This window comes from Streptomyces sp. JLBT605 (assembly GCF_058215555.1).
Map to the genome: position 1 here is coordinate 5,576,261 of NZ_CM177087.1, position 56,963 is coordinate 5,633,223.

General features: G+C 69.8%; 52 protein-coding genes, 1 tRNA gene and 1 pseudogene (1 of these 54 cut by a window edge). 36 read left to right on the forward strand and 18 right to left on the reverse strand.

Going from position 1 to position 56,963, the window contains the following annotated elements; genetic code table 11:
- The first annotated feature begins 53 nt into the window (after positions 1–53).
- From AC4BDD_RS24325 to AC4BDD_RS24365, 9 genes are all read left to right on the forward strand, one after another.
- Positions 54–893, forward strand: coding sequence for a DeoR/GlpR family DNA-binding transcription regulator (locus AC4BDD_RS24325; RefSeq protein WP_490687589.1), 840 nt, complete (start codon positions 54–56; stop codon positions 891–893).
- A gap of 103 nt (positions 894–996) precedes the next feature.
- The gene (xylB, locus tag AC4BDD_RS24330; RefSeq protein WP_490687590.1) at positions 997–2,400 is read left to right on the forward strand and encodes a xylulokinase; all 1,404 of its coding nucleotides are present in this window, start codon (positions 997–999) and stop codon (positions 2,398–2,400) included.
- Between the two features lie 371 nt (positions 2,401–2,771).
- Positions 2,772–3,191 (forward strand): ATP-binding protein, encoded by a 420-nt coding sequence (locus AC4BDD_RS24335; protein WP_490687591.1) that lies wholly within the window; start codon positions 2,772–2,774, stop codon positions 3,189–3,191.
- Position 3,192: 1 nt separating this feature from the next.
- The gene (locus tag AC4BDD_RS24340) at positions 3,193–4,176 is read left to right on the forward strand and encodes a sugar-binding transcriptional regulator (RefSeq protein ID WP_490687592.1); all 984 of its coding nucleotides are present in this window, start codon (positions 3,193–3,195) and stop codon (positions 4,174–4,176) included.
- A gap of 268 nt (positions 4,177–4,444) precedes the next feature.
- Positions 4,445–5,206, forward strand: coding sequence for a DeoR/GlpR family DNA-binding transcription regulator (locus AC4BDD_RS24345; RefSeq protein ID WP_490687593.1), 762 nt, complete (start codon positions 4,445–4,447; stop codon positions 5,204–5,206).
- Positions 5,207–5,333: 127 nt separating this feature from the next.
- Positions 5,334–6,701: an ABC transporter substrate-binding protein gene (locus AC4BDD_RS24350; protein ID WP_490687594.1), complete on the forward strand. Its 1,368-nt coding sequence runs from the start codon at positions 5,334–5,336 to the stop codon at positions 6,699–6,701.
- An 11-nt stretch (positions 6,702–6,712) separates the two neighbouring features.
- The gene (locus AC4BDD_RS24355) at positions 6,713–7,663 is read left to right on the forward strand and encodes a carbohydrate ABC transporter permease (RefSeq protein ID WP_490691927.1); all 951 of its coding nucleotides are present in this window, start codon (positions 6,713–6,715) and stop codon (positions 7,661–7,663) included.
- Complete coding sequence (locus AC4BDD_RS24360; protein ID WP_490687595.1) at positions 7,660–8,535, forward strand: carbohydrate ABC transporter permease; 876 nt, start codon at positions 7,660–7,662, stop codon at positions 8,533–8,535. The genes AC4BDD_RS24355 and AC4BDD_RS24360 overlap by 4 nt, the downstream gene beginning before the upstream one ends.
- A complete protein-coding gene (locus AC4BDD_RS24365; protein ID WP_490687596.1) occupies positions 8,532–9,536 on the forward strand; it encodes a zinc-dependent alcohol dehydrogenase family protein in 1,005 nt (334 codons plus the stop codon). Before AC4BDD_RS24360 ends, AC4BDD_RS24365 begins: the two co-directional genes overlap by 4 nt.
- A 351-nt stretch (positions 9,537–9,887) precedes the next feature.
- Here the strand turns inward: AC4BDD_RS24365 and AC4BDD_RS24370 are convergent.
- Positions 9,888–10,121, reverse strand: a pseudogene (locus tag AC4BDD_RS24370) (hypothetical protein); the annotation flags it as partial.
- Here AC4BDD_RS24370 and AC4BDD_RS24375 point away from each other — a divergent pair.
- From AC4BDD_RS24375 to AC4BDD_RS24385, 3 genes are all read left to right on the forward strand, one after another.
- Positions 10,062–10,205, forward strand: a complete 144-nt coding sequence (locus tag AC4BDD_RS24375) for a hypothetical protein (RefSeq protein ID WP_376230732.1) — start codon at positions 10,062–10,064, stop codon at positions 10,203–10,205. The pseudogene AC4BDD_RS24370 and the gene AC4BDD_RS24375 sit on opposite strands and share 60 nt — an antisense overlap.
- Positions 10,206–10,370: 165 nt before the next feature.
- Positions 10,371–10,715 carry a DUF3846 domain-containing protein gene (locus AC4BDD_RS24380; RefSeq protein WP_376230731.1) on the forward strand — a complete coding sequence of 115 codons (345 nt, stop codon included), beginning with the start codon at positions 10,371–10,373 and terminating at the stop codon, positions 10,713–10,715.
- Positions 10,716–10,766: 51 nt separating this feature from the next.
- Positions 10,767–11,207 (forward strand): hypothetical protein, encoded by a 441-nt coding sequence (locus tag AC4BDD_RS24385; protein WP_376230730.1) that lies wholly within the window; start codon positions 10,767–10,769, stop codon positions 11,205–11,207.
- A 240-nt stretch (positions 11,208–11,447) separates the two neighbouring features.
- Here the strand turns inward: AC4BDD_RS24385 and AC4BDD_RS24390 are convergent, their stop codons facing one another.
- From AC4BDD_RS24390 to hsdR, 3 genes are read right to left on the reverse strand one after another with little or no spacing between them, the layout of a single operon-like run.
- Complete coding sequence (locus AC4BDD_RS24390; protein ID WP_376230729.1) at positions 11,448–12,284, reverse strand: restriction endonuclease subunit S; 837 nt, start codon at positions 12,282–12,284, stop codon at positions 11,448–11,450.
- A complete protein-coding gene (locus tag AC4BDD_RS24395) occupies positions 12,274–13,713 on the reverse strand; it encodes a class I SAM-dependent DNA methyltransferase (protein WP_490687597.1) in 1,440 nt (479 codons plus the stop codon). Before AC4BDD_RS24395 ends, AC4BDD_RS24390 begins: the two co-directional genes overlap by 11 nt.
- A complete protein-coding gene (gene hsdR, locus AC4BDD_RS24400; RefSeq protein WP_376230727.1) occupies positions 13,710–16,163 on the reverse strand; it encodes an EcoAI/FtnUII family type I restriction enzme subunit R in 2,454 nt (817 codons plus the stop codon). Before hsdR ends, AC4BDD_RS24395 begins: the two co-directional genes overlap by 4 nt.
- Positions 16,164–16,453: 290 nt before the next feature.
- Between hsdR and AC4BDD_RS24405 the strand changes: the two genes are divergently transcribed.
- From AC4BDD_RS24405 to AC4BDD_RS24435, 7 genes are all read left to right on the forward strand, one after another.
- A complete protein-coding gene (locus AC4BDD_RS24405; protein WP_078870908.1) occupies positions 16,454–16,663 on the forward strand; it encodes a hypothetical protein in 210 nt (69 codons plus the stop codon).
- Positions 16,647–17,159 carry a DUF6879 family protein gene (locus tag AC4BDD_RS24410; protein WP_376230726.1) on the forward strand — a complete coding sequence of 171 codons (513 nt, stop codon included), beginning with the start codon at positions 16,647–16,649 and terminating at the stop codon, positions 17,157–17,159. Before AC4BDD_RS24405 ends, AC4BDD_RS24410 begins: the two co-directional genes overlap by 17 nt.
- Positions 17,156–17,989 carry a helix-turn-helix domain-containing protein gene (locus tag AC4BDD_RS24415; protein ID WP_094794573.1) on the forward strand — a complete coding sequence of 278 codons (834 nt, stop codon included), beginning with the start codon at positions 17,156–17,158 and terminating at the stop codon, positions 17,987–17,989. Before AC4BDD_RS24410 ends, AC4BDD_RS24415 begins: the two co-directional genes overlap by 4 nt.
- A gap of 552 nt (positions 17,990–18,541) precedes the next feature.
- On the forward strand, positions 18,542–18,679 hold the full coding sequence (locus tag AC4BDD_RS24420; RefSeq protein ID WP_169748831.1) for a hypothetical protein: 138 nt from the start codon (positions 18,542–18,544) through the stop codon (positions 18,677–18,679).
- A 14-nt stretch (positions 18,680–18,693) separates the two neighbouring features.
- Entirely contained in the window at positions 18,694–19,881 is a 1,188-nt protein-coding gene (locus tag AC4BDD_RS24425; protein ID WP_490687598.1) for a cupin domain-containing protein, read from the forward strand.
- A 29-nt stretch (positions 19,882–19,910) separates the two neighbouring features.
- Entirely contained in the window at positions 19,911–20,783 is an 873-nt protein-coding gene (locus tag AC4BDD_RS24430) for an aldo/keto reductase (RefSeq protein ID WP_490687599.1), read from the forward strand.
- Positions 20,764–21,618, forward strand: coding sequence for a hypothetical protein (locus tag AC4BDD_RS24435; RefSeq protein ID WP_376230722.1), 855 nt, complete (start codon positions 20,764–20,766; stop codon positions 21,616–21,618). The genes AC4BDD_RS24430 and AC4BDD_RS24435 overlap by 20 nt, the downstream gene beginning before the upstream one ends.
- Positions 21,619–21,639: 21 nt before the next feature.
- Here the strand turns inward: AC4BDD_RS24435 and AC4BDD_RS24440 are convergent, their stop codons facing one another.
- The 3 genes from AC4BDD_RS24440 to AC4BDD_RS24450 all read right to left on the reverse strand — a co-directional run bounded on the left by AC4BDD_RS24440 (position 21,640) and on the right by AC4BDD_RS24450 (position 24,397).
- Positions 21,640–22,473, reverse strand: a complete 834-nt coding sequence (locus tag AC4BDD_RS24440; RefSeq protein ID WP_376230721.1) for a recombinase family protein — start codon at positions 22,471–22,473, stop codon at positions 21,640–21,642.
- A 1,265-nt stretch (positions 22,474–23,738) separates the two neighbouring features.
- Positions 23,739–24,104, reverse strand: coding sequence for a hypothetical protein (locus AC4BDD_RS24445; protein WP_490687600.1), 366 nt, complete (start codon positions 24,102–24,104; stop codon positions 23,739–23,741).
- 110 nt (positions 24,105–24,214) lie between these two features.
- On the reverse strand, positions 24,215–24,397 hold the full coding sequence (locus AC4BDD_RS24450; protein ID WP_376230719.1) for a helix-turn-helix domain-containing protein: 183 nt from the start codon (positions 24,395–24,397) through the stop codon (positions 24,215–24,217).
- 136 nt (positions 24,398–24,533) lie between these two features.
- Here AC4BDD_RS24450 and AC4BDD_RS24455 point away from each other — a divergent pair, with 136 nt between their 5' ends.
- Positions 24,534–25,097: a hypothetical protein gene (locus AC4BDD_RS24455; RefSeq protein WP_490687601.1), complete on the forward strand. Its 564-nt coding sequence runs from the start codon at positions 24,534–24,536 to the stop codon at positions 25,095–25,097.
- A gap of 107 nt (positions 25,098–25,204) precedes the next feature.
- Positions 25,205–26,407: a tyrosine-type recombinase/integrase gene (locus tag AC4BDD_RS24460; RefSeq protein ID WP_376230717.1), complete on the forward strand. Its 1,203-nt coding sequence runs from the start codon at positions 25,205–25,207 to the stop codon at positions 26,405–26,407.
- 88 nt (positions 26,408–26,495) lie between these two features.
- Here AC4BDD_RS24460 and AC4BDD_RS24465 read toward each other — a convergent pair.
- Positions 26,496–26,583: transfer RNA gene (locus tag AC4BDD_RS24465), tRNA-Leu, on the reverse strand.
- Positions 26,584–26,819: 236 nt separating this feature from the next.
- On the opposite strand from AC4BDD_RS24465, the gene AC4BDD_RS24470 reads away from it, so the two are divergent.
- The 3 genes from AC4BDD_RS24470 (at position 26,820) to AC4BDD_RS24480 (ending at position 29,601) form a co-directional block, all read left to right on the forward strand.
- The gene (locus tag AC4BDD_RS24470; RefSeq protein ID WP_490687602.1) at positions 26,820–28,157 is read left to right on the forward strand and encodes a M20/M25/M40 family metallo-hydrolase; all 1,338 of its coding nucleotides are present in this window, start codon (positions 26,820–26,822) and stop codon (positions 28,155–28,157) included.
- 129 nt (positions 28,158–28,286) lie between these two features.
- Complete coding sequence (locus tag AC4BDD_RS24475) at positions 28,287–28,520, forward strand: chaplin (RefSeq protein ID WP_490687603.1); 234 nt, start codon at positions 28,287–28,289, stop codon at positions 28,518–28,520.
- Positions 28,521–28,659: 139 nt separating this feature from the next.
- Positions 28,660–29,601: a chaplin gene (locus tag AC4BDD_RS24480; protein WP_490687604.1), complete on the forward strand. Its 942-nt coding sequence runs from the start codon at positions 28,660–28,662 to the stop codon at positions 29,599–29,601.
- Between the two features lie 62 nt (positions 29,602–29,663).
- Here the strand turns inward: AC4BDD_RS24480 and AC4BDD_RS24485 are convergent, their stop codons facing one another.
- On the reverse strand, positions 29,664–29,852 hold the full coding sequence (locus AC4BDD_RS24485; RefSeq protein ID WP_490687605.1) for a DUF5703 family protein: 189 nt from the start codon (positions 29,850–29,852) through the stop codon (positions 29,664–29,666).
- Between the two features lie 47 nt (positions 29,853–29,899).
- On the opposite strand from AC4BDD_RS24485, the gene AC4BDD_RS24490 reads away from it, so the two are divergent.
- Entirely contained in the window at positions 29,900–30,718 is an 819-nt protein-coding gene (locus tag AC4BDD_RS24490; RefSeq protein WP_490687606.1) for a hypothetical protein, read from the forward strand.
- A gap of 25 nt (positions 30,719–30,743) precedes the next feature.
- Here AC4BDD_RS24490 and AC4BDD_RS24495 read toward each other — a convergent pair whose 3' ends face one another.
- Positions 30,744–33,344: a helix-hairpin-helix domain-containing protein gene (locus tag AC4BDD_RS24495; RefSeq protein WP_490687607.1), complete on the reverse strand. Its 2,601-nt coding sequence runs from the start codon at positions 33,342–33,344 to the stop codon at positions 30,744–30,746.
- Positions 33,341–34,324, reverse strand: a complete 984-nt coding sequence (locus tag AC4BDD_RS24500) for an aldo/keto reductase (RefSeq protein WP_490687608.1) — start codon at positions 34,322–34,324, stop codon at positions 33,341–33,343. Before AC4BDD_RS24500 ends, AC4BDD_RS24495 begins: the two co-directional genes overlap by 4 nt.
- 147 nt (positions 34,325–34,471) lie before the next feature.
- Here AC4BDD_RS24500 and AC4BDD_RS24505 point away from each other — a divergent pair, with 147 nt between their 5' ends.
- A complete protein-coding gene (locus AC4BDD_RS24505) occupies positions 34,472–35,527 on the forward strand; it encodes an LLM class F420-dependent oxidoreductase (protein ID WP_490687609.1) in 1,056 nt (351 codons plus the stop codon).
- A gap of 226 nt (positions 35,528–35,753) precedes the next feature.
- Positions 35,754–36,542: a ferritin-like domain-containing protein gene (locus tag AC4BDD_RS24510; protein WP_490687610.1), complete on the forward strand. Its 789-nt coding sequence runs from the start codon at positions 35,754–35,756 to the stop codon at positions 36,540–36,542.
- A gap of 50 nt (positions 36,543–36,592) precedes the next feature.
- On the opposite strand, the gene corA is transcribed toward AC4BDD_RS24510, so the two are convergent.
- Positions 36,593–37,576 carry a magnesium/cobalt transporter CorA gene (gene corA / locus AC4BDD_RS24515; RefSeq protein ID WP_490687611.1) on the reverse strand — a complete coding sequence of 328 codons (984 nt, stop codon included), beginning with the start codon at positions 37,574–37,576 and terminating at the stop codon, positions 36,593–36,595.
- Positions 37,577–37,681: 105 nt separating this feature from the next.
- Between corA and AC4BDD_RS24520 the strand changes: the two genes are divergently transcribed.
- The 4 genes from AC4BDD_RS24520 to mshC all read left to right on the forward strand — a co-directional run bounded on the left by AC4BDD_RS24520 (position 37,682) and on the right by mshC (position 41,451).
- Entirely contained in the window at positions 37,682–38,377 is a 696-nt protein-coding gene (locus AC4BDD_RS24520; protein WP_490687612.1) for a histidine phosphatase family protein, read from the forward strand.
- A 106-nt stretch (positions 38,378–38,483) separates the two neighbouring features.
- Complete coding sequence (locus AC4BDD_RS24525) at positions 38,484–39,074, forward strand: DUF3090 domain-containing protein (protein WP_490687613.1); 591 nt, start codon at positions 38,484–38,486, stop codon at positions 39,072–39,074.
- The gene (locus tag AC4BDD_RS24530; RefSeq protein WP_490687614.1) at positions 39,038–39,946 is read left to right on the forward strand and encodes an SCO1664 family protein; all 909 of its coding nucleotides are present in this window, start codon (positions 39,038–39,040) and stop codon (positions 39,944–39,946) included. Before AC4BDD_RS24525 ends, AC4BDD_RS24530 begins: the two co-directional genes overlap by 37 nt.
- A gap of 275 nt (positions 39,947–40,221) precedes the next feature.
- Positions 40,222–41,451, forward strand: coding sequence for a cysteine--1-D-myo-inosityl 2-amino-2-deoxy-alpha-D-glucopyranoside ligase (mshC, locus tag AC4BDD_RS24535; RefSeq protein WP_490687615.1), 1,230 nt, complete (start codon positions 40,222–40,224; stop codon positions 41,449–41,451).
- Positions 41,452–41,644: 193 nt separating this feature from the next.
- Here the strand turns inward: mshC and AC4BDD_RS24540 are convergent, their stop codons facing one another.
- Positions 41,645–42,790, reverse strand: coding sequence for a PAC2 family protein (locus AC4BDD_RS24540; protein ID WP_490687616.1), 1,146 nt, complete (start codon positions 42,788–42,790; stop codon positions 41,645–41,647).
- A gap of 106 nt (positions 42,791–42,896) precedes the next feature.
- On the reverse strand, positions 42,897–43,874 hold the full coding sequence (locus tag AC4BDD_RS24545; RefSeq protein WP_490687617.1) for a LysR family transcriptional regulator: 978 nt from the start codon (positions 43,872–43,874) through the stop codon (positions 42,897–42,899).
- A gap of 100 nt (positions 43,875–43,974) precedes the next feature.
- On the opposite strand from AC4BDD_RS24545, the gene AC4BDD_RS24550 reads away from it, so the two are divergent.
- Complete coding sequence (locus AC4BDD_RS24550; protein ID WP_490687618.1) at positions 43,975–44,973, forward strand: NADP-dependent oxidoreductase; 999 nt, start codon at positions 43,975–43,977, stop codon at positions 44,971–44,973.
- A gap of 108 nt (positions 44,974–45,081) precedes the next feature.
- Complete coding sequence (locus AC4BDD_RS24555) at positions 45,082–45,405, forward strand: nuclear transport factor 2-like protein (protein WP_490687619.1); 324 nt, start codon at positions 45,082–45,084, stop codon at positions 45,403–45,405.
- 102 nt (positions 45,406–45,507) lie between these two features.
- Here AC4BDD_RS24555 and AC4BDD_RS24560 read toward each other — a convergent pair whose 3' ends face one another.
- The 4 genes from AC4BDD_RS24560 to AC4BDD_RS24575 all read right to left on the reverse strand — a co-directional run bounded on the left by AC4BDD_RS24560 (position 45,508) and on the right by AC4BDD_RS24575 (position 50,575).
- The gene (locus AC4BDD_RS24560) at positions 45,508–47,121 is read right to left on the reverse strand and encodes a glycerol-3-phosphate dehydrogenase/oxidase (protein WP_490687620.1); all 1,614 of its coding nucleotides are present in this window, start codon (positions 47,119–47,121) and stop codon (positions 45,508–45,510) included.
- Between the two features lie 4 nt (positions 47,122–47,125).
- Positions 47,126–48,667 (reverse strand): glycerol kinase GlpK, encoded by a 1,542-nt coding sequence (gene glpK / locus AC4BDD_RS24565; protein ID WP_490687621.1) that lies wholly within the window; start codon positions 48,665–48,667, stop codon positions 47,126–47,128.
- A gap of 48 nt (positions 48,668–48,715) precedes the next feature.
- The gene (locus AC4BDD_RS24570; RefSeq protein ID WP_490687622.1) at positions 48,716–49,507 is read right to left on the reverse strand and encodes an MIP/aquaporin family protein; all 792 of its coding nucleotides are present in this window, start codon (positions 49,505–49,507) and stop codon (positions 48,716–48,718) included.
- Positions 49,508–49,810: 303 nt separating this feature from the next.
- Positions 49,811–50,575, reverse strand: coding sequence for an IclR family transcriptional regulator (locus AC4BDD_RS24575; RefSeq protein ID WP_490687623.1), 765 nt, complete (start codon positions 50,573–50,575; stop codon positions 49,811–49,813).
- Positions 50,576–50,813: 238 nt separating this feature from the next.
- Here AC4BDD_RS24575 and metH point away from each other — a divergent pair, with 238 nt between their 5' ends.
- The 3 genes from metH to AC4BDD_RS24590 form a co-directional block, all read left to right on the forward strand.
- Positions 50,814–54,326 (forward strand): methionine synthase, encoded by a 3,513-nt coding sequence (gene metH / locus AC4BDD_RS24580; protein ID WP_490687624.1) that lies wholly within the window; start codon positions 50,814–50,816, stop codon positions 54,324–54,326.
- Between the two features lie 188 nt (positions 54,327–54,514).
- A complete protein-coding gene (locus tag AC4BDD_RS24585; RefSeq protein ID WP_490687625.1) occupies positions 54,515–55,216 on the forward strand; it encodes an HAD family hydrolase in 702 nt (233 codons plus the stop codon).
- A 335-nt stretch (positions 55,217–55,551) separates the two neighbouring features.
- On the forward strand, positions 55,552–56,963 hold the 5' portion of the coding sequence (locus tag AC4BDD_RS24590) for an ABC transporter substrate-binding protein (RefSeq protein ID WP_490687626.1). 193 nt of this gene lie beyond the right edge of the window; only the first 1,412 of its 1,605 coding nucleotides appear in the window; its start codon is at positions 55,552–55,554; its stop codon lies off the right edge, out of view.

Consider the following 56,963-nt stretch of genomic DNA (forward strand, 5'->3'; position numbering starts at 1 on the left):
GATAATGTGTGATGTCCGTCGGCGGTTCGAGGCTGTGCGAGGGAGGCCGGAAGGTGAAGCAGGGCCGGGGGTCGGAGGCCGAGGTGGAGCAGCGCCGGCTGTCGGTGCTGCGCCGCGTCGCCCAGGAGGGGGAGGTGCGGATCGACGCGCTCGCGAAAAGCCTCGGGGTCAGCGCGATGACCGTCCACCGCGACCTGGACAACCTGCACGCGCGGCAGCTGCTGGTCAAACGGCGGGCGGTGGCGGTGGCCTTCCCCCCGCTGATCATGGAGACGGCCGTCCGGTTCCGCGAGACCCTGCACGCGGCGGAGAAGGCGGCCATGGCCGAGGTCCTCGGGGCGCAGGTGAAGCCCGGATCCACGGTGCTGATGGACTGCGGCACCACGCTCTTCCCGCTCGCCCGGCACCTCGCCACCGTCGAAGGGCTGCGCGTGATCACCAACTCGCTGCGGCTGGCCCACCTCCTGGGGGCCTCCGGCGACACGGAGGTGACCTTGATCGGTGACCGCTTCCACCCCGACTTCGAGTCCTGCGCGGGACCCGAGGCGCTGCGGCGGCTGGAGCGGATCCGCGCGGACGTCGCCTTCACCACGGCGACCGCGGTCAGCGACGGCCGCCTCTACCACCCGGTACAGGCCTACGCCGAGCTGAAGGAGGCCCTCCAGCGAGCCGCCGAGCGCGTAGTGCTCGCCACCGACGGCAGCAAGTTCGGCCGCACGGCCACCCATGGATACGGCGACCTGGGCCGCTACGACCTGGTCGTCACCGACGCTTCCGCGCCCGCGGAGGAGATCGGGGCGGTGAGACGGCTCGGCGTGGTGGTCCGCACGGTGCGGCCCGCCGGGGCGGGCGGCACCGCGGACGACCCTCCCCGGGCGCCCGGCCGGTCCTGATCCGCAAGCCCGCAAGCCCGCAAGCCCGTAAGCCCGTAAGCCCGCAAGCCCGTAAGCCCGTAAGCCCGCAAGCCCGCACAAGCCTTCAAGCTGGAGGACGGTTATGCCAACGGTCGCCGGGGTGGACTCCTCCACCCAGTCGTGCAAGGTGGTGGTCTGCGACGCCGAGACCGGAGAGGTCCTGCATCGCGGACGGGCCTCCCACCCGGAGGGCACCGAGGTCGACCCGCGGGTGTGGTGGGAGGCGCTGCTGGACGCGGGGCGGGGCCTTCTGGAGCACGTGGACGCCGTCGCCGTCGCCGGTCAGCAGCACGGTCTGGTCACCGTCGACGCGGACGGGCAGCCGGTGCGCGACGCCCTGCAGTGGAACGACACCCGATCCGCCCAGGCCGCCGCGGACCTGGTGGCGGAGCTCGGCGGGCCGGAGAAGTGGGCGCAGGCGGTGGGCACCGTTCCGCTCGCCGCCATCACGGTCGCCAAGCTGCGCTGGATGGCCGAGCACGAGCCGCACCTGGCCGACCGCACGGCCGCGGTGATGCTGCCGCACGACTGGCTGACCTGGCGGCTGTGCGGCGGCCCGGAAAGCGGCGCGCCCCTGGTCACCGACCGCGGTGACGCCTCGGGCACCGGGTACTGGTCGCCTGCCGAAGGCCGGTACCGCACGGACCTGCTCTCCCTCGGCTTCGGAGGCCGCACGCCCGCGGTGCCCCGGGTGCTCGACCCGTCCGAGCCGGCCGGCCGGACCGAGCACGGCGCGCTGGTGGCAGCCGGTACCGGCGACAACATGGGGGCGGCGCTGGGGCTGGGCATCGGACCGGGGGACGCGGTGGTCTCGCTGGGGACCAGCGGCACCGCCTTCGCCCTCTCCGCCCGTCCCACCGCGGATGCCGGCGGCGCCGTCGCCGGCTTCGCGGACGCCACCGGACGGTTCCTGCCGCTGGTCTGCACCCTCAACGCGGCCCGGGTACTCAGCTCCACGGCCCGGCTGCTCGGCGTCGGGCTGGACGAGCTCGACCGGCTCGCGCGGCAGGCGCCGCCCGGCGCCGAGGGGCTGGTCCTGCTTCCCTATCTGGGCGGCGAGCGCACCCCCAACCTGCCCGACGCGGCCGGCAGCCTGCTGGGCATGCGGGTCGCCAACATGACCCCGCCCAACCTGGCGCGGGCAGCGGTGGAGGGCATGCTGTGCGGCATGGCCGAGGCCCTGGACCGGCTGCGCGGGCAGGGCCTGGCGGTGGAGCGGGTGGTGCTCATCGGCGGCGCCGCCCGGGCACAGGCCGTCGGGCAGGTGGCGGCCCAGGTGTTCGGCAGCGCGGTGACCGTGCCCAGTCCGGACGAGTACGTGGCCCTGGGCGCGGCACGCCAGGCCGCATGGGCCCTGTCCGGGGCGGCGGAACCGCCGCGCTGGCCGCGGGCCGCGGCCGGCGCCATCCCCGGCCCGGCCGACCCGGAGCCCGGCGAGCGTGTTCGCCGCGGCTACGCGGCGGGCCGCCAGTCGCTCCACGGCTGACCCTCCGTGCCCGGCCCGGCGCGCACCGCCGCGACCGGCACCCCTATTTCTGCTCACGTGAGCACGGTGAGCTCATTTCTCAAAAAAAGCCCCTCATTCCATTGACATCGCCTTGCGCGGATCTTTAATGGAAGGAGAAGTACACATATGAGGTGTAAATGCTCAATTGAGCAAGCACTCCCTGGGCCCCGGACGAAGACCGGGGGAAAGTGGCCGGGAGAGCATCTGCCGGGGGGTTCCCGCCCTGAGCCGCTGCCGCCTCAGGGGCCGATCGCGGACTTGTGAGAGGGCCGAGAACAATGAATGTCGCGGCCGACTGTGCCAACCCTCCTGATATCGAAGTCGCCCGGGCCTGCCTCGAATTGACCGCCGTGCCGTCCGCCGCCCGTCAGGCGCGGGCCTTCACCCGGGAGGCGCTGGGCCGGTGGGGCGAGGACCCGGAACTGATCGACGCGGCCGTACTGATCGTCTGCGAACTGGCCACCAACGCGATCCGCCACGGCGCCTCGCCCCGACCGGCCCGGCCGCCCCGACCGGGGCACGCGGCCGGGCTGGACCACGCGTTCAGCCTCGAGCTCGTCCTGCACCCCGCCGCACTCCGTATCGAGGTCCGCGACGGGTCCTGCGTCCTCCCCGTCCAGCGCACCGCCGGAAGGGACGAGGGCAGCGGCCGCGGGCTGATGATCATCGCGGCACTCGCCGAGTCCTGGACGGCCGGCTGGGACTCGCGCGGCGGCAAATGGGTCCGCGCCACCCTGCCCCGCCCGACCGGCACCGCCCTCGGGAGCTGACATGGGAGCGCCGCACAAGCCAGGCCCCGGCAGGCGGGCACACCACCCGGGCCCGGAAGAACTGGTGCAGACGGCCGCCATGGCCCGGATGTTCTACCTGGAGGGCAAGTCCAAGATAGAGATCGCGGACGAGTTCGGCATCAGCCGCTTCAAGGTGGCACGAGCCCTGGAGACCGCCATCCGTGACGGCCTGGTGCGCCTGGAGATACGCCTGCCCGCCGAGCTGGACGCCGAACGCTCCGAAGCCCTGCGCACCCGCTACGACCTGCGCCACGCCATCGTCTTCCACTCCGACGCCCAAGACCCCGACGACCCCCGGCTGGTCACCCGCCGCCTCGGCGCCGTGACGGCCGACCTGCTGGCCGAGATCGTCACCGACGACGACGTACTCGGACTCATCTGGGGCCCCGAGATCGACGCGCTCGGCCCCGAACTGACCCGCCTGGCCCGGTGCAGCGTCGTGCAGCTGTGCGGGGTGACCCCGCTGCGGCCGGTGAACGCAAACGCCGTGGAAGCGGTGCGCCGCGCCGCCTCGGTGGCCAGAGGCGCCGTCTACCCCATCTACGCACCGCTGCTGCTGCCCGACGGCCCCACGGCCCAGATGCTGCGCCGGCAGCCGGGCATCGTCGAAGCGGTCAGCCGGTTCGGCACCGTCACCAAGGCGATCATCACCGTCGGCGGCTGGGGGCCGGGGCTGTCCACGGTCTACGACGCCCTCAGCGACTCCGAGCGTGAGTCATACGTGCGCCAGGGAGCGTGCGCGGAAGTGGCCGGCGAACTCCTCGACGCCGAAGGCCGCGTGGTCGCCCCGGAGCTGACCCAGCGCATCATCGCCATCAGCTTCGAGGAACTGCGCCGCGTCCCCGAGGTGATCCTCATGGCCGACGGCGCCGAGCGGTCCACCGCCACCGAGGCGGCCCTGAAGACCGGTCTGTTCAACGGCATCGTCACGGACACCGCCGTGGCCGAGCACCTCCTGCGATGACACGCCGACACCGGCCGGCCGTTCGCCCCCGGGCCCGGCAAACGGGCACCCGGGCGCGCCCGATTGGTCGGCGCCGGCCGCCGCACCTGCCGCCCATACCCGTGCTGACCTGCATAAAGACCGCCCGCCCGAGCGGGCACAAACGGGCAGAACCCACCGAGCAACGGAAGGCCGCAGGGGCGGGAGGCGCAGGTATAAATCTCAGACAGAAGGCGAACGGGCCTCAGCCGACGCCCAACGGAGAAGAAGCCGGGAGGTGCTGAAGAAGATGAAAGCCGATGAACGCCAGCACCGGATCCTGGCTCTCGTACGGCAGCGCGGACGCGTCGAAGTCGCGGCCGTGGCCGCCGGCTTCAAGGTCGCGCCCGAGACCATACGCAGGGACCTGAGCGAGCTCGAGCGGCGCGGACTGGTCCGCCGCAGCCACGGTGGCGCGTACCCGGTGGAGAGCGCCGGCTTCGAGACCGACCTGGCGCACCGCGAGGCCAACCACGTGGAGAGCAAACGCCGCATCGCCGACGCCGTAACCCCCCTGCTCGGCGAGGCGGAGACGGTCTTCATCGACGAGGGCTACACCCAGCAGCTCATCGCCGCCCGACTGCCGGCCGACCGGCCCCTGACGGTGGTCACCGCCTCCCTCCCCGCCGCCGCGGCCATCGCCAGGACATCCCAGGCCACCGTGCTGCTCCTCGGCGGCAGAGTCCGCGGCCGCACCCTCGCCACGGTGGGGTCCTTCACCACCCGGATGCTCTCCTCCTTCGTCATCGACCTGGCGATCCTGGGCGCCAACGGCATCTCCCGCGACTTCGGCCTGACAACCCCCGACCCGGTGGTGGCCGATGTCAAGGCCCAGGCCGTGCAGTCCTCCAGACGCCGAATACTGGTGGGAATCCACACCAAGTTCGGCGCGAAGAGCTTCTGCCGATTCGCCGAAGTCGGCGATTTCGAAACCATCGTCACCGACACCGGACTGCCCGCCGCGGAGGCGAACCGCTACGCGCTCCTGGGCCCGCACGTCATCCGGACCTGAAAACCCCCATCCGCGCAACCCGCCCGGCCTGGGTGTGAACACCACAGGCTCCATCCGCCCTACCCATTTCGCGCCCCGGCCGCCGCCCCCGGCCGACTCCACCTCCCCCCGGAATGAGGCGATTTCCATGAACACGAGACCTACAGGAGCCCGGCACCACACCGCCGCCACCCTGGCCGCCCTCGGTGCCTGTACCGCCCTGCTGCTCGCCGGCTGCGCCGGAGCGGGAGGCGGCGGCGGGGGAGAGAAGTCGGTGAACGTCCTCATGGTGAACAACCCCCAGATGCTCGATCTGCAGAAGCTGACGAAGGAGCACTTCACCAAGGAGACGGGCATCGAGGTCAATTTCACGGTGCTGCCGGAGAACGACGTACGCGACAAGATCAGCCAGGAGTTCTCCAGCCAGGCCGGTTCCTACGACGTCGCCTCCATCAGCAACTTCGAAGCCCCCATCTACGGCAGGAACGGCTGGCTGGCCCCGCTGGACGACACCGTCGCCAAGGACCGCGCATTCGACCAGTCCGACATCCTGACACCGATCGAGGAGGGACTGAGGGGAGAGGACGGAAAGCTCTACGCCGAGCCGTTCTACGGTGAGTCCTCGTTCCTGATGTACCGCAAGGACGTCTTCGAAGCCAAAGGGCTGACCGTGCCGGCCTACCCGACCTGGAAGCAGGTCGCCGACCTGGCGGCCAAGGCCGACGGCGCCAAGCCGGGGATGAAGGGCATCTGCCTGCGCGGCATGCCCGGCTGGGGCGAGGTCTTCGCCCCGCTCACCACGGCGGTCAACACCTACGGCGGCACCTGGTTCACCAAGGACTGGAAGGCGCAGGTGAACGGCCCCGGCTTCACCGAGGCGACGAAGATGTACGTCGACCTCGTCCGCGAGCACGGTGAACCCGGTGCCGCACAGGCCGGCTTCGCCGAATGCCTGGCCAGCTTCCAGCAAGGCAAGACCGCCATGTGGTACGACGCCACCTCGGCCGCCGGGCTGCTGGAGGACAAGGACTCCCCGGTCGCGGGCAAGATCGGCTACGCCATGGCTCCGGTGAACAAGACCAGGAGCTCAGGATGGCTGTACTCCTGGGCCTGGGGCATCCAGAAGGCGAGCAAGCACCAGGAAGCGGCGGCGAAGTTCATCGCCTGGGCCTCCGGCAAGGAGTACGAGGAGCTCGTCGGGGAGAAGCTCGGCTGGGCGAAGGTGCCGGCAGGCAAGCGCGAGTCGACCTACGCAAACCCCAACTACCAGAAGGCGGCGGCTTCCTTCCACGAGGCCACCAAGGACGCCATCAGCAGCGCCGACCCCCGTGACCCCGGGGTACAGCCGCGCCCGACCGTCGGCGTCCAGTTCGTGGACATCCCGGAGTTCCCGGATCTGGGGACCAAGGTCTCCCATGGAATCGCCTCGGCCATCGCCGGCCGCACCTCCGTGGAGAAGGCCCTGGACAAGGGCCAGCAACTCGCGGAGCAGGTCGCCGAGGAGTACCGGAAGTGAGTAGCACGTACATGCACAAGGCAAGACCACCCGTCGGCGCCACGATCGCGGCCCCGGCCGCGCGGCCGCGGCGCTCCCGTCAGGCCTGGGCGCGGCGCTCCCCGCTGATCCCGGCCCTGTTGTTCATGGTGATCGTCACCCAGCTGCCGTTCGTCGCCACGCTGGTGATCTCCTTCATGAACTGGAACGCGCTGCGGCCCGGCGAGCGCCGGTTCACCGGCTTCGACAACTACACGCAACTCTTCACCGACCCGGACCTGCGCTCCTCCGTCTTCACCACCGTCTGGCTCACCGCCGGAGTGGTGCTCGTAAGCCTGGCACTGGGGCTCGGCGCGGCGCTGCTGCTGGACCGGAAGTTCCGCGGCCGCGGGCTGGTGCGCACCCTGCTCATCGCACCGTTCCTCATCGTCCCGGTCGCGGCCGCGCTGCTGTGGAAGCACGCGCTCTACAACCCCGAGTACGGGCTGCTCAACGGCGGCCTCACCTGGCTCTGGTCCTTGTTCGGCTCCGACAGCCCGCCCCAGCGGGACTGGATCACCGAGGCCCCGCTGACGTCCGTCACGGTCTCCCTGATCTGGCAGTGGACCCCGTTCATGATGCTGATCCTGCTCGCGGGCCTGCAGAGCCGGTCGACCGAGGCGGTGGAAGCCGCCCGGGTGGACGGGGCGAACGCGCTGCAGATCTTCCGCTACCTCACCCTGCCCCACCTGCGCAGATACCTCGAACTCGCGGCGCTGCTCGGATCCATCTACATCGTGCAGAACTTCGACGCGGTCTTCACCATCACCTCGGGCGGCCTGGGCACCGCGAACCTGCCGTACACCATCTACCAGAGCTTCTACCAGGCACATGACTACGGGGCCGCCTCCGCGGCCGGTGTCATCGTCGTCATCGGCACCATCATCGTCGCCACCTTCGCGCTGCGCCTGGTCTCCACACTCCTCAGGGAGGAGCAGCCATGAGCACCACCGCAACGGCACCCTCGCGAGGACGGCCCCGCGACGGCCGGCTCAGGCGCCACGCAGGCGCCGTCTGGACACTCGCCGCCTGGGCCACCGGTCTGCTGTTCTTCCTGCCCGTGGCATGGATGGTGCTGACCTCCTTCCACAGCGAGTCCGACGCCGCGACCAATCCCCCCTCGATCACCGCCGACCTCACCCTCGACGGCTACCGGGAGTTCTTCGGGGACACCACCGGGACCAGCCCCTGGCCCGCCCTGGCCAACTCCGCCACGGCCGCCATCGCCTCGACCGCCTTCGTGCTCGCGCTGGCCATCCCCGCGGCGTACGCGCTGTCGGTCAAGCCGGTGCGCAGGTGGTCCGACGTGATGTTCTTCTTCCTCTCCACCAAGATGCTCCCGGCGGTCGCGGGCCTGCTCCCGATCTACCTGGTGGCCAAGAACCTCGCCCTGCTGGACAACATCTGGCTGATGGCCGTCCTGTACACCGCCATGAACCTGCCGATCGCGGTGTGGATGATGCGCTCCTTCCTCGCCGAGATCCCGGTGGCGATCTTCGAGGCGGCCGCGATCGACGGCGCCGGCCTGATCACCGTCTTCCGCCGGATCGTCATCCCGATCGCCGCCCCCGGTATCGCCGCCACCTCGCTGATCTGCTTCATCTTCAGCTGGAACGAGATGCTGTTCGCCCGGGTGCTCACCGGCGTCCGTTCCGTCACCGCGCCGGTCTTCCTGACCGGCTTCGTCACCAGCCAGGGCCTCTTCCTGGCCCAGATCTGCGCCGCGGCCGTCGCCGTGTCGCTGCCGGTGCTCATCGCCGGATTCGCCGCCCAGGACAAACTGGTCCAGGGCCTCGCACTGGGAGCCGTCAAGTGAAGGCCGTCGTCATCACCGAGCCCGGGACCATGGAGTGGACGGACGTGGAGGACCCCACGCCCGGCCCCCGCGAGGTCGTGGTCGCCGTGTCCGCGTGCGGACTGTGCGGCACTGATCTGCACATCCTGCAAGGAGAGTTCGCCCCCCGGCTGCCGATCATCCCCGGTCATGAGTTCGCGGGCGAGGTCGTCGCCGTCGGCAGCGGCGTGACCGAACTGGCCGTCGGCACCCGGGTCGCCGTGGACCCCACCCTGATCTGCGGCGAATGCCACTACTGCCGCCGCGGCAGGAACAACCTGTGCGAGCGGTGGGGCGCGATCGGCGTCACGGCTCCCGGTGGCGCGGCGGAGTTCGCCGTGGCCCCGGTCGCCAACTGCGTGCCCCTGCCCGATCACGTCGCCACCGAGGACGCGGCCCTCATCGAGCCGCTGTCCTGCGCGGTGCGCGGCTACGACGTCCTCCGCACCCAACTGGCCAGTCATGTCCTCATCTACGGCTCGGGCACCATGGGCCTGATGATGCTGGAACTGGCCAAGCGCACCGGAGCCGCCACCGTCGACGTCGTCGACCTCAACACCGACCGCCTCACGACCGCCCGCGAGCTGGGCTGCAGCAACGCGGTCACCTCCGCCGACGAACTGGACCGGCCGCGCGGCTGGGACGTCGTCATCGACGCCACCGGCAACGAGAAGGCGATCCAGGACGCGCTGGGCAGGGTGGGGAAGGGGGGAACGTACCTGCAGTTCGGCGTCTCCGACTACGCCGCCCGGGCCACCATCGAGCCCTACCGGATCTACAACCAGGAGATCACCATCACCGGCTCCATGGCCGTCCTGCACAGCTACGAACGGGCCGCGGAGCTGTTCGCCACCGGGGTGCTGGACCCGGACGTCTTCATCAGCGACCGCCTGCCGCTGGCCTCCTACGCCCAGGCCATCCAGCGGTTCCAGGCCGGCATCGGCCGGAAGATCCAGGTCCAGCCCGGCCTCACCGCTCCCTGACCGGCGGCGGCCACGGCGTCCCCGGCCCCCTGGCCGGGGACGCTCCCGTGCGTCCGGGCCGGATTCCGCCGGTCACGCGATGGGTCACGCGGTTGGCCATGCGATTGATCACGCGACTGCGGCAGAAACAGAAGAACCCCAGCTCAGCTGGGGTTCTCAGTGGTGTCCGAGGGGGGACTTGAACTCTCCACTCGGGCACCAGCCCACAACCGCTCTGACCTGGGGAAACGCCCGCTGACAGGCTTCATTTCGGCGGCCGTTTCTCCTGTTCTTTCCTGCTGTTTCAGGGGCTTTCCGGCCCCTGTTGGTCACGCGTTGGTCATGTGACCAACCCTCCGGCCCTGGGTCTGATCAGGACTTTTCGATGACCTCGAAGATGTCGGCGTCCGTCTCCCGCTGCCATGCCGGGAGGTCGGGCCAGTCCGCGACGTACCCCGGCTTGGGGTCCTCGAAGTGCTTGAACATCTGCGCTGTCCAGCACACCGCCACGAACCGGCCCTTCTGCTCCCGAGACAGCTTGGACGTATGGCCGTCGCTGAGCTCGATGAACTGGCGGACCTGGTCATAGACGGCGCCTGCGGCCTCTTCGGGACGGAAGACCCGACAGCCGAAACCGTCGCCGAGACCACCACGTCAACGCGGCGCCGCAGCGGTGAGGCTTCCAAGTAAGGACGGAAGCCCCCGCTGACCCGGAGCGGCGGCCAAACGGCCGCCCTCCGCTCCACAACCCACTTGCACATCAGACCGTTTCCCGACCCAACGCGGGCGGCGGCCTGGTGTGGAACGGACCGCCCACCAGGCAACAGCTCAACGGTCCAGAGGCGAGCGGCAACCTTGATTACCGCCATCGTCATACCCGTCGATCCGGGTCAACCGATCCGGCTCCAGCAGCTCGAAACGAGCGACATCGACGCCTACCAGCAGATCGTAGGAGGCAACCTCCAGATCGTCGGTCTCGAACGGCCGCCGGCCGGGATGTACCTCAACGAGTCCGGCAAGCTGAACCGGATGCGCGTCAACCACCGAGCCACGACGCTCGTGTGGGTGCACAACTCGGCGCTTCGGAATCACGACGTGATCGTGGGACCGGCGCTCATCGTCGGTCCGCCGAATCGCCACGGCGACGACACCTCGGCCCCGCAGGACCTCATCGACCTGCTGTTCAACAGCGAGCGCTAGCGTGTCCAACTCTGGACCGGCGGCGACTCTCAGCGGACAAGCGACCCAGAAGTGTTCACCGACTGGACCGAGGCCTACCGCTACGCCTTGCAGCAGGTCGAGACGCAAGAGGGCGCTCAGGAGGTCCGGGTCATCGCTGAACTGGCCGATGAACTGCGCGAGCAGTGGTTCAAGCTCGGCATCGAGAACCCGTGGATCAGTTCCGCGGACGATCCGCCGTTCACCCGGAACAGCTTCGTCGGCTGCTACAGCGTTGAGGAGCTGGAACAGAACATCGGGCACGGCAACTGGGCTATCGGCACCGCGTTCTACTACCGCGACCTGTGCTTCATCAACCAGGTCGATGGTGGTGACGAGTGGCTGACCATCCGGCACAGGATCGCGTTCGAGTCCATGATGTTGGAACCGAGTATCGAGGAAGGAAGGTTCGCTTCGCTCATCCGTAGGCTCCTGGCCGCTTCAAAGGAGCAGTGTCAGACGCTCACGTACTAAGCAAAACGTCCATCGCCCTGGCCTTACAGCCCGGGCGACGGACGCCCAACGCATACACAATTTGCGTGAGGGAAAGCAGCCCGCTAGTCGGGGAGCGCCGGGTCCCTTCGTCTCCTCGCCGGATACAGGTGGCCGCAGCTGCATCGCTTTCCGGCGCCTAGCACGTCGTAGAAGGAGACGGACATGGTGATCTGCCAGGCGGGCGCATACCTTTTCCCAAATTCTGTCCAACTGGGGGGGTTACGCCGCCATCTCCACACGCAGTTTCCGCAGCAAACCCATCAGCTCGTCAACGATCGCCACAATCCGGTCCTGCTCCTCACGAGGGGGGAGAGGGATGGGCGTACGCCTAATGGCGCGTTGTGACACATTCTTCATTGAACTACTCGTACCACTTGCTTCATCTTCGTAATGCGCCCGCGCGACTGCAGCACGGTTGGCCAGATTCAGGTAGCGCGGACAGCAACCGTCTCCCACCTTGAGTCGCAAAGTCTTGTCACTTAGCATCAAATGAGGCGGCGTTTCCGCGACCACGACACTTCGGGCAACCAACTCCGCTGTGTTCGCTCGCGAAATAAGGAAGTCACCGGTCTGCACTTCCAGCGCCGCCCGGGGAAGCTGACCTTCCTTAAGAGCCTTATTTTCGCCAGGTCGAAACTCGCCCCAGGAACAAGCGCTCACCTTCAGCACGCCCCACTCGTCACCTTCCTTGGGGCGAGCTTGAGCGCTTGGGCTCCAGCCTGCCTCAATATTAGTGAGAAGAGCGCCAAGCATGACCCATTGCCACTGCACAGGCAGCGCATACGGTTCGGGCTTTGGGTTTCCCTTGGCGTCCACGAGAGGCCAAGAATCAAGTGCCTCAGGCTTGATGCGGAGCAGTAGTTCCTCTACTGGTTCGTCTTGCTCGGTCGATCGAGTCAACCGCCCCGTCACTGCCAACTGCAGGATTGCGGTTTCCAGGGGGGCGACATCCTCAGCCGTTTTGACCAGGTCGCACATGTGCTCAAGCGCGAACTGGCTGTTCCCCTCGGCGAGATCCATGAAGGCGGATCTCGTCAACTTCTGCTCAATCGTCACGCAAAGTCCTCATCAGGGTTTCACGGATAGTGACTAGGATGTCACGGACGGAGTTCTGCTTCGCCTGCCATCGCTCAAAGAGCTCACCCGTACTCACTTCTTCAGCATCGAAAGAGTAGGGGTTCTTGAAGTCAAGGTTGTAGCCTCTGTCAATAATATCTCCGATCGGGACCTTCCATGCTCGTCGAGATTCGACCCGCTCATTCCACCACGCCCGTTCCGGATCAAACTCGCTCACGCGGATAGGCCGAGACCTGTTGTACGCCTTCATGTCCGACGGCAACTGATGCTCAAAGAACCAGACTTCTTTTGTCGGCTCGCCCTTCGTGAAAAAAAGCAGGTTCGTGGCAATATTGGTATACGGCGAGAAGACGCTGTTTGGGAGGCGGACGACCGTGTGCAGGTTGCAGTCTCGGAGTAGTTGCTCTTTGATGCGCTCCTTAGCTCCCCCCTCTCCAAACAATGTGCCATCTGGCAGCACAATCCCTGCGCGCCCTCCCGGCTTCAGTAGGCGCATGATGAGCACCAGGAACAGGTCGGCGGTCTCCCGGGTACGGACGTTCTGTGGGAAGTTCTGCTCAACCCCTGGCTCCTCGACGCCACCGAAGGGCGGGTTGGTGACGATCACGTCAACACGGTCGGCAGGGCCATGGTCACGGAGCGGACGGGTCAGGGTATTGGCGCGGCGGATGGCCGTCGGAGCGTCGATGCCGTGAAGGATCATGTTCGTCAGGCAGAGCAGGTGCGGCAGCTGCTTCTTCTCGATGCCCCGCAGCGAGGCCTGAAGGAGCGCTTCGTCGTCCGGCGTCTTCACCTGCCCACGCAGGTGGTCGATGGTGTTGGCCAGGAAGCCGCCGGTGCCACAGGCCGGGTCCAGCACGGTCTCGCCGAGCTGGGGGTTCACCATCTCCACGATGAACTGGGTCAGCGCCCTCGGCGTGTAGTACTCACCGGCGTTGCCAGCGCTCTGGAGGTCCTTGAGAAGCTTCTCGTAGAGGTCATTGAACTGGTGCCGGTCGGCCCGGACGGTGAAGTCAATCGAGTTGATCTTGTTGATCACCTGGCGCAGCAGCGTGCCGCTCTTCATGTAGTTGTACGAGTCCTCGAAGGCCTCGCGCACGATCAGGGTCCGCGGGTTGGTGCCGCCGCTCAGCTTGCGCAGCGCCGGGAAGAGGTCGTTGTTGACGAAGTCGTTGAGGCCATCACCGGTGAGGCCTTCTTCGTCGCTCGCCCAGGCCCGCCACTGGTACTGCGCTGGGATCGCCGGCACGTAGCCGTCGGTCATCAGCTCGAGTTCCTGCTCGGTGTCATCGAGGATTTTAAGGAAGATCATCCAGACGAGCTGGCTGAGGCGCTGGGCATCGCCGTCCACACCTTGGTCCTGCCGCATGACATCTTGGATGGACTTGATGAGCGTGGACGAAATCACTGCGCCTCCTGGTACAACTGCTGCTCAAGGTCACGCACGGCCTTGAAATAGGTCTCGCGGGTTCCGAAGGATCGTATGAGCTCCATGGGGCCGCCCATCGAGCGGAAGGGCTCCACCCGCAGCACTCCAATGTCCTCCAACGAGCGCACGCCGGACTCGACATACTTTTCCAGTAGCGCCTCCAACACGGAGCGCATCTGGCCCTGGTACTTGCCAAGGTAGCCGTTCGCGTGGACTGCTGCTGCCCGCTGCCGACGCTCGATCGGCTGACGTTCGTAGGCAACGTCGAGGGCCATGTCGAATGGATCAAGCGCTAGTCCTGACTGTTCCACCAGATCTTCCAGCGGTATGCCGGCGTCCACCAGCTCGTCGAGCAGAGCCGATCGCTGATCCGCAGCCGACCAGGCGCTCACGAAGGCGTCTGCGGTCGGGTACCGCTCCAGCAGGCCGCTGCGGACGAACTCCTTGAGGCTGGAGGCGAGAGGCTTGCCGTCGGTCCCGAGCATCTGCACCTGTTCGCCGATGATCGTCACGGCATGGCCGCTGACCACGATCTGCTTGCGCCGCGGCTTGCGCTCGCCCGGCCGCTCCGTCCACTGCTCAGGCGTGTCATCGTCCTCGTCGGCGTCGCTGCGCTCATCGACATCGTCCAGGTCTTCAACGGCGTCCTGCATATTGCCATCGGGCGGCAGCTCGTAGACCTTGACTGGATCGCCGTCGAAGTCCTTGTCAGCAAACAACCGGGTGACGTTCTTGAAGTCCATGATCACGAAGAACCACTTGTCGTAGTCCGTCCGTACGCGGGTGCCGCGACCAATCATCTGCTTGAAGTCGGTCATGCTTTCGACCCGGCTGTTGAGCACGATGAGCTTGCAGGTCTGGGCGTCTACGCCGGTCGCCAGCAGCTTGCTGGTGGTCGCGATCACGGGGTAGGGCATCTCAGGATCGATGAAGTTGTCGAGTTCCTGCTTGCCCTGTTGGTCGTCGCCGGTAATCTGCATGACGTAGCGCGAGTCCTTACGGACCTCATCGGCGTTGAGGTTGGCCAGTACCCGGCGCATGCGGTTGGCGTGCGGGATGTCCTGGCAGAAGACAATCACCTTGGCGTAGCGATCCGTGCTCTTCAGGTACTCGGTGATGCGCTCGGCAACCCGCTTGTCGCGTTCCGGGAAGACGATCGAGTCGTCGATATCCTCGCCGGTGTAGTGCCGGTCGGGGATCAAGTTGCCCGCGTCGTCACGCTGCCCCTCCTCAGGGCGCCAGCCGTAGGTGTCGACGTCAAGCGCCGTGCGGATGACCTTGTACGGGGCCAGGAAGCCGTCGTCGGTGCCCTGCTTCAGGGAGTAGGTGTAGAGCGGGTCACCGAAGTAGTCGATGTTGCTGACAGTCTTCGTCTCCTTGGGCGTGGCCGTCATGCCGAGCTGGATGGCCGAGTCGAAGTACTCCAGGATGCCCCGCCAGGCACTGTCCTCCCGGGCGCTGCCGCGGTGGCACTCGTCGACGATGATCAGGTCGAAGAAGTCGGGTGAGAACTGCTTGTAGACGTTGTCGATCTCCTCCGTACCAGTCACCGCCTGGTACAGGGAGAGGTACAGCTCGAAGCTCTTGTCAACGACCTTGATGTCCCCGCCGCCGGGGTCGTCGGCGTTCGCCACCTTGGAGATGGTGCCGCGCGAGGCGCTGAGCTTGGCCATGCGCCCCTTGAACATGGCGAAGTCGTTCATCATGGTCTGGTCGATCAGGATGTTGCGGTCGGCCAGAAACAGCACGCGGGCCTGGCCCTTGTCCGGGTTGATCGTCCGGAAGGACTCCATGAAGCGCCAGATGATCTGCGCGCCGGTGTAGGTCTTGCCCGTCCCGGTGGCCATGACCAGCAACAGTCGGCGCTGCCCCTTGGCGATCGCTTCGAGCGTCCGGTTGATCGCGATGCGCTGGTAGTAGCGCGGCCGGCGTCCCGACCCGTCGTCATGGAACTGGCCTGCGATCACCGGCTCGTCGGAGTCTTCGATGCCCTTCCACTGCTTGTACAGCTGGTAGAGGGCTTCAGGAGAGGGGAACTGCTCCAGCGGGATCTCGACCTCGACATCAGGCCGGATGCCAGTGCGATCATGCCACACAAACGAGTCGCCGTTGCTCGTGAAGACCGAGGGCACGTCAAGCTGCTCGGCGTACTCGATCGCCTGCTGCATGCCGTCGCCCGGCTCGTGGTTGTTGTCCTTGGCCTCGACCACGGCGATCGGGAGGTTCGGACACCACTCAAGCAGGTAGTCGACCTTCTTGGGCTTCCGGCGCACGCCCTTCTTGCCCACCACCTGGATGCGTCCAGCCGAGAAGTAGTAGTACTCCTCGCGGAGCGATGTCAGGGGCCAACCGGCGGTAGTCAGGGCAGGCGTGATGTACCGGGTACGGATCTCCGTCTCGGTCAGCTGGGACTTGTCTGAATCGCTCACGCGGAGATTCTACGGACCACCACCGACAGTCACGGGGATCGCGCACGGCCCGACGCCGTGGCCGCACCGTGGGGCCAGAGCGGCGTTGCACATCCCCGTGGCTGGTTGCCGCTGCTACGCCCAGTCTGCACGGGCGCGTACGTGACCACGTACCGGGGATGGCTGGGGCGGTCGGGGACCTGTTTATGCAAGGACACGCATAGTCGCGTTCACGCATAGACGCGTAGTGCCACCCCCTCTACTGTCGGTGGGCAGGCGGCCCAAACGGGGCCAGAGCAAGGGGGTTTGGCATGTCCGAACGTTCGGCACTCACCCGGCTCACGGGCAACGGCAACGGCGAGTGCGGAGAGAAGGACTGCCCGAACGTGTACCGCACGGCCACGGGATCGTTCGTCGTGCAGGGCGACGTGTCCAACGCCTTCACCCCGCCCTCCGGGGAAGGGCTCGTGGAAATCCCGGAGGCGGTTCTCAGGGAGGCTTTCCGTGCACTTGGATGGTGACGCGTGGAATGACTGCTTCGATTCCATGGAGCGTGAGGCGTGGCGGCTGGAAACGCTGCCCGTCTACACCATGCCCCAGGAAGCGGAGAAGCTGAAGCGCTTCCTCGCCGGGGAGAAATCCCCGGACGATTACACGTCGGCTTGGATGGACGAGGTTCGGCAATGGACCTCGGAAGGGAAGAGCGTCGGCAGGGTGCACGTCGTGACCCGCCCGCTCTCGGACTACCTCCGGTTTGAGTTCGAGTATTACTACCGGCACCACGTGAAGGCGGGCGAGGATATCCGCATCCTCGACCTCACCGACCGAGAGAACCCGGGGCTTCCGGATCAGGACTTCTGGATGTTCGATGAGTCCAAGGTGGTCCTGATGAACTACCGGGAGGACGGGACGCAGATAAACCGTGAACTGTACGAAGGTGACCCTGAGCCGTATCGGCAGTGGAAGCGGATTGCCGTTGCTGAGTCGGTTCCGTTCCTGGAGTACGTGAGCGGGTGACGTTCGACCCTGAACAGTTGGGGCAGCCGAAGCAAGAATTGGCCGCCCTGCTGAAAGAACTACGCAAGCGAGCCGGCCTCACTGGGGACCGGCTCGCTCGGCGTTGCAACATGTCCCAATCGAAGATCAGTCGAATCGAGAACGGGAAAGCGCAACCGAGCCTGCTCGACCTGGAGAGAATCCTCCGGGCTGTCGTTGCTCCGCCCGAGGTCATCGAGGAGGTCATTGCCCTCGCGAGGCTGGCCAATACCGAGTGGCAAGACCTGCGCTCGCTGCGCCGCAGAGGACTGGAAAAGAAGCAGACCGAACTTGCCGCGCTCGAATCCTCCTCTACCGAGTTCCGTTTCTTCCTGCTCTCGATGATTACTGGACTGCTGTCCACCCCCGAGTACATCCGGGCCAGCCTCGCCCATTCCCCGGCTGACGTCACTAAGACGATCGCGAGGAAGCTGGAGCGGCAGGAGGTTCTTTACGACACGAAGAAGCGGTTCACCTTCATCCTCACCGAACAGGCCGTAAGGTGGCCACTCCTGCCCCCGGCCGCGATGGCGATGCAGATTGACCGGCTGGCCTCACTGACCCACCTACCGAATGTGAAGCTCGGTGTCATCCCAATCGCGGGATATAAGCCCATGGCTCCGATGGACACCTTCACTGTCTACGACAACACCCTGGCCACTGTGGAGAACACCACTGGTGTCGTGATCCTGAGAGATCCGCGCGACATCGAAATGCATTTGGAACTGTTCTCGACACTGGAGGGGTACGCGCTGTTCGGGGCCGAAGCGCGAGCCTTGTTGACGGAGTGGGCTGCCGCCTGCCGTTCATGATCTTTAGTCCATGACGGGAAAGAACTACGCAGCCGCCGCTTTCTGGGCCAATGATTTCCCCTATGACAGCGACCGAGCGAAACGAAGAGTGGGTGCGTTACGGCGTAGGTCGGGGGCTGGAGTACCGGCGGACGTTCGGCCCTGATGGTGGTGTGCGCTCGTGACGGGGCGCATGACTCTGCGGGTGTCGTACGACGGCGGCCGGACGTACGGCCCGGTGCGTGAGGTGCAGGTGGAACCGCGCAATGCGGTGATCCTGGGTTCGCCGACCAAGTACCCGCCGTGCGGGTGCCCTCGGTGCACGGGCCGCAGTTCGTTGCCTGCCAGTGCTCTCCGCCCCGTGGCGGTGGAGCCGAAGGCGACGTGATGCGCCGCTTGGGCCACTGGGTACTGCGCCACTTTGGCCGGTACGCGGGGCCGCTCTACCTGGCCGCGATCCTCGGCGGCTGTGCCCTGGTTCTCGCCGTGGCTCTTTGGTAACCGCATTGGCCGCTGTCCCTGATGCTTCCCGCCGGATTCCCGGGGGGAGTTCCCGAGAAGAGAGGTAGTCCGATGGTGGAAGAGAACACCACTTCGGTGGCCCCCGAGGGGGGTGGCCTGCTCGTCGCGAAGCGGAAGATCGTGGCCGCACGCACCCGTGCCGAGCAGGAGTCTGACGTCAGCAGTGGCCGTTCCGACGGCAACGACTGACGGGAGCGCCCACGGTGCTTGATGCAGCCTCGTGGGCGGGGCGTCTGGGCGGGGACACGTTCCTCGCCCAGACGTACCACCGCTCTTACGCGCACTTCCCCGGAGCCGCCGACACGGCGGGCCTGTTCTCCTGGGACGACCTGAACCGGATCATTGCCACGCAGCGGCTGGAGCCGCCCCGGCTGCGCCTGTCGGTCGACGGGGAGATGGTGCCGCTCCACCGCTACGCGATCCCGACCACGAACCGCCGAGCGGTCACCTGGTCCCGTATCCAGCCGTCCGACTTCCACGCCCAGCTCAGAGACGGGGCGTCGCTGGTGCTCGATGCGGTGGAGAAGATCCACCCCGCTGTGGGGGCGGCTGCTGAGGGGCTGGAACGCTTCCTCGGAACTTCCGTGCAGGCCAACGTGTACGCCTCATGGACCGAGCGGGAGGGCTTCGGCCGGCACTGGGATGACCACGATGTGGTGGTGGTCCAACTGCACGGCTCGAAGCGGTGGCGCCTGTGGGGGATGACCCGTGAGGCGCCCACCTTCCGGGACGTGGAGTCGCCGGAGGAGCCGGAGGGCGACCCGATGGCGGACCTGGTTCTGTCCCCGGGTGACGTGCTCTACCTGCCGCGCGGTTGGTGGCACGCGGTCACCGCTGACCAGGGGACGGAATCCCTTCACCTGACGTTCGGCATGGTCCCGCACACGGGGGCTGACCTGATGCTGTGGGTCGTCGATCAGCTCCGGGCGTCCCTCGCGCTGCGCAGGGACATCCCGCGCTTCGGCTCGCTGGCGGAACAGTCGGACTTCATCGACGCCGTGCGCCGTGAGGTGGCCGACATGATGGCGGACCCCCGCCTCGTGGAGCGGTGGGCAGAGTCGATCGACACGACGGACCTGGGCCACGCGATTCCGTCCCTGCCCTACGTGGGCGGACTCCCCGCCCAGCGGGACATCACGGTCAAGCTCACCACTCCGAGGGGCCGCCTGACGGCGGACCGCGAACAGGGCACAGTCACCTTCTCGGCGGCCAGTACCGCGTGGGACTTCGCCGAGTCCGCCGCTCCCGCGCTGGGCACGCTGCTGACCAACCAGCCGACCACGCTGGGCGAACTCGCCGACTCCGCCGGGCTGGAGGTCAAGGAGGTGGCCGAACTGGTCTCCGTCCTCATCGACGGCCACGCCGTTGCAGTCGTGGGGACGGCGCTGTGACCGCCGCGCTCTGCCTGGGGACATACCGCGTGCGTGCCGTCAGTCAGGCGGCACGCACCGCCCTGGCCGCCGGTAGCCCCTGGGTGGACACGGCACCCAACTACGCCCACGGTCGGGCGCAGGAGGAACTGCGCCCGGTTCTCGGGGAGTACCCGACCGTGCGGGTAGCCACGAAGACAGGGTTCTTCACGGAGGAACAAGGCCGCACCGCCCTGGCTGAGGGCGTGCTCACCCGGGGAGAGGCGGCCGGTAGGCACAGCCTTGAGCGGGGCTTCGTCCGCTGGCAGACGGAGCGGTCGTTGGCCGCGCTCGGGCGCGTGGACCTGGTGTTCGTGCACAACCCCGAGCACCACGGGCACGGCCTTGACCGTGCCGTTCTGCACGGGCGTGTACGGGAAGCCTTCACGGCGCTGGAGGAGTTCGCCCATGCGGGCAGGATCGGCGGGTACGGCGTCGCCACCTGGTCGGGCCTGACCTCCGGAGCGTTCAGCGTCCCCGAGTTGCTCACGCTCGCCCGGCAGGCGGCCGGTTCCGCCGAGCACCACTTCACGGCCTTGCAGATGCCCGTCAGCCTGATCATGGATGCCCCGATCACACAGGCCCTGAACGGCGGCGGACCACTGGTGCAGGCGAAGGACGCGGGGCTGATCACCTTCGGCTCCGCTCCCCTGCACGGGGGCGAACTCCTCGACGCCATGACACCCGAACTGGTGAACCTCATCCGCCCCGGCCTGTCGGCCGCAGCCGCTGCCCTGCTGGCCGCTGGCTCGTGCCCCGGCCTCGATGTCGTCCTCACCTCCGCGAGCACCCGCGAGCACTGGGACGATGTCGCCAAGGCTCTGGCTGCGCCGCTGACGGCCCAGGAACTCAGGAGGGTGACGGATGAACTCGCCGGTGAATGAGGAGGTGCAGGCCCTGATGGAGGCCGCCCACGACCGGGCGGCCAAGGCACTGGGCCTCACCTGCACGGGGCCGCTGGCGTGGGGCTTCCTCGGTGTCACTCTCGGACGCCGAGCAGGGGACCGGTGGCTACGGGTCAGCCGGACGGCGAAGAGGAACGCGGGCAGGAAGGCGGGGGAAGGCATCGTCGGCGCCTCGGAGCTGGTGCCTGACGGCGTGCCCCGCCCCCGCCTGCACGCGGTGCATGACTGGACTGACGGCGAGTGGGCCTTCGAGTCGGAAGTACTGGACTACCTCACGCAACCCATCGTGTCCCCTGACCGGGCCGACATCGACCACGACCCGGGGTTGCCTGACGAGTGGTGGGCGGACCTTCGCCAAGCCCTTGCCCTCCTCGCTGAAGCGGAGGGAGTGAAGGCAACCGTGCGGGACGGGTGGATCGAACGAGCCTTCCCCCAGTTCCTCGGCATCCCTGCCCCCGCCAAGGTGGAGCGGGTGACCGGTCACGGTGACCTGCACTGGGGCAACCTCACCGCCGCGCCCCTGTGCCTGCTGGACTGGGAGCGGTGGGGGCGGGTGCCCTTCGGCTATGACGCGGGACTCCTCCACGCCAACAGCCTGCTTGTTCCCGACGTAGCTACCCGCATCCGCAAGGAGTTCGCGCCGATCCTCGACACCCCGGCCGGCCGAATCGGGGAGCTCGCGGCCCTGGCCGAGATGCTGCAAGCCGTAGCCCGGGGCTGGTATCCCGACCTTGCGCCCCGCCTCGTGGCCCGTGCAGAGGCGCTCACCGGAGTGCGCCCGCCCGTCCCGGTGCACTCCGAGGTGAGCGCCTGACCGTGCCCCTGTGCGGCTGTCTCAGGCGCTCTCACCGATGTGCCGGTACAAGGTGGCCCGAGAGATCCCTAGAGCCTTGGCGATAGCCGTGACGCTCTCTCCCTTGGCGTGCCGGGCACGGGCTATGGCTAGCTTGTCGTCGTCCACGACGGAGGGGCGTCCACCGTGGTTGCCCTTGCGTGCGGCAGTGTCCAGCCCCTCCAACGTCTTCTCCCGGATGCCTTCCCGCTCCACCTCGGCGGCCACGGCCAGGACAGCGAACACTATGGCTCCCGCCCCGTTCGGGTCGTACACGCCCTGCAAGGGACCGGAGAGGAGTTCCAGTTGGATGCCGTCTTTCTGGAGCGTGGACGAGAGGGTCATGAGTTCCGCCGCGTTGCGGGCAAGGCGCTTCATCTCCACCACGGTGAGGATGACGGGCTGGTTCGGCGCGGCTGCCTTGAACTCCCGCGCGAGAGTGAGGGCCTTCTCCAGTTCCGGCCGCTCCTTCACACGGGTACTGATCTTCTCCGAGAACACCCGCGTGCAGTCGGCGCGGGCCAGCATGTCCAACTGGCTCTGTAGTTCCTGCCCAACCGTTGAGCACCTGGCATAGCCAAGTCGGATCGCTGCGCCCGGCACGGCTTCGGCCACCACGGGCACGGGCTCACCCTGCACCCACCGCTTGCCGGGGTTGCGGTCGGCCGGGGTCTTCACGGTGAGTTCCGCCTTCAGAGACGGCACGAGGGCGAAGCGGCCCGTGTGGTAGTTCGCTGCCACCTTGCCCGCTCCTGTCCGGCAGGGGCTACCGGCGGGGGCTTCGCACTTCGGGCAGGAGTGACGCTCGACCTGATCGGCCGGGGTGTTCGTGGTCATGACGAGACCGTCTCATAAACCCGTCTCGAAAGCCAGTCGTGAGACGGATCTTTTGAGACGGGTTTCGAGACGCTGGAGTGAGGGCGAAACGACACGCCCCGGAGTCCGGCGGATCGTCTCACTATCGAAGGTTTTTGAGACGCCCTGTGGTGATCACTCTCCGCGTTGCCCGTGGTCCTGGTGCTCATGCTCGGCACCTTCGACAGTGGGGCGCTGGTGCGCCCTGCCTTGGGCTTGCCCTCTGCCTGACTCCTGCCCTGTCGTGGGGCTGTGCGCCTGCTCCCTGCCTGTCGCTTGGCTCTCGTCCCTCGCGGAGTCGTGCGGCCTGTCGGCCGCTCACAGAGACGCACAGCCGTTCGCCTGCCATCCGGCGGGCAAGCCTGCCAACGGCGGAGGGAAGGGCACAGCCTCACGCTGCCCAGTGCGACGGCGAGGCGGACAGTCGAGAACTACGAGGCGACGGCGAAGGGGTGGGGGATGACCCCTTGACACCGAAGTCGAGGACCGGCATGTCTTAGCAGCTCAGATCCTGCCACGGTTCCAGACCTCGTCAGGGCAGCGGCGAGGTAAGGCACCGGCGAAGAAGTGGCAGGTGGGAGCGCTGCGCCCAGCCTGGCCGGCATTCGGAGCCTGCACAGGAATGAAGCCTTCGGGGCTTGTCGTAAGTGGCTTCGCTCCGTGGCCGCGTAAGCGGCCCACTCCCCTTGCTGCAAGTCGAAGGGGCTTCGCGCTATGGGGGCGCGGCAGCGCCCCACCTGGCTAGCTTCCTGGTCTTCCTGGTGTCGGCCCCCTTCGGGGCCGCCCTGTCGAAGCGGCTTCCGGCTGTGCGGCCGGAGGCCGCCCCTGATCCTTACCTCTTCGCCGCTGCACCTAAGTACGTAAGCGGCTTCGGGCTGAGCGGCCGAACGGCCGCCCTCTCTGCTCACGCTTTCGCCGTTGGGTCTTCGCCCGTGGGGGCGCTGCGCGCCCTACTTCCCTTCGCCGCTGCACGTACGTACGTAGGCGGCTTCACGCTGTCGGCCCCCTTCGGGGCCGGCCGGACGTGGACGGCTTGACGATGTGGCGGCCGGACGGCCGCCCCTTGGGTGTGCTCTTGTACGTATCGCCGTTGACGTACTTCGAGACTTACCAAGAGAGAGTAAGAGGGAGTAGCACATCACCCCAGGTCACAGCGTTACAGCGACACAGGACATCTGTCGTTGAGCCCCCGATCGACAGACCTCCTGTGTCGCTGCCCCGATCGACCGACACACCTCACGTGTCGGCTAGAGCCTGAAGCGCTTGGCCGGGCGGATGCCGTGCTCGTCGCACATCCTGTCCCCGATGCCCTTCTGAAAGCGGTACTCCGGCAGCACGAGGCATCGGCGGTTTGACTCCGGCTCGATCAGACCCCACTCCTTCGCTCGGCGCACGTGGTTGTTGACGGCATCCTTGCTCGGCACGGTGCCGTGCTTGTCGGCCAGGATCTTGTTCAGCTCACCCGGCGGGAACTCGGCGTGCCCGATCTGGTTCGCCCATCCCATGGCTGCGTACTCGACGCGATGGCGGTATTCGAAGCGCGGGTCTTGTGCCCGCCGCTTGTACTCCTCCTGAGACACAGCGGCGAAGTCGCCTTCGAACTGGAACGGCATACGCCCCACGCGGACAGTCCCCTTTCTGAGTGGCGCTGGGTGCGCCAGTGACGCCCGCCGGACGGCGGGACATGCGCCTCCCTTCTTGAGGCGGTGAATGGTCGTCGCCGTCAGGCGACCGCTCGGCAGTCTCGCTCGATCCAGCGGTCCACGTCCGAGGGGCGGAAGCGGAGGTGACCGCCGATCTTGCGGGCGGGGATGTTGAGTGCTCGGTGGTTGTTGTAGACCCACGCGGGCGTCACGCCCAGGTACTCGGCCAGGTCGGTGACGCTCATCAGGCGGGCGTTCCGCAAAGGACGGCTCCTCGGTTAGCGGAGGGGAGGGTTCCCCTCGGGCTGCCCATCCTGAGTTATCAGTCTGGCTCAGTCAAACCCGGATGCGTCACACCCTGACTTGCCTGATGTGTTTCGGTTCCGTACGTTGTCGGCCATGACGAACACCAACGATCACGAGGGCAGCGCTGCGCCCCGTGCGGGCATCGAACAGTTCCAGCGCATCGGGGCATGGAAGGTCACCATGTGGATGCCGCTCGACTCCACGTCGGGCAACCCCCGCGAAATCCGGATCGAGCCCCACGAGGAAGCCGACCCCCAAGAGGTAGCGCGCGGCATCACCAGCACGGTCCTGCGGCAGATCGACACCGCCGCGTTCGCGAAAGACGTAGGGGCGTTGACACGGCTGAGCCGCGCTGGCGAGCAGGCGATCGAGAACTTCCGGCGTGAGCTGGCCGGCCTCCCCAAGGGGGTGTCGGACGAGTACCTCGCGGTGCTCTCCGCCCTGTACGTGCGCTTCGTGAACCTCGGACGGACCGCACCCGCCCAGGACCTTGAGCTGTGGACGGGGACCAAGCAGGCGACGTTGAAGGGCCACCTCCGGGCGGCGCGTCAGCGCGGCTTCCTGACCAAGGTCGAAGGCAAGGCGGGCGGGCAGCTCACGGACAAGGCGATCGAAATGTTGAGGGGGATCAATGTCGAACAGGTGCGACAGCCGTAGCGGCTGGGGCAGAGCGAGGGGGAACTAGCCGGGTGGCAAAGCGTGGCAACGGGCTCGGTGGGACTCCGGTGGAGATCCCGCGCACGGGCCGACCGAACACCTGGGGCGTGCGTACGCCCCTGCACTTCAACCCGGCGACGGGCAGGAAGGAGCGCTACTGGATAGGCCGGGAGTACAAGAACAAGACCGAGGCGGAACGGGCGCTGCGCAAGTGGCACACCGACCACGAGGCGGGCACCCTCACGCCCCGCTCCGACATGACCATGGGGCAGCTCATGGACGGGTGGCTTGCCAAGCATCGGGGCGAGGACACCACGAAGGAGGGGTACGAGCCGAAGATCCGGCTGCACATCAAGCCGCACATCGGCAGGGTGAAGGTGGTGGAGGTGACGGACGAGCGGCTGGACGAGCTGTACCGGCTCCTGGAGGGCACGCCCATCGAGGCGAACGGGAACAAGCCGCTCGGCCCCAAGAGCGTCCGCCACATCCACAACATCATCTCGGCGGCGCTGGACTCGGTGACGGGCCCGAGGAAGCTCCTCACGGTCAACCCGGCGCACACGGCAAACCCGCCGACCGAGCGGCAGATCAAGGCGGCGCAGCCGGACTTCCCCACCCTCAACGATCATGAGACGACGCACTTCCTCAAAGAGATGTGGAAGCCGTGCGGCAACCGGGCCTGTGACGACGGGCTGACTCACCACTGCCTTCGGGACGCCCCGCTGTGGACCGCCTACGCGGCCACCTCATGCCGACGCAGTGAAGTGCTGGGGTGGAAGTGGTCGCTCATCCACTGGGACGAGTGCGCCATCGAACTGGCCTGGGTCGTGGTAGAGGAAGGCAACACCTACCGGCTGCGAAAGCTGACCAAGGACGGAGACGACAACGCGATCATCTACGTAGACCAAGCCCTGATGAACGTCCTGAAGTGGCAGAAGGAACGCCAGGACGCGGAGCGGGAACGGCTCGGAGATCTCTGGGTGGACCATGACCTCGTGTTCGCCCGCGACGGCTTCAAGCTGTACCGGGGCGAGGCAGGCGGACCCCAGGACCCCGAGAAGGTGTCGGCCCGCTGGCGGACGGCACGCAACCGTCTGCACCTGCCGGAGAACTTCCGGCTGCACGACTGGCGGGCGTCGAAGATCACGAACGATCTCGACAACTACGAGAACCCTGTAGAGGTCTCGGCCAACGCCCGGCACCACTCGCCGGGCTACACCATGGCGCGGTACGGCAGGCGCCGCGCTGAGGGAGCGAAGAAGCTGGCCGCTTCGAGCGCCGCCCGAATCGGCCTGTCATCCCTGGTCTGACCAGGAAGTTCGCTCGGCTGTTGGTCACGTGGTTGGTCACGCCACAGTCGGAGAAACAGAAAAACCCCAGATCAACTGGGGTCTCTGCTGGTGTCCGAGGGGGGACTTGAACCCCCACGCCCGATAAAGGGCACTAGCACCTCAAGCTAGCGCGTCTGCCATTCCGCCACCCGGACCAGGTGTCTGCCGGCCGGCCCGCGGCCGTTCCGACGTGGAAAACCATAGCAAACATCCGGACGTGCTCGATCACGCGATCGGCGGCCGGCGCCCTGGCAGCCGCAGCGTGTCGGGCGTATGACGGCCGTATTGCCGCCTTGGGCTGCGAGGGCGGGCGCGGCAGGATGGCCGTGGACCCGCCGTGGCGCGCGCCCGCACCCGGGCCGGCGGCGGCAAGGAACGACGAGGAGGCAGTGTGAGCGAGTCGATTTCGGCCGCGACCGGCAGCGGAGCCGTCACGGGTGAGGACGAGGTCGTCGATCTGTGCCGCGATCTGATCCGGATCGACACCAGCAACTACGGCGATCACTCCGGCCCCGGCGAGCGGAAGGCGGCAGAGTACGTCGCCGAGAAGCTCGCCGAGGTGGGGCTGGAGCCGCAGATCTTCGAGTCGCACAAGGGCAGGGCCTCGACCGTGGCGCGGATCGAGGGGGAGGACCCCTCCCGTCCCGCGCTGCTCATCCACGGCCACACCGACGTCGTCCCGGCCAACGCGCACGACTGGACACACCACCCCTTCTCCGGGGAGATCGCCGACGGTTGTGTCTGGGGCCGCGGCGCGGTCGACATGAAGGACATGGACGCGATGACGCTCGCGGTGGTGCGCGACCGGATGCGCAGCGGCCGCAAGCCGCCGCGCGACGTCGTCCTCGCCTTCCTGGCGGACGAGGAGGCCGGCGGCGTCTATGGGGCGCGTCATCTGGTCAATGAGCACCCGGACCTCTTCGAGGGGGTGACCGAGGCGATCGGTGAGGTCGGCGGTTTCTCCTTCACGGTCAACGAGAACCTCCGGCTCTATCTGGTGGAGACCGCCCAGAAGGGCATGCACTGGATGCGGCTCACCGTGGACGGCACCGCGGGCCACGGGTCGATGACCAACAAGGACAACGCGATCACGGAGCTGAGCGAGGCCGTGGCGCGGCTGGGGCGGCACAAGTTCCCGGTGCGGGTGACGAAGACCGTCCGGTCCTTCCTCGACGAGCTGTCGGACGCCCTGGGCACCACGCTCGACCCGGAGAACATGGACGAGACGCTGGCGAAGCTCGGCGGCATCGCCAAGCTCATCGGGGCGACCCTGCAGAACACCGCCCAGCCGACCATGCTCGGCGCCGGCTACAAGGTCAACGTCATCCCGGGGCAGGCGACGGCGCACGTCGACGGACGCTTCCTGCCCGGCTACGAGGAGGAGTTCCTGGCTGACCTGGACCGGATCCTCGGCCCCCGGGTGCGGCGCGAGGACGTGCACGCGGACAAGGCGCTGGAGACCAGCTTCGACGGCGCCCTGGTCGACGCGATGCAGGCGGCGCTCAAGGCGGAGGACCCGATCGCCCGTGCCGTGCCCTACTGCCTCTCCGGAGGCACGGACGCCAAGTCCTTCGACGACCTGGGCATCCGGTGCTTCGGTTTCGCGCCGCTCCAACTGCCTCCGGAACTCGACTTCGCGGGCATGTTCCACGGCGTGGACGAGCGGGTACCGGTGGACGGACTCCGCTTCGGCGTAAGGGTCTTGGACCGCTTCCTGGACCAGTGCTGACCCCGTCAGCCTCCAGCCGCTCATGCCCGGAACGGGTGAATGGACGCATGGCTTCGTAGCTTGATTAACCCCTCCTCGTTACAGGGGGTGCGGCCGAGGTTTGGGGCTGCACGCCAACAAGGAGGAAGAATGATCAAGAGGGTTGTCGCTTCGGCGGCTGCCTCCGCTGGTCTCGTGCTCGCCGGCGCGGGTCTGGCCGTTGCTGACTCGGGAGCGCATGGGGCCGCGGTGAAATCCCCCGGCGCCGTCTCCGGCAACGTGGTCCAGGTCCCGGTTCATGTCCCGGTGAACGCATGCAGCAACACGATCGACGTGATCGGGCTGCTGAACCCCGCCTTTGGCAACACCTGCACCAACAAGTGATGTCGCGTCACAACCAGTAGGGGTGGGAGTTCCGGGTGGTCCCGGAGTGCGCACCGCGCACTCCGGGACCGCTGGGTTCGACGCACGGGCGCTCTGCCCGTGCGTGTTTCAGATACGAGGCAAGGCAGGGAACGGACCCATGCGCAAGGTAGCGAGAAAGAGCCTGATGACGGTTGCGGCGGCCGGGAGTGTGCTCGCCGCGGCCGGTTACGCCCAGGCGGCCGGCGCCCACGGCGGCAGCGCCGACTCGCCGGGCGTCGCCTCCGGCAACACGATCCAGGTGCCGGTGGACGTCCCGATCAACGTCTGCGGCAACACCGTCGACGTGGTCGGACTGCTCAACAACTCCGTGGGTAACAAGTGCGGCAACGGCTCCGGTGGTAGCCACGCCGGTGGCTCGCACCACCACAAGGGCTCACACGGCGACAAGACGCGCGGCACCGGGTCGTCGCACGCGGGAGGCGCCAAGCAGGACCGGGCCAAGCAGGACCGCGCCAAGCAGGGCGGGGCGAAGCAGGACGGGACCAAGCAGGGCGGCTCCACCCGCGGCGGCGGGAACGGTGCCGGGAACAGCGGTGGCGCGAAGCACGGCGGGAAGCACGGTGGCGGTGCGCACGGCACCGGTGCGGTGGCCGACGGCATCGCGGTCGGCTCGCCCGGCGTTCTCGGCGGCAACGCCATCCAGGTGCCGATCGAGGCCCCGGTGAACCTCTGCGGCAACGTCGTCGGCGTCATCGCCCTCGGGAACGAGGCCCTGGGCAATGCCTGCGAGAACGACGGCAAGCCCGGTCGTGGCCACGGTCACGGCCACGGCAATGGCCACGGGCACGACCACACCAAGCCGCCGAAGGACACCGAGCCGGGTGCCTCGAAGCCCGCTCCGCGGACCCCGCACTCCTCGGGTGGGTCGCACACCAACCGGAACACCGCGCAGCTGGTCGACCCGGGCTCGCGCCTGGTGGAGACCGACCAGCTCGCCGAGACCGGTTCCGGTCCGCTCGACGTGCTCGTCCCGGTGAGCGCGGGCATGCTGGTGGCCGGCGCGGTGCTCTACCGCCGGGCCCGCGTGCAGCAGCACTGACAGACCGCATCGCATACCGGCGGAAAGAGGGCGGGCCTCGCGATGCGGGGCCCGCTCCTCGCTTACCAGGTGGCGCGCAGCTGGCGGATGATCCGGCGGCGTAGTCTCACTCTGCGGCTACCGTCGGGATTCAGTCGCAGTTTGTCCAATTCCCAGTGTCCATACTCGGCGTGGTCGGTCAGCAGGCGTGTGGTGGCCTTGCGGGAGACGCCCCTGGGCACATACACATCGCAGAATTCGTATTCCGGCATCGCATCTATTGTGCGGGAACTGCCCTCATACGGATAGCGTCTGCACTATGTCTGATGCTGCGCAGCCATCCGCTGCCGAGGTACGCGCCGCCGCTGAAGCGGTCAAGGTCGCGCTGGACCGCCACCTCGACGCTGTCGAACGCCGGTCGGGCGACGACGACCCGGCCGTCTACGCCGCGTTCAATGAGCTGGCGACGGCAGCCGAGGCCTACGACGAGCTGCTCTACGACGCGTATGACGAGGTCACGCCCTTCGAGATCCCCGGCGACGACGGCATGCCCGCCTACGCCGGCCCGGAGGAGCCCACCGCGCTGAGCGTGCTCATCCGCCGGGATTACGCCGTCGCCGAGCCGCAGCGCCTGCTCGCCCAGGCCCAGCGGGTCGCCGATCTGGATCCGGACGCCGGCCCGGGTAACGGCGGGTCCGGGGCCGCGGGCGTCGTCGGCAGCAGTGTGCACGCCGCGATCGGCGTGCTCTTCGGTGAGTACGAACCGGACGAGATCGCTTCCCGGCACAAGGAATTCGGCCTGGAGGAGGGCGATTCCACGCTCTGGGTGGCCGCCGCCGACGAGCTCGCCGAGCCGGGGGAGTGGTTGTCCTCGCCCTTCGACCAGACCGACCCGCAGCTGGTCGTGTGCCGCTTCGACGTCAGTGAGGTCTTCGACCAGGAGCTCGAGGACGACGCGGTCGACGAGGTCGAGGACGAGGAGGTCGATGAGCCTGACGAGGACGGTGTCGACGAGGACGACATCGACGACGAGCTGGACGAGGACGCCGAGGACGCCGAGGACGAGGACGCCGAGGACGACGACGAGATCGACGACGTCGCGGAGGACGATCTGGAGGTGCTCGGCCCCGAGCGATGAGCCCGGGGCCGAAGGCCCGCGATGATCACCCGGCGGGTGGGCGCTGCGCTTCCAGCAGGGTCCGCAGCCGGGTGGTCCGCTCCTTGGCCGGGACCTCCGCCACCGCGCGCGGCAGCGCCTCCTGGGCGCCGTGCACCACTGACAGATGGCGCTCGCCGCGGCCGAAGGCGGTGTAGACCCAGGACCGGGTGAGCCCGGCGGTCGCGTCACCCGGAAGCACCACCACCGCCGCGGGCCAGCGCAGCCCCGCGGCCTGGTGGGCGGTGAGCGCCCAGCCGTGCCGCACGGTGTCGGCGACCGACTCGCGCGGCACCACCAGTGGCGTGCCCGCGCAGTCCAGCCGCAGCCCCTCGGCGTCCGCGGAGACGACCGTGCCCGGCACGGTGCGGCCCGGCGCCGGAACGTAGGCGACACGGTCGCCGGGGTCGAAGCCGCCGAAGCGGCCCGGCCCGGGATTCAGCCGCTCCTTCAGCGCCGCGTTCAGCGCGCGGGTTCCGGCGGCTCCGCCGTGGCCCGGGGTGATGACCTGCACGGCTTCGGCCGGCACCCCGATCACCCGCGGCACCGAGTCCGCCACCAGCTGCACGGTGCGGTGCACCGCCTCCCCGGCGTCCCGCACCGGGACGATGACGACCTCCTTGCCGGGCGCCTCCACCTGGTCGAGCTCGCCGATCCCGATGCCCGACACCAGCTCGCCGATGGGTCCCGGGTCCGGGGTGCGGGAGACGATCTGGGGGCAGCAGCGGGCGGCCAGTACATCGGCGAAGACCCGCCCGGGACCGGCCGACCAGAGCACCCCGGGGTCACCGCTGAGCACCAGGCGGGCGCCGTCCGGCAGCGACTCGACCAGCATCGCCGCGGTCTCCACGTCCAGCTGCGGCGCGTCCAGCACGGCGAGCAGATCGAGCGCGAGCGCGCCCTCCGCGTCGCGGCCCGGCCCCTCGTGTCCGGACAGCAGCCCGGCGACGGTGACGGCGGCGGGATCGTCCTGACCCGGGCCGTGGCCCTCGCCGGGCTGCCGGGCCTCGTCGAGCCGGCCGTCGGCGGGCTGCTGGCCGTCACCAAGCGCGGCGGCCAGCCGCCTCCTGCCGTCCTCGCTGTGCGCGGCGGCGTACGCCCGAAGACCCAGCGCCCGCGCGGCGGTGACCAGGGCCACCGGCTCGGCGCGGGCCGCCTCGCCGCCGCTGTGGGCGACCAGCCCGTGCTCGGCGGCGGCCCGGATCAGCTCGGCGGCGGAAGCGGAGGGGGCGGCGTTCGCGGCCGCCGCCCAGTCCGGCCCCCCGGAACCGGCGGATCCGATCTGCTCGGTGGGCTCACCGCTCCCGGCCGTCTCGGTCGTCTCGGCGGTGTCGGCCGGGCCGGCGGTGTCGGCACGCGCGGCTACCTCGACGGTGTCGGTCCCCCCGGCATCGTCGGTCGGCCCGGCGGCAGCGGCGGCAGCGGCGGTGGCGGCCGTCGCGGTTGTCCCGGCGAAGCCGGGTCGCTCGGCCGGCTCGTCGTCGAAGGGGCCCTCCGCCGCGCCGCGGCCGAACGTGTTGATCAGCCGGGCGAGGCCGTCGGCGAGGCTCTCCTCCGCCAGGGCGTACCGGTCCAGGCCCAGCAGCACCCGCACCGGAGCGGGGGCCTCGTCCTCCTCGGCGGCAGCCGCCGGCCGCTCGCCGGGCAGCCCGTCCAGGGCGTCCTCGAAGACCAGCACCCCGCCACCCGCGATCGCGGCCCGCAGCGCCTCGTCCGGGTCGGGCACCGACCGCGCGCCCAGCGCCTCGCGCACCGTGGCGGCCGGGAGCGCGGTGTGGCCTTCGAGGGCGGCCCGCTCCAGCAGCCAGCCGACGAGCGCCTGCGTCCGGCGCTCGTCATTGGGCCCGCACTCCGCGCCGAGCAGCGCCCGGGCGAAGGTGTCCGCCTGCTCGGGGCGCACCCCGGGCACGCTCAGCAGCAGCCACGGATCCTCGCGCAGCATTTCGCCGGCCCGCTCGCCGAGCGTCTCCGCGACCGCCGCGGCCAGTTGCTCTGGGGCGCCGCCCGCGGCGAGCACCTCCCGGATCCCGGCCGTGTCGGCGAGCGTCGCGGCCCGCTGGGCGCGGGGGGCGGCGGGCGCCGGACCGAGCGGCCGGGCGGACACCGACCCGCCCGCGCCCGGCGGCACCGCGCCGGACGCCGGCCCGGTGGCGGGCCGCCCGGCACCGGCCGCCGGAGCGCTCGGGCCGCCGGGGCGCCCGGCCCCGCTCGCGGGCGCACCCTGGCGGCCCGGGCGGGGCGGGGTCTGCTCGGTGAAGAAGGACGCGGCCGACCGCTCACCGCTCTCCACGGCCCGGACCGCCGCGGCGAGCGCCTCCGCGGCCGCCGACCGCTTCCGCCCGCCCCCCGCCGCTCCCGCGGCCGGCTGCCGCGAGCCGCTGCCGTCCGCGGGGGTGCTCCCCGCCTCAGCGCCTGCGGCGCGCCCGGTCTCCCGCGCCCCGGCCGGGCCAGGAGCGTCGGGTGAGCCGGGTCCGGCCGATGCCGCGTCGGTGCCGGGGGTGGCGGGGGCGCCTTCGGCGCCGGGGCCCGGGTCGTCCGCAGCGGCGGGGGGTGCGGGGTCCTCCTCGGGCGCGGTGGCGTCCTCGCCGGCGAGGCGGTCGGTACTCACAGCGTGCTCCAGTCCTGATCGGGATAGCGGTGCACGGGCGCCGACACGTCGTCGAGCGCCTGGCAGATCTCGTGGGGAAGGGTAAGCGCCTCCACTGACAGAGCCGCCTTGAGCTGAGTCGCGTTCCGCGCGCCGACGATGGGGGCGGCGACTCCGGGCCGGTCCCGCACCCAGGCCAGCGCCACCTGCAGCGCGGTGGTCGCCAGGCCGTCGGCGGCGGTCGTCACCGCATCGACGATCCGGCTCGCCTCTTCGTCCAGGTAGGGGGCGACGAAGGGCGCCAGATGCTCGGAGGCGCCGCGCGAGTCGGCGGGGGTGGTGTGCTGGTACTTGCCGGTGAGCACGCCCCGGCCGAGCGGGGACGACGGCAGCAGGCCCACCCCCAGATCGAGCGCGGCGGGCAGCACCTCCCGCTCGATGCCGCGCTGGAGCAGGGAGTACTCCATCTGGGTGCTGGCCAGCCGGGTGTGCGTGCCGGGCGCGGTGAGCTGCCAGGTGGCGGCCTTGGCGAGCTGCCAGCCGCAGAAGTTGGACACCCCGACATAGCGCGCCCGGCCGCTGCTCACGGCGATGTCGAGGGCCTGAAGGGTCTCCTCGAGCGGGGTGAGCGGATCGAAGGCGTGCAGCTGCCACAGGTCGACGTGGTCGGTGCCCAACCGCGCCAGCGAGGCGTCCAGCGCCTCCAGGAGATGACCGCGCGAGCCGTCGAAGCGGCGGTCGGGATCCGGCACGCTGCCGGCCTTGGTCGCGATGACCAGGTCACGGCGCGGCACGAGAGTCTCCAGCAACTGGCCGAGCAGGTACTCGGCGCCACCGTCCGCGTAGACGTCGGCGGTGTCGACGAGCGTCCCGCCCGCCTCCCAGAACGCCTTGAGCTGATCGGCCGCGTCGTGTTCGTCGGTGTCCCGGCCCCAGGTGAGGGTGCCGAGCCCGATCCGGGATACGCGCAGGCCCGTGCGGCCGAGGTGCCTTAGCTCCATGGGCCTTGAGATTACTGGGCCCGCGATCACCCGTGTCCTGTTGTGGACAACGCGCCCTCTGTGGACAACGCCGCCACCCTGCCGCGGCCGGGCACTGCGCGCTAGAGTCCCCCGAAAGGGACGTTACTGATCGGTAAGGGGAGCGGTATGAGGCTCGGGATCAACCTCGGCTACTGGGGTGCCGGGATGGACGCGGACAACCTCGCGGTGGCCCAGGAGGCCGACCGCCTCGGCTACTCGGTGTGCTGGGCCGCCGAGGCCTACGGCTCCGACGCGCCGACCGTGCTGTCCTGGGTCGCCGCCCAGACCGAGCGGATCGACGTCGGTTCCGCGATCTTCCAGATCCCGGCCCGTACGCCCGCCATGACCGCGATGACGGCCGCCACCCTCGACTCGCTCTCCGGCGGCCGCTTCCGCCTGGGCCTGGGCGTCTCCGGCCCGCAGGTCTCCGAGGGGTGGTACGGCGTCAAGTTCGACAAGCCGCTGGCCCGCACCCGGGAGTACGTCGAGATCGTCCGCAAGGCGATGTCCCGCCGGCGGCTGACCCACGAGGGCGAGCACTGGACGCTGCCGCTGCCCGGCGGCCCCGGCAAGGCGCTCAAGCTCACCGTGCACCCGCAGCGCGAGCACATCCCGCTGTACATCGCCGCGATCGGACCGAAGAACCTGGAGCAGACCGGTGAGATCGCGGACGGCGCACTGCTGATCTTCCCCTCGGCCGAGCACCTGGAGGAGACCGCCCTCAAGCATCTGCGGGCCGGCCGGGAGAAGGCCGGCAAGACGCTGGACGGCTTCGACGTCTGCCCGACGGTGCCGCTGGCGCTGGGCGACGACAAGGACGTCAGCGCGCTCGCCGACACCTTCCGGCCCTACACCGCGCTGTACGTGGGCGGCATGGGCAGCCGCAAGCAGAACTTCTACAACCAGCTCGCGCGGCGCATGGGGTACGAGAAGGAGGCCACCGAGATCCAGGACAAGTACCTGGCCGGCGACAAGGAGGGCGCGGCGGCGGCCATTCCGGAGCGGCTGATCGACTCCACCACGCTTCTGGGTTCGGTGGACCGGATCGCGGACGGCATGCGGCGCTACGCGGAGGCCGGGGTGACCACGCTGTCCCTGGCCCCGGCGGGCTTCACCCTCGACGAGCGGGTCGCCGCGCTGCGCGCCGGCACTGAGGCCCTGGAGCGGGCCGGCCTGGCCTGACGGCGGCATCCGAAGAGGCTCTGCGGCCGTGGTGGGGGCTCGGGGGTCTTCCCCGCCACGGCCGTCACGGAACACAACGCCCCGGGCGCCGGGCGGTTACGCGCCGCGCCCGCCCGGGGCGGCGCCCGCTTCCGCCGTTCGGCCGACCGGCGGCGGTCAGCTGTTGCCCGCCCGAGATTCCGGCATTTGACTTTTCCTGCGCGGACGTCGTGCACGGAGGTGGCAGATGCTCTCGGCGAAAGGCCTGTTCCAGGAGATCCTGGACAACGACGACTCCTTCCGGCTCTTCTGCTCCATCGCCGCCAGCGGCGAGGCGCAGGGAGGCTGGGAGAACGGCCGTATCGCGGCACTGGTGCCGGAGAGCCAGCGGCCCCTCGCGCCCAAGATCACCCGGCACGGCGCGGACGAGGACAAGCACGGCCGCATCTTCAACGCGCTGCTGCGCAAGCGCGGCCTGGAGCCGGTCGAGGTGCCGCGCGAGACCGACTACACCATGTTGCTGGAGGAGCGCGGCATCGGGCTCGCGCACGACAAGCTGCGCCGCGACGAGCCGCTGACCGAGCGGGACATCGTCGTCTACCTCTCGCACAGCAGGGTCACCGAGGAGCGCGCGTCCGGCCAGATGCGGATGCTGCGCAGGTACTTCCACGACCACCCGGACATCGGGCGGGCGGTGCGGATGATCTCCCGGGACGAGGACAACCACCTCGCCTACTGCCACGAGGAGCTGCTGCGGCTGGCCGCCGCCGGGCACGGCAGGCTCATCCAGTCGACGCTGCGGGAGACCGCGCTCGCCGAGATCGAGGTCTACCGCGACGTCAGCCTGGCGGTGATGGACCACATGGGCCGGCTGCTGGGCTGGCCGCGGGCGAAGGCCGCGGTGCTGGCGGCGGGCATCCACGCGGTCTACGCCCTCGAGCGGCTCGGCGGCTGGCGGCGGATGGTCTCGCTGAGGATGCCGGAGCGGCGGGACGCGCTGGGCGGCCCGGCCACCACGGCCCCGGAATTCGCCTGACCTGCCGGGGCCGCGCTCCGCCACCCGGCCCCCCCTGGACCCGGCCGCTGCTAGAGCCAGCCGCGGCGCTTGAAGAACCAGTACAGCAGCGCCACCGTGGCGGCCATCAGGACGATGACGGCCGGATATCCCCAGGGCTGCGCCAGCTCGGGCATGTGCTCGAAGTTCATGCCGTAGATCCCCGCGACCATGGTCGGGATCGCGATCATCGCGGCCCAGGCCGAGATCTTCCGCACGTCGTCGTTCTGCCGCACGCCCATCTGCGCGAGATGCGCCGCCAGGACGTCCGACAGCAACCGGTCCAACCCCTCCACATGCTCGTTCACCCGCGACAGGTGGTCGCCGATGTCGCGGAAGAACGGCTGCGCGTGCGTGTGCACGAACGGCACCCCGCCCTTCGCCAGCCGCGCCATCGGTTCGGTCAGCGGGCCCGCGGCGCGGCGGAATTCGAGCACCTGCCGCTTGAAGGAGTAGATCCGGCCGGCGGTGTGCGTCATCCGGCCGCGCTCCGGCGAGAAGACGTCCGCCTCCAGCTCGTCGAGGTCGATGTGCAGCTCGTCGGCGACCTCCAGATAGTGGTCCACCACGGCGTCGGCGACGGCGTACATCACGGCAGCCGGCCCGTGCCGCAGCACTTCGGGCGAGTGCTCCAGCCGCGAGCGCACCACCCCCAGCGGATTGGCCTCGCCGTGCCGCACGGTCACCACGAAGGCATCGCCCACGAACACCATCAGCTCACCGGCGGTCACCGCGCTGTACCGGTCCTCGTACAGCACCGGCTTGAGCACCAGGAAGAGCGAGTCGTCGTAGACCTCCAGCTTGGGGCGCTGATGGGCGGTGAGGGCGTCCTCCACCGCCAGCGGGTGCAGCCCGAACTCGCTGGTGACCCGGTCGAACTCCTCCTCCGTCGGCTCGTACAGGCCGATCCACAGGAACGAGTTGCCCGCCGCGCGGGCCTGACCGAGCGCCTCGGAGAAGTCGCCGGGACCCTTGGTCCGGCGCCCGTCCTGATAGATGGCGCAATCCACGATCACGCGGCGATTGTGCCTCCGGTCGGCCCGTCCCGCACACCGGGGACACCCGGCCGCCGGGGCGGCAGGCCCCTGCTGAAGCCGCCGGCAACGGATTAGGGTGGCGGCATGCCCACCCTGATCCTCGTCCGGCACGGCCGGTCCACCGCCAACACCGCCGGCGTGCTCGCGGGCTGGACGCCCGGTGTCGCACTCGACGAGCGCGGCGCGGGTCAGGCCGCCGCGCTGCCGGCCAGGCTGGCGCGGGTGCCGCTGGCGGCCGCCGTCTGCAGCCCACTCCAGCGCTGCCAGGAGACCCTCGCCCCGCTGCTGGCCGCCCGGCCCGGGCTGCCGCTGCACACCGACGAGCGGATAGGGGAGTGCCACTACGGCGACTGGTCGGGCCGCAAGCTGGCGGAGCTGTCCGACGAGCCGCTGATGACCGTCGTCCAGCAGTACCCGTCGGCCGCCGCCTTCCCCGGCGGGGAGTCGGTACGGGCCATGCAGACGCGGGCGGTGGACGCGGTGCACGAGTGGAACGCCCGGATCGAGGCCGAGCACGGGGCCGACGCGGTCTACCTGATGTGCTCGCACGGGGACATCATCAAGTCCCTGGTCGCCGACGCCCTCGGCCTCCACCTCGACCTCTTCCAGCGGATCTCGGTCGAGCCCTGCTCGGTCACCGCGATCCGCTACACCGCCCTGCGGCCCTTCCTGGTACGGCTCGGCGACACCGGGAACTTCGACGGCCTGGCCCCGCGCGGCGGCGAGGCGCCGGACCCCGGGCCGGACGCGGCGGTGGGGGGCGACGCGGGAGCGCCGTGATCTCCGCGCGCAGTAGGGTGGTGCCGCGGCGCCGTTCCCTTCCGCGGCGCGCCGGAGGCCCGGCCACCGAAGCCCGTGACCGACCGAAACGACATGGAGCAGGACGTTGACCCGTCAGGTGTTCCTCTACGACCCGCCGGACCGGTTCGTGGCCGGTACGGTCGGGCTGCCTGGCCGCCGTACCTTTTTCCTGCAGGCGTCGGCCAGCGGCCGCGTCACCAGCGTCGCGTTGGAGAAGACCCAGGTCGCGGCGCTCGCCGAGCGGATCGACGAACTGCTCGACGAGGTCGTGCGGCGCACCGGCGGCAATGCGGCCGTGCCGGCCATGGCCCCGGCCGAACTCAGCGACACCGCGCCCCTGGACACCCCGGTCGAGGAGGAGTTCCGGGTCGGCACCATGGCGCTCGCCTGGGACGGCGACGAGCAGCGCATGGTCGTGGAGGCGCAGGCGCTGGTCGAGCTGGACGCCGACACCGACGAGGATCTGGCGGAGGCCGAGGAGCGGTTGCTGCGGGACGAGGTGAACGGCCCGCCGATGCTGCGGGTGCGGCTCACCGGGACCCAGGCCAGGGCGTTCGCCAAGCGGGCGCTGGAGGTCGTCAACGCGGGCCGGCCGCCGTGCCCGCTGTGCAGTCTGCCGCTCGATCCGGAGGGACACGTATGTCCGCGCCAGAACGGATACCGTCGCGGGGCGTGATGCCGCCGGGTCCGTCCGATCCGCCGTCCGGCGCGCCGGAGCCCGCCGGGGCGGCCGACGGCTCCCAGGCCCTGCCGCCGGAGCCGCCCGAGCTGCTGGCGCTGGGTGAGCTGACGGTGCGCGGCCGGGTCCGGGAGGCGTCCAACGCGGTGCTCTACTGCACGGTCGAGTACCGGGGCCACAGCGCCGCCTGCGTCTACAAACCGGTCGCGGGGGAGCGCCCGCTGTGGGATTTCCCCGAAGGCACCCTCGCCCAGCGCGAGGTCGCCGCTTACGAGCTGTCCGAGGCCACCGGCTGGGGCCTGATACCGCCGACCGTGCTCCGGGAAGGCCCCTACGGGCAGGGCATGTGCCAGCTGTGGATCGAGCCGTCCGCGGACGGGGACGCCCCGGAGCTGCTCGCCCTGGTCGAGGGCGAGGAGCCGGAGCCCGGCTGGAAGGCCGTCGGCTTCGCCGAGGTGGGGGAGGGCCGCACCGCGCTGCTGGTGCACGCCGACGACGTGGCGCTGCGGCGGCTGGCGGTGCTCGACGCGGTGATCAACAACGCGGACCGCAAGGGCGGGCACCTGCTGCCCACCGCGGAGGGCCGGGTCTACGCGATCGACCACGGCGTCACCTTCAACGCCGACGACAAGCTGCGCACCCTGCTGTGGGGGTGGGCCGGGGAGCCGCTCACCGAGGACGCGATGACGGTGCTGCGGCGGCTGGCCGCCCAGCTGGTCGACGGGGAGGCGCTCGCCACCCGGCTGGCCGAACTCATCACCGCGGCCGAGATCGACGCCCTGCGCGCCCGGGTCGAGGCCCTGCTGGCCGACGGCCGGCACCCCGAGCCCAGCGGCCGGTGGCCGGCCATCCCCTGGCCGCCGGTCTGAGTGCGCCAGGGTCGGGCCGGGGCCGTGACGGGGTCGCCCGGCGGTCCCGTGCCTGATCACAGCCGGTTCGTCCAGCGGTCAGCCGGCGGCCGGCCGCCGGCGCCCAGGCCCGGGGAGGTGGCCGGTTCCGGTCGCTTCCCGGAGTCGCCGGAGCCGGGTGCTCAGGCTCCGCGACGGGGACAGCAGATCGCGGGCGATCGCGCAAGATCGCCTTTTCGGCCAACCTTCGCCGGTCCGGTTCGTATCCGGAACGCGCATCCGGTTACGCTCATGACATGTATGCCTGGCCCGCTTCTGAGGTTCCCGCCCTGCCTGGCAGAGGCCGCGACCTGAGGATCCACGACACCGCGACCGGCGAGTCGATCACCCTCGACCCCGGTCCCGTCGCCCGCATCTACGTCTGCGGTATCACCCCGTACGACGCCACCCACCTGGGACATGCGGCGACCTACAACGCGTTCGACCTCGTTCAGCGCGTGTGGCTCGACACCAAGCGGCAGGTTCACTACGTCCAGAACGTCACCGACGTCGACGATCCGCTGCTGGAGCGGGCCGCGGCCAACGGCGACGACTGGACCGAACTGGCCGAGCGGGAGACGGCGCTGTTCCGCGAGGACATGACCGCCCTGCGAATGCTGCCCCCCGCCCAGTACATAGGTGCCGTCGAGGCGATACCCGGGATCGTTCCGCTGGTGGAGCGGCTGCGCGACCTGGGCGCCGCCTACGAGCTCGACGGCGACGTCTACTTCTCGGTGGAGTCCGACCCCGCCTTCGGCAGCGTCTCCGGACTGGACGCGGAGGCCATGCGGCTGCTCTCCGCCGAGCGCGGCGGCGACCCGGACCGGCCGGGCAAGAAGAACCCGATCGACCCGCTGCTGTGGCTGGCCGCCCGGCCGGGCGAGCCGAGCTGGGACGGCGGGTCGCTCGGCCGGGGCCGTCCCGGCTGGCACATCGAGTGCGTCGCCATCGCCCTGGAACACCTGGGGATGGGCTTCGACGTGCAGGGCGGCGGCTCCGACCTCACCTTCCCGCACCACGAGATGGGCGCCTCGCACGCCCAGGTGGTGACCGGACAGCGGCCGTTCGCCAAGGCGTACGTGCACGCCGGGCTCGTGGCGCTGGACGGCGAGAAGATGTCCAAGTCCAAGGGGAACCTGGTCTTCGTCTCCACCCTGCGCCGCGAGGGCGTGGACCCGGCGGCGATCCGGCTCGCCCTGCTCTCCCACCACTACCGCTCCGACTGGGAGTGGACGGACGAGGTGCTGGCGGAGGCGGTCGAGCGGCTCGGCCGCTGGCGGGCCGCGGTGTCCCGGCCCGACGGGCCGTCGGCGGACGCGCTGGTCGAGGAGATCCGGGCGGCACTGTCCGAGGACCTCGACGCCCCGGCCGCGCTCGCCGCGGTGGACCGCTGGGCGGCCTCCCAGGAGGCCGAGGGCGGCACGGACATCGGGGCGCCCGGGCTGGTGTCCCGGGCCGTCGACGCGCTGCTGGGCGTCGCGCTGTGAGTGAGCCGGTCCCCGGCCGCCGCCGCTGACGTCGGGGCCGGCCGGAAAACGGCTGAGGGGCGCTCTCCCGCATCGGGGGAGCGCCCCTCCTCAGTTGCCTGAAGTCGCCTGCTGCCGGTCGCGTCACGAGCGCTGAGAGCTCTTCTGACGCCCTGCCGGCCTGGTGGCGCGTCAGCCGACCGGCCGTCAGCCGTCAGTCCTGGCTGTCGGCGTCCCCCGGGCCGGACTCCTCGCCGCCGGGCGTCTCGGGACCCGGTCCGGCGCCGGGCCCGCTTCCGGGCCCGCCCTCGCCGCCGTCCGCCGTCGTCTCCGGCCCGGTCGTCTCGTCGGCCGAACCGCCCGGCTCGGTGGTCCCCGCCGCCTCCGCCGGCCCGTCCTTGGCGGTCGGCTTGCGCGGGCGGGTGCGGCCACTGGCGGTGTCCCGCAGATAGCCGGCCTGGTCCCGGCCGTCGGCCACGGCGCCGGTGTCCGTCGCGTGCCCGCCCGGCCCCGGCTGCCCGTCCCGGCGGCGCAGATAGCGCTCGAACTCGCGGGCGATGGCCTCGCCGGACGCCTCCGGCAGCTCGGCGGTGTCCCGCGCCTCCTCCAACGACTGGACGTACTCGGCGACTTCGCTGTCCTCGGCCGCCAGCTGGTCGACGCCCAGCTGCCAGGCACGCGCGTCCTCGGAGAGCTCGCCGAGCGGGATGCGGACCCCGATCAGGTCCTCCAGACGGTTGAGCAGGGCCAGGGTCGCCTTCGGGTTCGGCGGCTGGGAGACGTAGTGCGGCACGGCCGCCCACAGGCTCACCGCCGGCACGCCGGCGTGCGTGCACGCCTCCTGGAGGACGCCGACGATGCCCGTCGGGCCCTCGTACCGGGTCTCCTCCAGATCGAGGCTGCGGGCCAGGTCCGGGTCGGAGGTGACACCGCTGACCGGCACCGGCCGGGTGTGCGGTGTGTCGCCGAGCAGCGCACCCAGCACCACGACCATCTCCACGCCCAACTCATGGGCGTATCCCAGGATCTCGTTGCAGAACGAACGCCACCGCATGCTGGGCTCGATCCCGCGCACCAGCACCAGATCGCGCGGCTTGTCGCCGCCGCCGGCACGGGCCACGGAGAGGCGGGTCGTCGGCCATGTGATCTTCCGGACCCCGCCCTCCAGCTGGATCGTCGGACGATTGACCTGGAAGTCGTAGTAGTCCTCGGCGTCGAGCGTGGCGAAGACCTCGCCCTTCCACTCCCGGTCCAGGTGCCCGACCGCGGTCGAGGCGGCGTCTCCGGCGTCGTTCCAGCCCTCGAAGGCACAGATCATGACCGGGTCGATCAGCTCGGGAACCCCCTCAAGCTCGATCACCCAGCGCCTCCTTCCGACCGGGGCGGACGGGTCCGTACCGCCGCCGGCTGCAGTTCCGTTGCGTGCGCCCCCAGCCTACGGCTTCCAGGGTGTCCGACCGCAGTCCCTATCCAGGGATGCGCGCAGATTCCTCCCGGTCGCGAGGGGGCGCGGTCGGCGCGGTGGCCGCGGTCGGTACCGCGCTCCGCACCACCGGCTCGCGCCGCTGAGGACGGGCCGCCCGCAGGGCGCGGATCAACTCGCGCACCGCGCGCGTGCGAGCCAGCGCGGGCGTGGTGACATAGGCGATTCCGCGGGTCGGCGGATCCGGCGTCAGGTCCGTCACCGCGATCCGGTCCGGGGCACCGGCCAGGGTCAGTTCCGGCGCGATCGCCATGCCCATACCGGCGGCGACCATGGAGAGCACCACGCTGTCGTCCTCCGCGGTGATGGTGGCGTGCGGTAGCCAGTCCTGCTCGGACCACCAGCGCCGGGTGTAGGAGCCGCAGTTCTCCTCCCAGTCGATCAGCGGCAGGCTCCGCGGGTCCGGGTGCCCGACGGGGTGCGCCAGCGCGTACGTCTCCTGGAACAGTTCGGCGGTCAGCAGCCCGGGAGGAACCGGGGAGGTGGGCGAGAGGGTGGCGATGGCCAGGTCGGCACGCCCGTCCGCCACCTCGCCCGCGGCGCCCCGGCCCACCTCCCGCACGATCCGCACCTGCGGGGTCAGCCCCGGGTGCCGGGCGGTGAGCTGCTCCAGGGCGGCGGGCAGCAGATGGGCCGCCGCGCTGCGGAACGCCGCGATCCGCAGCGGGCCGGAGAGTACCTCCGGCTCACCGGCCCCGACCGCCCGGGCCTCGGTGCCCATCGCCTCCAGCAGCCGCAGGATCTGCCGGGCGTGCGCGGTGACCCGCTCCCCGGCCGGGGTGGCACGCGCGCCGTGCCGCCCACGCTCGAAGAGCACGGCGCCGATCTTCCGCTCGCAGGTGCGCACGGTGTGCGACACCGCGGACTGGGTGAGGCCCAGCGCCGCGGCGGCGGCCGTGAAGCCCCCCGCGCGGTCGACCGCGACGAGCACACGCAACTCCTGAGGAGCAAGATCGGTCATTCGGCCCACGCTACCTTCCATGAAGGGCATTCATGGAAGGGGAGCTTCCATCGACGAGCGGCTCTGCCCGGCCGCCGCCCGGCCTCCTAACGTGATCGTCATGTCCAGCAACGCACGAGCCGTGCACCAGATCAGCAGGCCCCAGGGCTTCCCCACCGCCGACGACTTCGCCTTCGTGACCGAGGCGCTGCCGGCCCCCGAGGACGGCACCGCCCTCGTGGAGAACCTCTACCTCTCCGTCGACCCCTACCACCGCGAGGCCATGGACGGTGAGTGGGACCTGCACGCGCCCCTGGAGGGCCGCTCCATAGGCCGGGTGGTGGAGTCGCGGGAGCCCAGGCTGCCGGTGGGCGCGATCGTCTTCCACCGGCACGGCTGGCGCACTCATGCCCTGGTCCGGCCGGAGGAGGCGCGGCTGCTGAGGCCCGAGCCGGACGTGCCGCTCAGCGCCTATCTCAGCGTGCTCGGCGGCACCGGCCTGAGCGCGTATGTCGGCCTGGCCAAGGTCGCCCGGCTGCAGCCCGGCGAGGCGGTCTTCATCTCGGCCGCGGCCGGCGGGGTGGGCAGCGCGGCCGGCCAGATCGCCCGGCTGCTGGGGGCCGACCGGATCATCGGCAGCGCCGGGTCGCCGGCCAAGGTCGAACACCTCACGCGTGACCTCGGCTTCGACGCGGCCTTCGACTACCACGACGGGCCGGTCGCCGAGCAGCTGCGCCGCGCCGCGCCCGACGGCGTCGACGTCTACCTGGACAACGTCGGCGGCGACCACCTCGAAGGCGCGATCAGCGCGCTGCGCGACCATGGGCGGATCGCCTGGTGCGGGGCGGTGGCCCAGTACAACAGCGCCGAACCGCCGCCCGCGCCGCGCAATCTGTACGACGTCGTCGAGAAGAGCATCCGCCTGGAGGGCTTCCTGGTCCGCAATTACCGCCATGTGCAGGAGGAGTTGGAGGACTTCCTCATCCCGCACCTGAAAGCCGGGCGGATCGTGCCCGACGAGACGGTGGTGGAGGGCTTCGACCGGATGGTGGACGCCTTCCTCGGCATGCTGCGCGGCGCGAACACCGGCAAGATGATCATCAAGGTCGGCGAGGTCTAGCGGTGCCCCCTGGGCCACCCCGGGGGATGACTCAGCGTGCGCGCCCCGACACGCCATGCGACAGTGCTGGCGTTGCGTCCGCTAAAGCCCTGGCCGAGGAGCCGTCAGATGACGATCGACACCACCGAGCTGTCCGACCCGACCGTCCGCGCCGTGGTCACCGCGATCAACGACAACGACCGGGAGGCGTTCCGGGCCCTGCTCACCGCTGACGCGACGATGTCCGACGACGGCACCGACCGCGACCTTGGGCAGTGGACCGACTCGGAGATCTTCCTGGTCCACGGCCATATGGACGTCCAGTCCCAGGCCGACGGCGGACGCTCGCTGCGAGCCACGTTCCGCAACGACACCTGGGGCGAGATGAACACCGCCTGGAGGTTCACCGTCACCGACGGGAAGATCAGCCGGTTCGAGACCGGTCAGGCGTGAGGGCCGGTCAGCTGGTTCGAGACCGGCCAGGGGTGAGGATCGTCAGGCGTGAGGGGGAGGCCCGGAACGAGCCTCCCCCTCACGGCATGACATGACGCGATGTCAGGCGCGACGGGCGTCCAGCAGGTCCTGGACCTTCTGGCGGACCTCGTCGGTGTCCAGGCCGCGGATCGTCAGCGTGGTGCGGCGGCGCAGCACGTCATCGGCGGTCTCCGCCCACTCCAGGTCCCGGGCGTAGACGACCTGCGCCCAGATCTCCGGGGCGTCGGGGTGGATGCGCTCGGCGAGCGCCGGGTCCTCGTTGGCCAGCCGGGCGATGTCGAAGGAGAGCGAGCCGTAGTGCGTGGCCAGGTGGCGGGCGGTGTCGCCGGACATCCGCGGGCCGGGGGTGCCGCCGTCCACCAGCAGCCGGTGCTCGACCGCGTGGGGGTTCGCCAGGCCCGGCAGCGGCACGTGCTTGGGCAGCTGCGAGATCGGCGCCATGTCGTCGGCGAGCGGGTGGCCCGGCAGCTGGGCGAGCTTGTTCATCACCGTGCGGCCGATGTGGCGGAAGGTCGTCCACTTGCCGCCCGCGATGGACAGCATGCCGCCCTTGCCCTCGGTGACCACCGTCTCGCGCTTGGCCTTGGCGGTGTCGCCGGGGCCGCCGGGCAGCACCCGCAGGCCCGCGAAGGAGTAGGTGATCAGATCGCGGGAGAGCTGCTGGTCGCGGATGGAGAAGGCGGCCTCGTCCAGGATCTGGGTGACGTCCTTGTCGTTGACCGCGACATCGGCCGGATCGCCCTCGAACTCCTCGTCCGTGGTGCCCAGCAGCAGCATGTCCTCCCAGGGGAGGGCGAAGGTGATGCGGTACTTGTCGATCGGGGTCGCCAGCGCGGCCTTCCAGGGCGAGGTGCGCTTGAGCACCAGGTGCGCGCCCTTGGAGAGGCGGATGGAGGGAGCCGCGTTCGGGTCCTCCATCCGGCGCAGGTGGTCCACCCACGGGCCGGTGGCGTTGAGCACCAGGCGGGCGTTGACCCCGAACTCGGTGCCGTCGGTGCGGTCCTTGAGCTCGGCGCCGGTGACCCGGCCGCCGGTGAAGCGGAGCCCGGTGACCTCGGCGTGGTTGAGGACGGTCGCGCCCGCCTCCGCCGCCGCCCGCACCGTCATCAGGGCCATCCGGCTGTCGTTCATCTGGCCGTCGCCGTAGACCGCGACCGCCTTGAGGTTCTCGGTGCGCAGCTCCGGCACGTCCCGGGCGGCCTTCTCGGCGCCTATGACATGGCCGACGCCGTCCCGGAAGGCGGAGAGCGCGGAGTAGGCGAAGACGCCCGCGCCGAGCTTGGCCGCGCCGTGCGGTCCGCCCTTGTACACCGGCAGGTAGAAGGTGAGCGGGTTGGCCAGGTGCGGGGCGACGCTGCGGGAGACCGCGCGCCGCTCGAAGTGGTTCTCCGCGACCAGCTTGACCGCGCCGGTCTGGAGGTAACGCAGGCCGCCGTGGAGCAGCTTGGAGGAAGCGGAGGAGGTGGCGCCGGCGAAGTCGCCGGCGTCCACCATGGCCACCCGCAGTCCGGACTGCGCGGCGTGCCAGGCAGTGGTGATGCCCAGAATGCCGCCGCCGATCACCAGGAGGTCGTATGAAGCCTTGGACAGCTGGTCCCGGGTCTCGGCGCGGCTCGGGTTCGAACCGGCAGCCGGGTGCGCCCCGAGGGCCGGGGCGCTCTGCAGGGTGGTCATGTGATTACTCCTCGTCTTCGATCCAGCCCATGGTCCGCTCCACGGCCTTGAGCCAGTTCTTGTACTCGCGGTCGCGAACGTCCGCGTCCATACGGGGGGTCCACTCGGCGGCACGGCGCCAGTTGGCGCGCAGCGCGTCGGTGTCCGGCCAGAAGCCGACGGCGAGACCGGCGGCGTAGGCGGCGCCGAGGCAGGTGGTCTCGGCGACCATCGGGCGCACCACCGGCGCGTCCAGGAAGTCCGAGAGGGTCTGCATCAGCAGGTTGTTGGAGGTCATTCCGCCGTCGACCTTCAGCGCGGTCAGCTCGACGCCGGAGTCCTTGGTCATGGCGTCGGTGATCTCGCGGGTCTGCCAGGCGGTGGCCTCGAGCACGGCGCGGGCGATGTGCGCCTTGGTGACGTACCGGGTCAGACCGGCGATGACACCGCGGGCGTCGGAGCGCCAGTACGGGGCGAACAGGCCGGAGAAGGCCGGCACGAAGTAGGCGCCGCCGTTGTCCTCCACGGAGCTGGCGAGCGTCTCGATCTCGGCCGCGGAGTTGATCAGGCCCATCTGGTCGCGCATCCACTGCACCAGCGAACCGGTGACGGCGATCGAACCCTCCAGGGCGTAGACCGGCTTCTGGTCGCCGATCCGGTAGCCGACCGTGGTCAGCAGCCCGCTGTAGGAGTTGATGATCTTCTCGCCGGTGTTCATCAGCATGAAGGTGCCGGTGCCGTAGGTGGACTTGGCCTCACCCTCGGCGAAACAGGTCTGGCCGAACAGCGCCGCCTGCTGGTCACCGAGCGCGGAGGCGACCGGGACGCCGTCCAGCACACCGCCCTTGACGTGTCCGTACACCTCGGCGGAGGAGCGGATCTCCGGCAGCACCGTGGCCGGGATCTCCATGGACTGGAGGATCTTGTCGTCCCACTCCATGGTGTGCAGGTTCATCAGCATGGTGCGGGAGGCGTTGGTGACGTCGGTGACGTGGTGGCCGCCGTCGACACCGCCGGTCAGGTTCCAGATGACCCAGGAGTCCATGGTGCCGAAGAGGATCTCGCCGGCCTCCGCGCGCTCCCGCAGGCCCTCCACGTTGTCCAGCAGCCAGCGGACCTTCGGGCCGGAGAAGTACGAGGCCAGCGGCAGGCCGGTCTCGCGGCGGAAGCGGTCCTGGCCGACGTTGCGGCCCAGCTCCTTGCAGAGCCCGTCGGTGCGGGTGTCCTGCCAGACCAGGGCGTTGTGCACCGGCTCACCGGTGTTCTTGTCCCACAGCAGGGTGGTCTCGCGCTGGTTGGTGATGCCGATCGCCTTGACGTCGGCGGCGGTGATCCCGGCCTTGCTGATCGCCCCGGCGACGACCTCCTGGACGTTCTGCCAGATCTCGGTGGCGTTGTGCTCCACCCAGCCCGGCTTGGGGAAGATCTGCTCGTGCTCCTTCTGGTCGACGGAGACGATGCGGCCGTCGCGGTCGAAGACGATGCAGCGGCTGGAGGTGGTGCCCTGGTCGATCGCGGCGATGAACGGGCCGTGGCCGTGGCTGCCGGTGGTGTGGGTTTCGGTCATGGTCTGCTGCTCTCCTGCGAAGTCTGGGGAAAGGGAGGGGCTTCAGGCTCAGGCGAAGGCGAGTTCGTAGAGGCCGCCGGCGAGGGCGGCACCCGCGAGCGGGCCGACAACGGGAATCCAGGCGTAGCCCCAGTCCGAGCCGCCCTTGTTGGGCAGCGGCAGGAGGGCGTGGGTGATGCGCGGGCCCAGGTCACGGGCCGGGTTGATGGCGTAGCCGGTCGGGCCGCCGAGCGACAGACCGATGCCGACGACGACGAAGGAGGTGACCAGGACGCCGATCACGCCCAGGCCGTCGCCGTTGCCGTTCAGACCCTGGGTGAGGATCGCGAGCACCAGCACGGCGGTGGCGATGATCTCGGTGGCCAGGTTCTGGACGGTGTGCCGGATCTCCGGGCCGGTCGAGAATATGCCGAGCACCGGGCCGGCGGCCGGGGCCGCGGCCTTGTCGACCATGCCTTCGTGGCCGGTCTGCTCACCCACGATCTCGGGATCGGTGAGGTGGGCGCCGAACTGGCCGAGATACGTCACCCAGACCAGGCCCGCGCCGATGATCGCGCCGAGCATCTGGGAGGCGATGTAGGTCGGAACGTCGCTCCACTCGGTGCCGCCCTCTATCGCGAGGCCGAGAGTGACGGCAGGGTTGAGGTGGGCGCCGGAGAGGGGGGCCGATATGTACGCGGCGGTGAGGACGGCGAAGCCCCACCCGAAGGTGATGGCGAGCCAACCCGCGTTACGCGCCTTGGAGCTCTTGAGCGTGACGGCGGCGCACACGCCACCGCCGAGCAGGATGAGAACGGCGGTACCGATGGTCTCGCCGATGAAGATGTCGGAGCTGGACACCCGCGACTCCTTTGTCCTTCGTCCAGGGGAAGGCGAACCCCGGGTCCCTCCGGTGGTCCGCGCCCTCTCGGTGAGGGCGTTGGTCGGCCCGCGGCGAGTCCACCATAGCGAATATTGTCGTCAGGTGTTCGACAATGCCGACCGATGAACGGCAGTTTTCTGCACCGTGAAGAACCCGTCAAGGGTTCCCGAGAGCGGAAAACCGGCTGGTAACCCAACCGTGATGATCCGGGTGAAGGGTGGGCGGAGAAGGCTTCCGCGCGCCGCCGGGCGGCCCAGGAAGAGGGCCCGCGAGCGCAGGCGTCAGAAGCGGCCGGCGCCCAGGTCGCGGGAGACCGCACGCGCGCAGTCGCGGACCGCCGCGACCAGGTCCGACCGCAGTTCGCCGGCCGGGCAGACCCGCTCCACCGCGCCGGTGATGCCCACCGCGCCCACCGGCATCCGGCGCCGGTCGTGAATGGGGGCGGCCACCGAGGCCACGCCCTCCCAGGTCTCCTCCACGTCCGCGGCCCAGCCGCGCGCCCGGGTGAGGTCCAGTACGCCCTCGAACTCCGCGAGCCCGGTCACCGTGCGCGGCGTGAACGGCTTGCGCTCGCCCTCGGCCGCCTCGCTGTGCGCCACCGGGTCGAAAGCCGAGAGCACCTTGCCCAGCGCGGTGCTGTGCAGCGGCTGCATGGCCCCCACCTCCAGCACCTGGCGGCTGTCGTCCGGCCGGAAGACGTGGTGGATGACGAGTACGCCCTGCTGGTGGAGGACGCCGAGATAGACGCTCTCCCCGCTGGACCGGGCCAGGTCGTCCGCCCAGACCAGGGCGCGGGCGCGCAGCTCGTGCACGTCCAGGTAGCTGTTGCCCAGGCGCAGCAGCTCCGCGCCCAGCTGGTAGCGGCCGGAGGCGGCCTCCTGCTCGACGAAGCCCTCCTGCTGGAGGGTGCGCAGAATGCCGTGCGCGGTGCCCTTGGCGAGCCCCAGCGAGGATGCGATGTCGGACAGGCCGAGACGCCGCTCGCCACCGGCGAGCAGACGCAGCACGGCGGCCGCTCGCTCCAGCGACTGGATGGTCCGGGCCATCGCGATACCTCCCCAAGTGCGGTTCGACAATGCTGAACACTATCGGTCGATGCCGACCTTGGGATACCGGGAGAAGGGGCTAAAGGATCACTTGAAGCCACTCCGCCCACCACAGGGGTCCGTCCCGCTTGGTGGAACGGCCAAGACCAGCGCGTGGCCCGGGGGCTAGGCTGGCCTGGTGCGCCTTCCTCCGGGAAGCCGCAAAGCCGACAGCCGTCGCACTCCAGGGAGCATGTCCATGGCCTCGTATACGCCATCGTCCACCGCCCGCAGCCGTATCGACGCATTGCGCGAGGCACTCGCCACCCGGGTGGTGGTGGCCGACGGTGCGATGGGCACCATGCTCCAGGCGCAGGACCCCTCCCTGGACGACTTCCAGCAGCTCGAAGGCTGCAACGAGATCCTCAACATCACCCGGCCGGACATCGTCCGCTCCGTCCACGAGGAGTACTTCGCGGTCGGCGTGGACTGCGTGGAGACCAACACCTTCGGCGCCAACCACGCCGCGCTGGGGGAGTACGACATCCCCGAACGCGTCCATGAGCTCTCCGAGGCCGGTGCCCGGGTCGCCCGCGAGGTCGCCGACGAGTTCACCGCCGCCACCGGGCAGCAGCGCTGGGTGCTGGGCTCGATGGGCCCGGGCACCAAGCTGCCCACCCTCGGCCACGCGCCGTACACCACGCTGCGCGACGCCTACCAGGCGAACGCCGAGGGCATGATCGCGGGCGGCGCGGACGCCCTGCTGGTGGAGACCACCCAGGACCTGCTCCAGACCAAGGCCGCGATCCTCGGCGCCCGCCGCGCGATGGAGGCCGTCGGGCTGGACCTGCCGCTGATCTGCTCGGTGACGGTGGAGACCACCGGCACCATGCTGCTGGGCTCCGAGATCGGCGCCGCGCTCACCGCGCTGGAGCCGCTCGGCATCGACATGATCGGCTTGAACTGTGCCACCGGCCCGGCCGAGATGAGCGAGCACCTGCGCTATCTGGCGCGGAACGCCCGGATCCCGCTGTCCTGCATGCCCAACGCCGGCCTGCCCGTCCTCGGCAAGGACGGCGCGCACTACCCGCTGTCCGCCGCGGAGCTGGCCGACGCCCAGGAGACCTTCGTCAGCGAATACGGCCTCTCGCTGGTCGGCGGCTGCTGCGGCACCACGCCCGAGCACCTGCGCCAGGTCGTGGAGCGGGTCCGCGACCTGACCCCGACCACCCGTGACCCGCGGCCCGAGCCCGGCGCCGCCTCGCTGTACCAGACGGTGCCCTTCCGCCAGGACACCTCCTACCTGGCCATCGGCGAGCGCACCAACGCCAACGGCTCGAAGAAGTTCCGTGAGGCCATGCTCGACGCCCGCTGGGACGACTGCGTGGAGATGGCCCGCGACCAGATCCGCGAGGGCGCGCACATGCTCGACCTGTGCGTGGACTACGTCGGCCGGGACGGCGTCGCCGACATGGAGGAGCTGGCCGGCCGCTTCGCCACCGCCTCCACCCTGCCGATCGTGCTCGACTCCACCGAGGTCGAGGTCATCCGGGCCGGCCTGGAGAAGCTCGGCGGCCGCGCGGTCATCAACTCGGTCAACTACGAGGACGGCGACGGCCCCGAGTCGCGCTTCGCCAAGGTCACCGGTCTGGCGCAGGAGCACGGCGCCGCGCTGATCGCGCTCACCATCGACGAGGAGGGCCAGGCCCGTACGCCGGAGAAGAAGGTCGAGATCGCCGAACGGCTGATCGCGGACCTGACCGGCAACTGGGGCATCCGCGAGGAGGACATCCTCGTCGACACCCTGACCTTCACCATCTGCACCGGCCAGGAGGAGTCCCGCAAGGACGGCATCGCCACGATCGAGGCGATCCGCGAGCTGAAGCGGCGCCACCCGGACGTGCAGACCACCCTGGGCCTGTCCAACATCTCCTTCGGCCTCAACCCGGCGGCCCGCATCCTGCTCAACTCGGTCTTCCTGGACGAGTGCGTCAAGGCCGGCCTGGACTCCGCGATCGTGCACGCCTCGAAGATCCTGCCGATCGCCCGCTTCGACGAGGAGCAGGTCAACACCGCCCTGGACCTGATCTACGACCGCCGCGCCGAAGGCTACGACCCGCTCCAGAAGCTCATGCAGCTGTTCGAGGGCGCCACCGCCAAGTCGCTCAAGGCCGGCAAGGCGGAGGAGCTGGCCGCGCTGCCGCTGGAGGAGCGGCTCAAGCGGCGCATCATCGACGGCGAGCGCAACGGCCTGGAGGCCGACCTCGACGAGGCGCTGCAGACCCGCCCCGCCCTGGACATCGTCAACGAGACGCTGCTGGACGGCATGAAGGTCGTCGGCGAGCTCTTCGGATCCGGCCAGATGCAGCTGCCGTTCGTGCTCCAGTCCGCCGAGGTCATGAAGACCGCGGTCGCCCACCTGGAGCCGCACATGGAGAAGTCGGACGCGGAAGGCAAGGGCACCATCGTGCTCGCCACGGTCCGCGGCGACGTGCACGACATCGGCAAGAACCTGGTCGACATCATCCTCTCCAACAACGGCTACAACGTCGTGAACCTCGGCATCAAGCAGCCGGTCTCGGCGATCCTGGAGGCCGCCGAGGAGCACAAGGCCGACGTCATCGGCATGTCCGGCCTGCTGGTGAAGTCCACGGTGATCATGAAGGAGAACCTCGAGGAGCTGAACCAGCGCAAGCTGGCCGCCGAGTACCCGGTCATCCTCGGCGGCGCCGCCCTCACCCGCGCCTACGTCGAGCAGGACCTGCACGAGATCTACGAGGGCGAGGTCCGCTACGCCCGGGACGCCTTCGAGGGGCTCCGGCTGATGGACGCCCTGATCGCCGTCAAGCGCGGCGTGCCCGGCGCCACCCTGCCCGAGCTCAAGCAGCGCCGGGTCGCCAGGCGGGCGGCGGTCGAGGTCGTCGAGCCGGAGCCGGAGCTCGGGCAGATCCGCTCCGACGTGGCCACCGACAACCCGGTGCCCACCCCGCCGTTCTGGGGCACCCGGGTCGTCAAGGGGATCCAGCTGGCCGACTACGCCTCGTGGCTGGACGAGGGCGCGCTGTTCAAGGGCCAGTGGGGCCTGAAGCAGGCCCGCACCGGCGACGGCCCCAGCTACGAGGAGCTGGTGGAGAGCGAGGGGCGGCCGCGGCTGCGCGGCTGGCTGGACAAGCTGCACACCGAGAACCTGCTGGAGGCGGCGGTCGTCTACGGCTACTTCCGGTGCGTCTCCAAGGGCGACGACCTGGTGCTGCTGGGCGAGGACGGCAGCGAGCGGACCCGTTTCACCTTCCCGCGCCAGCGGCGCGGTCGCCGGCTGTGCCTGGCCGATTTCTTCCGTCCGGAGGAGTCCGGCGAGACCGATGTGGTCGGCCTCCAGGTGGTGACCGTCGGCTCCCGGATCGGCGAGGCCACCGCCGAGCTGTTCGCCGCCGACTCCTACCGGGACTACCTGGAGCTGCACGGCCTGTCCGTCCAGCTCGCCGAGGCCCTCGCCGAGTACTGGCACGCGCGGGTCCGCGCGGAGCTGGGCTTCGCGGGCGAGGACCCGGCGGACGTCACGGACATGTTCGACCTCAAGTACCGCGGTGCCCGCTTCTCCCTGGGCTACGGCGCCTGCCCCGACCTGGAGGACCGGGCGAAGATCGCCGACCTGCTCCAGCCGGAGCGGATCGGGGTGCAGCTGTCGGAGGAGTTCCAGCTCCACCCGGAGCAGTCCACCGACGCGATCGTCATCCACCACCCCGAGGCGAAGTACTTCAACGCGCGCTAGCCGCGCTGGTCGCCCAAGTCACACAGGTCGCGCCGGCCGATCGAGGCCGGGCGCGGGAGCGCCCGGGGCCGCCGGAAAACTTCCGGGCGCTCCGGGCATACCCGACGTAGACTTGTCGACCCGGTAGAGGCCGGTCGCCCAGGAACCCAGGGGGTGGCCGGCCTCCGTGTCCCTTACGGAGGTCCTCGATGACCAGCAGCATCCCCGCCGTCGCCACCCGGCCGGCAGAGGGCTCCGCCCTGCAAGCCGTGCTGCTGGACATGGACGGCACCCTGGTGGACACCGAGGGCATCTGGTGGCAGGCGGAGGTCGCCATCTTCGCCGAGCTCGGATTCGTCCTGGACGAGAAGCACCGGGCCGTGGTCGTCGGCGGGCCGATGACCCGCAGCGCCTCCTACCTCATCGAGGTCACCGGCGCCGACATCGCCCTCGCCGAGCTCACCCTCGAGCTGAACAGCCGCTTCACCGAGCTGATCGGCAGGGACGTGCCGCTGCTGCCCGGCGCCCGGCGGCTGCTCACCGAGCTCGCCGCGCACGGGGTGCCGACCGCGCTGGTCTCCGCGTCCCACCGGCGGGTCATCGACCGGATCCTGCACTCGATCGGCCCCGAGCACTTCCACCTGACCGTGGCCGGTGACGAGCTGGAGCGGACCAAGCCGCACCCCGATCCGTACCTGCTCGCGGCGACCGGGCTGGGGGCCGACCCCGCGCGGTGCGTGGTCATCGAGGACACCGCGACGGGCGTGGCGGCCGCGGAGGCCGCCGGCTGCCCGGTGGTCGCGGTGCCGTCGGTGGTGCCCATCGAGCCCGCCACCGGCCGCACGGTCGTCGGCTCGCTCGAAGAAGTCGATCTGCCATTTCTCCGCGGACTGGTCTCCGGATTGAACTGAGCGGGCCGCCCCGAGCGCGCCCGACGGCGAATTGAATACAGCGGGTGCATTTCAGTGATCACCCAGATGTCGATCAAGTGATGTTTCTCACTGGCCCCGGCGTCGACATGATCGTGCCATTGTGCTGCGCCCGCTGTTCGGCGGTATGCGCACCCCCCTTTGTGTCCCGATTAATGCGGCCTAGACATGAAACGATCCAGTGTCCGCATATCGGTTACCGCTTGGTCGTTATCGGGGCGTGATATCGGCTCAACTCCGTTGTGTTCCAGCATGGCTGGCACCGCCGACTAATCTCGTCGCGAGCACGTTGAACGACCGCAGGGAGATTCCCGACCATGAAGCCCAAGACGTTGGTGCTGCCGGCCATAGCGGGCCTGCTGGCCTCCGCACTCACCGCCTGCGGGAGTTCGGACGGCTCAGGGTCCGGCGGCGGCACCATCGTGGTCGGGAGCACCGATCGGATCGAGGCCACGCAGGACGCGCCCGCTCCGCTGGACCCCGCCCAGGCGTACGACGTGGCGTCCTGGAGCATGATGCACAACGCCTTCCAGACCCTGATGCGGCTGCCCCGCTCCGGCAGTGAGCCGGTGCCGGACGCCGCCGAGCGGTGCGGCTTCCAGGACAAGCAGAGCGAGCAGTACCGCTGCACCCTGCGCTCCGGCCTGAAATTCGCCAACGGCCACGAGCTGACCTCCGCGGACGTGAAGTTCTCCCTGGAGCGGATCGGCGCCGTCAAGTACGAGAACGGCCCGGCCTCCCTGCTGTCCAGCATCGACAAGGTGGAGACCCCCAGCGCCCGCGAGATCGTCATCCACCTCTCCGCGCCGGACGCCACCTTCCCCTCCAAGCTCACGACGCCGGCCGCCGCCATCGTCGACAGCGAGGTGTACGAGAAGAGCTCACTCCACAAGGGCTTCGAGATAGCCGGTTCCGGCCCGTACACCGTGGAGACCGAGGAAGAGGACAACCGGGTCGTCAAGGCCGTCCTGACCAGGAACGACAACTACCGGGGCGAGCTGGAGCCGAAGGCCGACAAGCTCGAGGTCCGCTTCTTCGACACCTCCACCGAGCTGGAGAAGGGCCTGGCCGACGGCGACGTCGACGTCGCCAACCGGACCTTCACCCCCGACCAGATCGCGAAGCTGGAATCGGGCAAGGTCGACGGCGTCCGGGTCACCGAGTCCTCCGGCCAGGCCATCCGCTACCTCGCCTTCAACACCGACGCCCCGGTGGTGCGGGAGAAGGCCGTGCGCCAGGCCATGGCCCACGTGGTGGACCGCCAGGCGCTGGTCCGCGACATCTACAAGCGCACCGGTGACGCGCTGTACTCCGTGGTCCCCACCGGGATCACCGGGCACACCAACTCCTTCCACAACGCCTACGGCGAGCCCTCCACCGACGCTGCCCGGCGGGTGCTCAGCCGCGCCGGCATCCAGACCCCGGTGAAGCTGACGCTCACCTACTCCACCGACCACTACGGGCCGGAGACCGCCGAGGAGTTCGCGGCCCTGCGCAAGCAGCTGAACGCCAGCGGGCTGTTCTCGGTGAAGATCAAGGGCGTCAAGTGGACCGAATTCCGGTCCGCCACCGCCGACGGCGAGTACGCCGTCTACGGCATGGGCTGGTTCCCCGACTTCCCGGACCCGGACAACTACATCGCGCCCTTCTTCGGCGAGAACAACTTCCTCCACTCGCCCTACCGCAACGGCACGATCGAGAACGAGCTTCTCCCCAGCACCCGGCAGAA

Bases quoted from the DNA above. Each gene is read 5' to 3' on its own strand.
- AC4BDD_RS24420 (WP_169748831.1), top strand. From the start codon at position 18,542: ATGGTGGAAGAGAACACCACTTCGGTGGCCCCCGAGGGGGGTGGCCTG.
- AC4BDD_RS24550 (WP_490687618.1), top strand. From the start codon at position 43,975: ATGTCCAGCAACGCACGAGCCGTGCACCAGATCAGCAGGCCCCAGGGC.
- AC4BDD_RS24455 (WP_490687601.1), top strand. From the start codon at position 24,534: ATGACGAACACCAACGATCACGAGGGCAGCGCTGCGCCCCGTGCGGGC.
- AC4BDD_RS24445 (WP_490687600.1), bottom strand. From the start codon at position 24,104: ATGCCGTTCCAGTTCGAAGGCGACTTCGCCGCTGTGTCTCAGGAGGAG.
- AC4BDD_RS24560 (WP_490687620.1), bottom strand. From the start codon at position 47,121: ATGACCACCCTGCAGAGCGCCCCGGCCCTCGGGGCGCACCCGGCTGCC.
- AC4BDD_RS24545 (WP_490687617.1), bottom strand. From the start codon at position 43,874: ATGACCGATCTTGCTCCTCAGGAGTTGCGTGTGCTCGTCGCGGTCGAC.
- AC4BDD_RS24520 (WP_490687612.1), top strand. From the start codon at position 37,682: ATGCCCACCCTGATCCTCGTCCGGCACGGCCGGTCCACCGCCAACACC.
- AC4BDD_RS24405 (WP_078870908.1), top strand. From the start codon at position 16,454: ATGTCCGAACGTTCGGCACTCACCCGGCTCACGGGCAACGGCAACGGC.
- AC4BDD_RS24530 (WP_490687614.1), top strand. From the start codon at position 39,038: ATGTCCGCGCCAGAACGGATACCGTCGCGGGGCGTGATGCCGCCGGGT.
- AC4BDD_RS24490 (WP_490687606.1), top strand. From the start codon at position 29,900: ATGTCTGATGCTGCGCAGCCATCCGCTGCCGAGGTACGCGCCGCCGCT.
- AC4BDD_RS24345 (WP_490687593.1), top strand. From the start codon at position 4,445: ATGAAAGCCGATGAACGCCAGCACCGGATCCTGGCTCTCGTACGGCAG.
- AC4BDD_RS24555 (WP_490687619.1), top strand. From the start codon at position 45,082: ATGACGATCGACACCACCGAGCTGTCCGACCCGACCGTCCGCGCCGTG.
- AC4BDD_RS24505 (WP_490687609.1), top strand. From the start codon at position 34,472: ATGAGGCTCGGGATCAACCTCGGCTACTGGGGTGCCGGGATGGACGCG.
- AC4BDD_RS24475 (WP_490687603.1), top strand. From the start codon at position 28,287: ATGATCAAGAGGGTTGTCGCTTCGGCGGCTGCCTCCGCTGGTCTCGTG.
- AC4BDD_RS24510 (WP_490687610.1), top strand. From the start codon at position 35,754: ATGCTCTCGGCGAAAGGCCTGTTCCAGGAGATCCTGGACAACGACGAC.
- AC4BDD_RS24585 (WP_490687625.1), top strand. From the start codon at position 54,515: ATGACCAGCAGCATCCCCGCCGTCGCCACCCGGCCGGCAGAGGGCTCC.
- xylB (WP_490687590.1), top strand. From the start codon at position 997: ATGCCAACGGTCGCCGGGGTGGACTCCTCCACCCAGTCGTGCAAGGTG.
- mshC (WP_490687615.1), top strand. From the start codon at position 40,222: ATGTATGCCTGGCCCGCTTCTGAGGTTCCCGCCCTGCCTGGCAGAGGC.
- metH (WP_490687624.1), top strand. From the start codon at position 50,814: ATGGCCTCGTATACGCCATCGTCCACCGCCCGCAGCCGTATCGACGCA.
- AC4BDD_RS24350 (WP_490687594.1), top strand. From the start codon at position 5,334: ATGAACACGAGACCTACAGGAGCCCGGCACCACACCGCCGCCACCCTG.
- AC4BDD_RS24340 (WP_490687592.1), top strand. From the start codon at position 3,193: ATGGGAGCGCCGCACAAGCCAGGCCCCGGCAGGCGGGCACACCACCCG.
- AC4BDD_RS24355 (WP_490691927.1), top strand. From the start codon at position 6,713: ATGCACAAGGCAAGACCACCCGTCGGCGCCACGATCGCGGCCCCGGCC.
- AC4BDD_RS24435 (WP_376230722.1), top strand. From the start codon at position 20,764: ATGAACTCGCCGGTGAATGAGGAGGTGCAGGCCCTGATGGAGGCCGCC.
- AC4BDD_RS24440 (WP_376230721.1), bottom strand. From the start codon at position 22,473: ATGACCACGAACACCCCGGCCGATCAGGTCGAGCGTCACTCCTGCCCG.
- AC4BDD_RS24375 (WP_376230732.1), top strand. From the start codon at position 10,062: ATGGCCGTCGCTGAGCTCGATGAACTGGCGGACCTGGTCATAGACGGC.
- glpK (WP_490687621.1), bottom strand. From the start codon at position 48,667: ATGACCGAAACCCACACCACCGGCAGCCACGGCCACGGCCCGTTCATC.
- AC4BDD_RS24480 (WP_490687604.1), top strand. From the start codon at position 28,660: ATGCGCAAGGTAGCGAGAAAGAGCCTGATGACGGTTGCGGCGGCCGGG.
- AC4BDD_RS24500 (WP_490687608.1), bottom strand. From the start codon at position 34,324: ATGGAGCTAAGGCACCTCGGCCGCACGGGCCTGCGCGTATCCCGGATC.
- AC4BDD_RS24485 (WP_490687605.1), bottom strand. From the start codon at position 29,852: ATGCCGGAATACGAATTCTGCGATGTGTATGTGCCCAGGGGCGTCTCC.
- AC4BDD_RS24575 (WP_490687623.1), bottom strand. From the start codon at position 50,575: ATGGCCCGGACCATCCAGTCGCTGGAGCGAGCGGCCGCCGTGCTGCGT.
- AC4BDD_RS24360 (WP_490687595.1), top strand. From the start codon at position 7,660: ATGAGCACCACCGCAACGGCACCCTCGCGAGGACGGCCCCGCGACGGC.